The organism is Vreelandella nigrificans, from assembly GCF_002374315.1.
Classification (GTDB): Bacteria; Pseudomonadota; Gammaproteobacteria; order Pseudomonadales; family Halomonadaceae; genus Vreelandella; species Vreelandella nigrificans.
In genome coordinates this window covers 1-45,153 of the sequence record NZ_NWUX01000030.1, presented here as the reverse complement: position 1 = coordinate 45,153, position 45,153 = coordinate 1, and the positions used below count along the sequence as shown (strand labels likewise).

The following is a 45,153-nucleotide window of genomic DNA, read 5'->3' as shown; positions in this document are numbered from 1 at the left end:
TGGAGCGGGAAAGGAGATTCGAACTCCCGACCCTCGCCTTGGCAAGGCGATGCTCTACCACTGAGCTATTCCCGCAACTCCGATTACCTGACGACCTCTTACGCTTCTGATCTTACGCTAAAGAGTAAGTGGCGTCCCATAGGGGGTTCGAACCCCTGTTCCCGCCGTGAAAGGGCGGTGTCCTAGACCACTAGACGAATGGGACGTTTCATTGCCTCGTCGAGGTGGCGCGTATATTACTCAGCCCTTCACAAACTGTCAAGCAGTCTGAAATCAAAACGGTTTTACTTGGAGTGAGCGACGTCACTGGGATGATCAACGCCAGTACAGCCAGCGTGTAATCGTTACACTGGCGATTTCTTCACCTTTCGCACATGCTAAACCTGAGCATGCTATCTGCTGTCACTTAGGTAAGTGATACTCTAGCCTGCTTAACGGTAACCAGCGGGAGAGGAGACCCCCATGGCGAAAATAGACAAGTCCCCCGACGAGTGGCGCAAGCAGCTCACCCCAGAGCAATACCGGGTAGCCCGAGAAAAAGGTACCGAGCGGCCGTTCAGCGGCGACTATCAGGTTAACGGTGCTCAAGGTATCTACCACTGCGTGTGCTGCCATGCACCGCTGTTTGAGAACGAGCACAAGTTTGACGCGGGTTGCGGTTGGCCAAGCTTTGATCGCCCGCTAGGTATCCGCTGCATAGAGGAACACCGCGATACCTCCAATGGCATGATTCGTACTGAGGTAGTGTGCTCTCATTGTGATGCCCATCTTGGTCACGTATTCCCCGATGGGCCACCAGAAACTACTGGCTTACGTTACTGCATTAACTCTGTTTCGTTAGAGTTTCACCCCGACGAATAGCAAAAACCTTGATCTATCCCAGCAAGGCGGGTGCCATCTGCTAGAATGGCAGCCCGCTTTTTTATGCTTGTATTCTTTGTGCTGGTACTCTTTTTGTGCTCGTACTCTTTGTGATTGTAGGAGAAACCCATGCTCGGCTGGTTCCCCGGACATATGAACAAGGCCCGCCGCCAGATCAAGGACGCGCTGCCCGAAATTGATGTTGTGATCGAAGTGCTTGATGCGCGTCTGCCCTACTCCAGCGCCAATCCAATGCTGGCCGAGCTAACCCGCCACAAGCCAGTATTGAAGATTCTTTCCAGAGCCGACCTAGCCGACCCCGAGCGCACTGCCGAGTGGGTGGCCTTTTTCGACGCTCAGGATGACACCCGTGCACTTGCGATTACTACTACGAATACTCGTGAGCTCAAGAAAATCCCTAAGCTCTGCCATGAGCTAGCGGGCGCGGTGCGCGCTGACCGAGACGTGCGCGTTATGGTAATGGGCATTCCCAACGTGGGAAAATCGACGCTGATCAACGGCCTTGCTGGCCGCAAAATCGCCAAAACCGGCAATGAACCAGCAGTAACTAAGCGCCAGCAAAAAGTACGTATAGATGGCCGCGTGGCTCTGATCGACACTCCTGGGGTACTGTGGCCAAAAATTGAAGACCAAGCCAGTGCCTACCGCTTAGCTGCTAGCGGGGCAATTCGCGATACCGCGATTGAATATACGGATGTGGCCATTGTCACCAGTGCAGAGCTTGCCAAACGCTACCCAGAGGCGTTGAGCACGCGCTACAAGCTAAAATCGCTGCCCACCTACGAGGCTCCAGTAGCGTACGAAGTCGATGCCGATGGCCCTAAAAAGCCAGATTTCCTGGCAATTGCTGGCTTTGACGGTCACGCCATTTTAAAAGAAATTGCAGGAAAGCGCGGTGGCCTGCGACCTGGAGGTGAGGTAGACCTGCATCGCGGTGCAGAAGTGCTGCTACATGAACTGCGGGATGGCAAGCTCGGCAGGGTCACCTTAGAAACACCGCCAGATATTCCACCACCTCCGGCACAAAACGACGAAGACAGCCCGGTACAAAACGACGCATAATGAGCTAATAATCAGCTACTTCTAACGGCCACTGGATACTTTTGGATAACGCACCTCATGGACACCACTCAGCCTACAGAACCACAACCACTTAAAAAATCAAACAAACTGCATAATGTTTGCTACGACATTCGTGGCCCAGTGCTCGACCACGCCAAGCGCCTGGAAGATGAGGGGCAACGGATTTTAAAGCTTAATATCGGCAACCCTGCCCCATTTGGCTTCGAAGCTCCGGAAGAGATTCTGCAGGACGTAATGCGTAACCTGCCCACCGCCCAGGGTTACTGCGACTCCAAAGGCCTCTATTCCGCGCGTAAGGCAATTATGCAGGAGTGCCAACGTAAGCAGATACCCAACGTCGGTATAGAAGATATTTATATCGGTAACGGTGTCTCCGAACTGATTGTGATGGCCATGCAGGCACTGCTCAACGATGGCGACGAGGTGCTAATCCCTGCTCCAGACTATCCACTATGGACAGCAGCAGCACACTTATCCGGCGGGCATGGTGTCCATTACCGGTGCGATGAGCAAGCTGACTGGGCACCGGATATAGCAGACATCCGCGCCAAAGTGACCAGCCGCACCCGGGCAATTGTGATTATTAATCCCAACAACCCCACTGGTGCAGTTTATCCACCAGCAGTTGTGCGTGAAGTGCTGGATATCGCTCAAGAGCACAACCTGGTGGTGTTCTCCGATGAGATCTACGACAAGATTCTCTACGACGGCGTAGAACACACCGCTACAGGCGCCCTCGCCGATGACGACCAGTTGGTAATCACCATGAATGGCCTGTCGAAAAGCTATCGTTGCGCTGGATTCCGCTCAGGCTGGATGACAATCTCTGGAACGCTTGCCAAGCAGCGTGCTCAGGACTTTATCCAAGGGCTAACCATGTTAGCTTCCATGCGCCTGTGCGCTAACGTGCCTGCCCAGCACGCCATTCAGACAGCGCTTGGCGGCTACCAGTCGATCAATGATTTAATACTCCCAGGCGGCCGCCTGCTGGCCCAGCGGGATATTACCATCGAGAAGTTAAATGCTATTCCTGGGGTCTCCTGCGTGACACCCAAAGGGGCGCTCTACGCCTTCCCCCGCTTAGACCCGAAAGTTTTCAATATTAAAGATGACCAACAGTTAGTCCTGGATCTACTGCTCCAGGAAAAGATCTTGCTGGTGCAAGGTACCGCCTTCAACTGGCCTGAGCCTGATCATGTGCGCATTGTTACGCTCCCATGGGCCGACCAGCTTGGCGACGCTCTGGACCGGTTTGCCAATTTCCTGTCCCATTACCGTCAATAAAATCGGGGGCTTGAAACTGTCATTAACTGCACGTATCTAAGCCATCATTCCACTGACGCTTTTATGACTCTTGAGGGAGAACCCAAACGATGATGCGCATTTTGCTTTTTCTGGCAACCAACTTAGCGGTAGTGCTGGTAGCCAGCTTTACGCTGCGGCTTTTTGGCGTAGAAGGCTACTTACGCAGTCAGGGCATTAACTTTACTGGCCTGCTGCTGTTCTGTTTTATCGTGGGTATGGCTGGCTCAATCATTTCGCTATTCATGTCTAAGTGGCTCGCCAAGCGCTCGACAGGCACAGTAATTATCGAAACGCCATCTAACGCCACTGAACAGTGGCTAGTAGACACCGTTGCCGAGCTTTCCCGGGAAGCGGGTATTAAAACCCCAGAAGTAGGTATTTTCCCCGCCCAACAGTCCAACGCTTTTGCCACTGGCTGGAATAAAAATGAGTCGTTGGTCGCCGTTTCAGCAGGCCTGCTGAACCGTATGCGGCCTGAAGAAGTACGCGCAGTATTGGCCCATGAAATTGGCCACGTTGCCAACGGTGATATGGTGACCCTGGCGCTGATTCAAGGGGTGGTAAATACCTTTGTGATGTTCTTCGCCCGTGCAGTTGCCCACTTGATCGACTCCTTCTTAAAAAGCCGCAGCGGCGGTGAAGGGGGCCTTGGCTTTATGGGCTACTTTGCTGTCGTCATGGTAGCGGAAATTGTCTTTGGCATTGTTGCCTCGGCGATTGTTGCCTGGTTCTCACGCTTCCGGGAGTACCGTGCCGACGAAGCGGGTGCACGATTAGCGGGTACTGGCGCCATGGTCAATGCACTTGCTCGTCTGAAAGCAGAAACTGAAATGCCTGACCAAATGCCAGATACCATGCGAGCGATGGCGATTACGAAAGGCCAAACCCGTTCACTGGTTGAGAAGATGTTCGCCAGCCACCCACCGCTTGATGACCGTATTCGTGCGCTGAAAGAAGCTGCCTACCGTCAGTAAGCGCTTATAATTTAGCTTTAAACATACAAGGCCCGCACACGCGGGCCTTGTAGCCTAACACCTACCTGTGGTGTCTAACACCTAGCATCGCTCCTTGCATTTAAGGCGTTCCTAACATTTAAATATTCCTTACACAGGGATTTCGTTAGCCACACTGAGTCTGGAAGCCAGCTGCGCTTAGCGGCTCCTGCAAAGATATAGCATCACCCTTTAAAACTATCTTCAGAGTGTTGAACTCACGGCGCAACGGATAGTGGGCACGACAGTAATCAAACCCTCTCTTGATCCCCTGCTGGAATACTTGGCGCTGCAAGGCATCGTGGTCGCGGCGCACGTCGTAAACGGCACGCACACAAAGGCGTAGCGCATCTTCCACTGGCAGCATATGCTGCAACGTTAACATCGCCAATGCTGGCGGAGGGCAAAGCTCATTAAAGGTAGTTTGGCTTGGCTGCCCCTCCAACTCGGCCAGAGCCTGTTGAATCATCCAACTACCACGCAACTTTCCGTCCAGGCTGTGCCCGGCAATATGCGGTGTGGCAAGCGCCACTAAATCTCGCAGCCCGGCATCTATCCCTGGCTCCTCTTCCCACACATCCAAAATAGCAGTGATATCGCCCTTACCCGCTAAGCGGCTGCGCAGCGCCAGACCATCAACACAGTCGCCACGCCCAGCATTAAGCAGCACCGTGCCAGGGGCAAGCTCATTAATACGTTGGGCATTAAGTAGCTGATAGGTAGCGTGAGGGCCGTCACTCACAAGCGGAGTATGCAGACAAAGTACGTCACACCTGTCGATCAGTTCATCCAGTGATACGAAGCCCTGCTGCCCTTCTACTCTAAGACTCTCCTGCCCAGTACCACCCTGCCCAGAACCACCCTGTCCAGCACTACCCTGCCCAACACCATCCTGTTCGACATGTTCTTTTTCTGCGCGCGGCGGATCGCACAGCAGCGTTTCCACCCCCAGCGCTTGCAAGCGCTGCTGCAAGCGGCTGCCAACATTACCAACACCTACGACCCCCACCTTGCGCTCAAGAAGCGGCCAACCTTCACGTTCACTAACGGTGAGTAGGCTGCTAAGCACATAGTCAACCACCGCCTCAGCATTACAGCCAGGGGCGCTGGCAAAGTGAATGCCTCGCTCGGTTAATAGCTCACGATCAATATGGTCAGTGCCAATCGTACAAGTGCCCACAAAGCGCACCGCGCTTTGTGCCAACAGTGCTCGATTAACCTGGGTGATAGAGCGCACAATCAGGGCATCGGCTTCAACCACATCGCAGGCGCTAATTTCTCGCCCTGGCACGCGGATAAGCGTTCCAAAGGCACCAAAACAGGCATCGGCAGCAGGGATATTAGTGTCAATTACAAGTTTCATAGGCGTTTTGGTATCCGGGCTTTACAATACGCCCGCAACGGCTTGATGGGCAGGCGTGTTTGAAGGGCATTTAAGGAGAGTGTTGTGATCGTACGCTGGGAAACCGACCATGACTATGTGTTGGTACATATTCACCAGGATATGTTTGGCGACTGGATTTTTAGCCGCGCCTGGGGACAAATCGGCACCCAGTTTGGCGGGCTAAAGCACCAATTGGCAGATACCCTTGAGCAGGCGCAGATGTGGCTAGAAGATGAGGCTACCATCCAAACATCGCGGGGCTTCCGCAAGGTATTAGAGGCAGCCGACCATACGCCTGAAGGACAAGAGGCAATGCGCCAGCTGTCGCTGCTTGACGCACTTTAGCCTCTCTATCCTTTGACCTTAGCCTCTCTACCGCTTGATTGGGTATAGGGCTAACTAAAAAATCAACCCAAAAAACGCCGCCCGTTACGCTGATGTGCGCCTACCGGCGGTGCTTTTTCAGGCGGTGAGGTAATCGCTTTAAGTGCTGCTTCATCCAACCAGCCACGCTCTTGCAGCCAATCACTTAGCCGTTCCAAATCAAACCCTCGATCTAGCTCGACGCCTGCGTTATCCACCAAGACCGGTATACGCACCCCATAACGCTCCACAAGCGCAGCATCGTCACTGATTTCGATGCGCTGCAGCGCTACCTCTTGGTTCGCTAGTGTTGTCACTAGCGCTTCTAGCTGGGCACATAGATGACAGCCCAGAGTGGTGTAAATCGATAGTTGGATCATCACCCTCGCTCTTATACTGACAACGGTTTGTGGCGTAACAAAAAGACATGGTGCAGATTGGTGCGCCGCTGGAAATCAGGATCAAAGGTACGCGAGGTAATATCCTCCACCGCGTAGCGCTCACTAAGTGCCTCATCCAGCTTGAAACGCCGCTGATTGTTCGAGAACACCAGCGTTCCACCTGGAGCAAGGCGCGCCATGGCAAGCTCTACTAGCCGCGGGTGGTCACGTTGTACGTCTAGAGTATCGCGCATTTTTTTGGAGTTCGAAAATGTCGGCGGATCCATGAAGATCAAGTCGAACTCAGCGTTAGCGGTTTCCAACCAACGAAAGCAGTCATCACGCACCACTCGATGTAACCGTGGATCCAGTTTATTCAGCGCAAAATTATCTCGTGCCCACTCCAGGTAGGTATTCGACATATCAACACTGACACTGTCACTTGCACCACCCAGCGCAGCTTGCACGGTTGCGGTGGCAGTGTAGCAAAACAGGTTCAAAAAGCGCTTGCCGCTGGCCATCTCACTCAGCATACGGCGCACAGGACGGTGATCCAAAAACAAGCCGGTGTCGAGGTAATCACGTAAGTTCACCCAAAGGCGCGCGCTACCTTCGCACACTTCAAATCGTTCACCGCTGGCATCACGTTTTTGGTATTGGGCGCTACCGGCTTGCCGCTCGCGACGTTTGATATAGACCTTGCTGGCATCAACGCCCAGCGCATCAGGGAGCACTTCCAGCGCATCGAATAGCCGCTTTTGTGCCTGGGCAGGGTTAATTGAGCTAGGCGCCGCGTACTCTTGCACATGCACTCGATCGCCGTAACGGTCTACCGCCAAGGCATATTCCGGCATATCAGCATCATAAATACGATAGCAGCTCTCACCACTCTGTTTGAGCCACTTTTTCAAACGCTTCTGGTTTTTCACCAATCGGTTGGCAAACATCTGCGCATTTTCTGACACGGCAGGTTTTTCATTAACAGCGCCCTGCTGAGCAGCATCGCCGTTTTGTTGCACCAACTCAGAGGAGGCATCGATCCCAGCTTGACGGCTGCCAATCTCCATGAGCAGCAGCTTGGCATCCAAAGCGCCATTTTTCAGAGCGTACTGTTTATGAGCACGCAGCCCCAGGCGATGGCCTAAATCAGGGTTGCCGGTAAACAGTGCCAACGTCCAACCAGGAAACAGCGCTTTGGCCTTTTCACCCAGCTGGGCGTATAGGCGAACCAGCTCTGGCAATTCACCTAAACGCTCGCCATAAGGTGGGTTAGTGATTAACAGCCCCTGCTCGGCAGTCAGCGTCTCTGGCCTCGTTAGTTGAGCAAGGCTTTGGCCATGTAGGGTAATTAGCGCAGGAATGCCTGCACGCATGGCGTTCGCTTTCGCGGCAGATAGTGCCGCAGGACTTTGATCAAAGCCCACTAGCGCTGTCTTACAGCGTTTACGGCCTATCGAGGCTCGCGCCTCTGCTTCACGCTTAAGCTCCAGCCATAGTGAGTCGTCGTGACCTGCCCAGCCATGAAAGCCAAACCGCTCACGATTGAGGTTAGGCGCTTGGTCAGCGGCCATCAACGCTGCTTCGATCAACAACGTCCCAGCACCACACAAGGGGTCTAGCAACGGCTCACCAGCTTTTGCCCGTTCAGGCCAGCCTGCGCGTACCAATAATGCAGCAGCTAAGTTCTCTTTTAATGGCGCATGACCAACATCACGGCGATAGCCACGGCGATGCAAACTTTCACCGGAAAGATCAATACCCAGTGTTAGGTTAGATCGGTGCAGATGGGCATAAATGCGCAGATTAGGCGTTTTAATGTCGATATTAGGTCGCTCCTGCCCCGCCAACTGGAGTGAGTCGACAATACCGTCTTTTACCGTTTGAGCACCAAAACGAGTATGGCGAATATGGTCACTACGACCATGGAAGTCCACCGCTAACGTTTTGCCTGGAGCAAGCTGCTGGGTCCAGGGTAACCGAGCAACCACTTCGCGTACTTGCTCGGCAGTATCAATCATGGCTTCCCGCGTCAGCAGTAAAATTACCCGATTCGCCAGCCGAGACCAAAGGCACACCCGATAGGCAGTTTCTTGGTTGGCTGAAAAATAAACGCCTGCCACGGTGGTTTTACCCGGTGCGGCGCCCAGGGCCAATAGTTCATCCGCCAACAGGCCTTCTATGCCTTTAGGGCACGTTGCCAGGAGGTTAAGGGGGGCAGTTTGAGTCGTTTCAGTCATGGTGTTCAGCGCGCGCAAAGGCGCGTTATTCCTGTATATGGCAAATGTGTTTACGTCTTATTACAAATTGATGTTCGACAAGTGACCCCATAATGGTCTAACAATAAGAGTGTAGCTACTGAAAAAAACGCATGCGTTAACCGTCATGGTCACTATTGGGTTTACTCACTCTCAATGTGCCCCCTTTTGTAGACCTATGACTGGTTGAGAACGTCGCTTTGCCCGTTCAGCACGTGAGTGCTAGGCATTAGTGCTTGTGCGACGACTCGCTCTTGAAGTCAGCTCTCGAAATAGTTGTCGGTGCACTGTCAGATGAAAGATCAAAACGAATCGGTAAGTTATCAAAACTAAGTTATCGAAACGTTGCACCCAATGCTATTTCTCATCAAAGGCTTTCATGAAAAGAGGTTAGCCAATGAAACGACAAAAACGTGATCGCTTCCAGCGGGCTTATGTTCACGGATATAAAGCAGGTGTCACGGGTCGCTCTCGTGACGATTGTCCCAGCCAAGATGTAAATTTACGCGAATACTGGATGAGTGGTTGGCGTGAAGGGCGCGGTGATCAATGGGATGGTATGACTGGCGTCTCCGGCATCCACAAAAACCCCATGGTTATGACCTAATTAATTTTCACCTTTCACTAGTTAAGTTAAGTATACGGAGCCCGCTTACAAGCGGGCTTTTTAGTGCTTAACATTAACGATGCTTAATATTAATAGTGATTAATATTAAAACGGCACTCTAGGTCTTACCTACTGCACATACCCACGCACTTGCCACCTGCCTTTCTGTTTATCGCGCTCTTTTAAGCGCCTCTGCACACTCTCTAACGAGCCCAGGCCCCTGATAAATCAGACCTGAATAGAGTTGAACCAGATCGGCACCTGCGGCAATTTTAGCACTTGCCGCATCGCCACTATCGATCCCCCCTACCCCAATAATCGGCAGCGTAGGTAGCTGGGCGCGCAGCAAACGAATAACCGTGTTAGACGCTTCGAATACCGGCTTTCCAGAAAGCCCTCCCGCTTCTTCTGCCTGAGGATCACCGCTTACCGCTTCCCGAGAAACCGTGGTATTTGTGGCAATCACACCATCCAAAGCGTTACCGGCAATACTTCCCGCTACTAACGCAACCTCTTCTTCACTCATATCAGGGGCGATTTTTACCAGCAGAGGTACTTTACGGCCTGTCTCAGCGTCCAGCTCATGACTACGGGCACGTATAGGCCCTAGTAACGCATCCAACTGTTCGCCAAATTGTAGCGTACGTAGCCCAGGCGTATTGGGTGATGAAATATTTACCGCGATATAATCCGCCACGCCGTGGACTGCCTCTAAACAGAGCAGGTAGTCATCGAGGGCATGCTCCACAGAGGTAGCTAGGTTTTTACCGATATTGATACCGACAATCCCGCCATAGTGGCGCTGCTTTACCTGCTGAACTAAATGCTCTACCCCTTTGTTATTAAAACCAAAACGATTGATGATCGCATCGTGGCCCGTCAACCGGAATAGACGTGGCTTAGGGTTGCCTGGCTGTGCTTTGGGAGTCACAGTACCCACTTCCACAAACCCAAAGCCCAACGCGCCTAGCGCATCCAAATGGTCAGCGTTTTTATCTAACCCAGCAGCTAGGCCTACTCGATTATTAAAACGTAGCCCCATAAGTTCAATAGGATCGCTTACCGGCTCACCATATACGCGCTTAATACCTCCAACCCGGTGCAGGGCCTCCAGCCCACGCAGCGCCATACCATGAGACGTTTCAGGGTCTAAACGAAACAGCAACGAGCGGGCGAGGTTATACATCAGAGGAACTCTCCTGGACAGATTAGCGTAGGCGTAAAGCGAGGCGCGGGCAGTATAGCGCACATGAGCCAGGGTCGCAGGCAAGGCGATAACAAAAACGCGCCCTGGTCTGGGCCAGGGCGCGATGTGTACGTTAAGCAGTAGAGAAGTGTGTATTATGCTTCGCTATCGCTTTCCGCAAGGTCGACCAATTCACGTACGGCAACGGCAAACAGCGCAAACCCGCCTTCGCTACCACCACGTACTTCATCAATCAGGCGGCACCACCGACGATGCAGCTCAGCGTGCTGTTCAAGCCACTGGGCAACACGCTCCTGGGTATCGCGGCTTCCGGCCTCAAGCTTCAATACGCTGGTGGTGAGCGCCAACTGCTGGCGGTCAATATCGTCACGGAAGGTTTCCCGCGCCTGGGCTTGCCAAGCATCCCGTACCTCTAGGTGGGTAACCTGCTGAATCATCCAAGGAAGCTCAAGGCGGCTGCCAATTTCATAGAACACTTCGGCCACCCGCTGGGGCTTCTCATTGGTGATGCGCGCCGCCTGAATAATGCCCAGTCCGGCATAGAGGCTAGGCGCTGCCGCCACTGTTGAGGCCAACGCCTCCGGCACACCTGCTTCCTGTAGCTCGTCACAGCGCTTGTGCCACGCGGCCTGCTCTTCCCCACTTAGAAGCTCGCCAATCCCCTCTTGCAGCTGGGCTAAGCGCGGACGGAAGTACTCTATCGCATCTTGAGTAGAAAGCCCCAAGTGCATGCGCAGGAACCAGCGCGTAGCGCGACGGATCATACGCATCAGGTCAAGCATCATGGAGTACTGCACACGGCTCGGCACTTGGTTGTCGAGGGCTTCGATCTGCGCCCAAAGAGCAGGCAGATTAAATGCGTCTCGGGCAACGATGTAAGCACGGGCAATATCAGCACGGCCTGCACCGGTGGAGTCCATCAGGCGGCGGACAAATACAATCCCCATATGATCGACAAGATCATTAGCTACCTGAGTCGCCACAATCTCACGCTTCAGGCGATGCTCGTACATCTCATCTTTATAACGCTCGCTCAGTACTGCCGGGAATAGCCGCTCCAGATGGCGATGGATATAGAGATCATCGGGCACATCAGAGTTGATCAAATCACCTTTCAACGTACTCTTAGCATAAGAGATCAACACCGAAAGCTCAGGCAGGCGCATCCCCTGACCACTGCTGGCTCGCTCTTTGAGCACATCGTCAGCGGGCAAAAACTCAAGCTCGCGATCGATTTGTCCAGCAGACTCAAGCTCGCTAATAAAGCGGCGGTAAGGCCCCATCCCATGGTGGGAAAGAATCTCTGACAGATCCAGCGCTTGGGTTTGGCGATAGTTATCCAGAATAACCAGGTCAGCAACCTCTTCTGTCATTTCCGCCAGCAGCTGGTTACGTTGCTTGTCAGTCATATCGCCACGCTTAACCACTTCATCGATCAATATCTTGATATTGACCTCATGGTCGGAGCAATTAACCCCACCAGCGTTATCAATAAAGTCGGTGTAAACTCGCACTCCATTGGCTGCTGCTTCCATTCGGCCACGTTGGGTCAAGCCCAGGTTGCCACCTTCGCCCACTACGCGACAGTTTAGCTCTGCACCATTAATACGCAGTGCATCATTGGCTTTGTCGCCCACATCAGCGTCGGTTTCTTCAGAACTTTTCACATAGGTGCCGATGCCACCGTTCCAAATAAGATCAACCTTCGCCTTTAGCATGGCGCGAATGAGGTCATTGGGCGACAGGCGCGTTTCCTCAATACCAAATGCTTGCTGCATTTCAGGCGTAATAACGATGGATTTAGCGCTACGACTAAAGACACCACCACCTTTGGAAATCAGTTCAGCGCTATAATCTTCCCAGCTTGAACGGGGCAAATTGAACAGCCGTTTACGTTCCGCAAAAGCCGCATCAGCATCGGGGTTTGGGTCGATAAAAATATGCAGGTGGTTAAACGCTCCCACCAGCTGGATTTTATCTGACAGCAGCATGCCGTTGCCGAAAACATCCCCAGCCATATCGCCAATGCCCACTACTGTAAACAGGTCTTGCTGGGTGTTTATATCTAGATTTTTGAAGTGGCGCTTAACCGATTCCCATGCACCACGAGCGGTGATCGCCATCTTTTTATGGTCGTAACCATTGGCGCCGCCAGAAGCAAAGGCATCACCCAGCCAGTGGCCATACTCTACGGATATTTCGTTAGCGATATCCGAGAAGGTAGCCGTCCCTTTATCAGCAGCGACAACCAAATAGGTATCGTCTTCATCGTGACGCACCACGTTTTGTGGCGGCACTACCTCGCCACCTACTAAATTGTCGGTCACATCCAGCAGAGCACGAATAAAGATCTGATAGCAGGCAATACCTTCTTTCTGCTGAGTTTCACGGTCAGCGTTTTCTGGCATGCGCTTGCATACAAAGCCACCTTTCGCGCCGACGGGTACGATTACCGCGTTTTTCACCTGCTGGGCTTTCACCAGACCGAGCACTTCGGTACGGAAGTCTTCCAAACGGTCAGACCAGCGCAAACCACCCCGCGCTACTTTGCCACCGCGCAGGTGAACACCTTCAACCCGCGGCGAGCACACAAAAATCTCAAACGCTGGACGCGGCTTGGGCATCCCCGTAACTTTTGAAGGCTCCAGCTTGTAGGCAATGTAGTCCTTGAAGCCACCGCCATCAGTTGTCTGATAGTAATTGGTGCGCAGGGTAGCTTGGATCAGCTCCATAAAGCGGCGCAGCAACTGATCATCGTTTAAGCTGGCAACGCCTTCAAGATGCTCGTTTAAGCGAGCTACACAGTCGTCAGTCGTGCTGTGCTGGTACGCTGGGTCAAAGCGCAGTCGGAATAGTTCAACAAGCCCTTGGGTAATAGTCGGGTAATTCACCAAGGTGGCTGCGATATAGTCTTGGGACATGCCAAAGCGGATCTGTTTCAAATAGCGGGCGTAGCCACGCAGCATCGCTACTTCACGCCAGTCCAGCCCAGCCCCAATAATTAACCGATTAAAGGCGTCGTTATCCGCTTCACCTGCCCAAATACGCTTAAACGCTTCGCTGAAGGTATCGCGCATCTCGCTAAGGTTGACACCTTCGCGGCTGTGCTCCAGCTCGAAATCATGAATCCAGTAGCGCTGCTGGGGAGCATTAATATCGTAGGGACGCTCGCCAATCACCCGCAGACCGAGGTTCTCCATCATCGGCAGCACGTCGGAGAGCGGTATCTGTGACTCGCGGTGGAAAAGCTTCAGGTTCATACCACCCGCCTGCTCTTCCAGCGGACGATACAGCGACAGAGAGAGGTCCTCGCCATTGTCCAAGTTCAGCAGGTGCTGAACATCAAACACTGCCGTGCGGGCATTGAAATCTTCACGGTAGCTCGCCGAGAACGCCTCATGGAACTGGTCAATCAGGTGGTTGGCGCGCTCTTCACCAAATCCTTCGACCATCGCCGCCTGCAGATCATCGCGCCAGCTGCGCGCCAAGCGCGCCACTTTGCTTTCCAAGCGTTTAAGATCGTACTGGCTGGGCGTGTCACCGTTAAAGCGCAGAATGAGCTGAATACGCGCTAGCACCGACTCAGATAAGTAGGTGTTAAAGTCACCAAAGTGGGCATCCAGCTCGTCGCACAACATGCCTTGAATACGCTGGCGCAAATCGGTAGAGAATACATCCCTCGGTACAAACACCAAGCAGGAGTAGAACTTACCGCTGACGTCTGCACGGATAAACAGGCGCACCTGACGGCGCTCACGAATATTGAGAATGCCTAACGCAGTACTGGCAAGAGATTCCGTGCTGATCTGGAACAGGTCGTCGCGAGGATATACCTCCAATACTTGGAGCAGCTGCTTGCCGTTATGCCCATGGGGGTTAAACCCGGCAATATCCATCACGGCTTTTAGCTTGCGGCGCAACAGCGGAATATTGCGCGGAGACTCGTTATATACCGTAGAGGTAAACAGACCAAAGAAGCGCCGTTCACCGATTACATTGCCATCATCGTCATAGCGGTCAACCGTGATGTAGTCAGGGTACGTGGGGCGATGCACACGGGAGTGATGAGCGCTCTTGGCGAACGACAATAGCTGGGGGACCAGCACGTAGTCTTCATTCTCATCAATACCCTCTTCGGTGCGAATACGCTCGCGATAGCGCGGCTGGTCAAGGCGGAAAACACCCAGCACGCTGTTTGAGTCGCGCTGCAGCTCATTGCCTTCTAATAAATATTCGTCGTATCCGAGGAACGTAAAGTTATCTTTCAGCAGCCACTCTAAAAAAGCGATGGCTTCTTCGTGATCATCTGGATCAATCTGCGGTGGGCAGTTTTTTTCAAGCTCTTGGATCGCCGCGGTAATTTGCCCACACATCTCGTCAAAATCGCCTACCGCAGTGCGCACATCTCGTAATACGTCGTGTAGCCTACTCTCAATGCGGGACAACGATTCAGGGTCGGTATGGCGGTCCACTTCAATAACTATCAGTGACTCACGTGCTTCAGGCGCGTTTTCATCTTTCGGCGAAGCAAGCGCTTTTAACTGATGCTGGCTATCTCGACCTACCGCAAAGACAGCATTTTGGATAGCATGAACGGTTAGACCCCGGCGGTTAAGCTCGATGCGTACCGAGTCGACCAAAAACGGCATATCTTCATGTAAAACCGCGACAAAGGTGTGCGTGGACTGCCAGCCATGCTCTTCAAAATCCGGATTAAATACTCTTACTTTAGGGCTTTTGGGGTCATGGTTTTGCAGAAACTGCCAAATCGACAGCGTTGCGCCGTAGAGATCATCTAGTCGGCGATCAACCAGATCTTCAATCGGCACAGTGGCATAAAAGTGCCGAGCGAAGGCTTCAACTTCTGCCGCTCGAGCAGGTTCCAGTCGCGCGTCCAGTCGCTCTTGTAGCTGCTTTAAAAGATCCCGCCGACTCTCTTCAATCGCAACGTAATGCATCCATCACCTCGACTACCTGGGGCCACTATTTGGCCAAAAAACGAAGGACAATAGGCCCTTAGGCCACTCTATCCGCTAGCTTACGCTACCTGTGGTTGCCGCCCTAACCATCTGACAGGTTATTCATGGTGTATGCCGCTTATGCATCATAAGCACTATTGACAAATTACCCATTGACAAAACATCTATTGACAAATTGCTTACTGGAAAGTGTCTCGCCGTGTGAGCGACACCCCACATTCACAGTGGCTGGTAAAAGGAAACTGGTCAAAAAGTGCAAACCGCTCGATGCGATGAGTTCGAGTAAGTATGGTTAAGTTCTCGGCAAGTGTTGCCGGGTTGCATGAAATATAGACGATATGGTCATATTCGCTGATGTGTTGGCAGCTCTGCTCATCCAGTCCAGCGCGTGGGGGGTCAACCAAGACGGTGGAAAAATCGTATGCATCCAGCCCCATCTCAGCCACCCGGCGCCCCGCCTTCTCACCCTGCAGTGCCAAAGAAAACTCCTCTGCTGACATTCTTGCCACCTGGGCATTGGTAACGCTATTCGCCTCCAGGTTAACGTTGGCACTCGCCACCGAGGTACGGGAAATTTCGGTAGCCAGCACGCGGCGGAAGTTATCTGCAAGGGCTATGGTAAAATTGCCGTTACCGCAGTAGAGCTCCACCAAGTCTTCGTCTTGGCGTCCGGCAGTGACCTCCCGCGCCCAGCCCAGCATAGTTTGGCATATATGTGCGTTAGGCTGAGTAAAGCTGTTCTCAACCTGCTGGTAGTGTAGCGTACGGCTATCTACCGTTAAGCGCTCCCAGACATGGTCACGGGTAAGCACAATGCGCTGCTTACGTGAGCGGCCGATAATCATAATACCCAGCGCCTTTTCAAGCGCACGAGCTTCTTCTTCCCAGACTTCCCCTAGCGGACGGTGGTAGATCAGCGTAACAAGGGCTTCGCCAGAAAGCGTAGTCAGAAATTCGACCTGGAATAGGCGGCGACGTAGTTCATCACTGGACAGAAACGCATCACGCAGGCGCGGCATCAGCGCATTAATATGCGCACTAGCGACCGGAAACTGGTCAAGGCGCACGACCTTCTTATTTTTGGAATTTTCTGGATCCACTTCGAACATGGCATAGAACAGGTCATCACCTTCATGCCAAATACGAAACTCGCAACGCTGGCGATAGTGGCTTGGTGGCGAAGGATACACTTCAAGCGCAGGCGGCATGAAAGAGGCGAAAGTGCTCTCAACATAGGCACGCTTTTCAGCTAACTGCTCAGCATAGCGTTCTGGATCGACAGTGGGAATCGCCAAGGTGGCTCCTCTTAACATAGGTAGTATCAGTAGTTAGCAACAACAGTTATTAATAATCAGTAACAATAATTAGCAACAGTTGGCATAAATAATTGGGGAGGCTAGTGGCGCGGGCAATTGATCACTGGGCAAGTGTTAAACGCTGCGGAGCTTGGAAGCCATAGCGAGCAAACCCTTCAACCAGTTCATCCGCCGCAGCAGTGGTAAAGCAGCGGCCATCGACTCTGCTGTAGGCAAGTGTTTTCGCTACTTCCCCTACCCGCCGAGCAATGGCATCACCAGAATCCACCCACTTCAGTGGCGATGGAGCGAGCCTCACCAGCAAGTGCTTTAAGAGTGGAAAGTGGGTGCAACCGAGCACCACTGTATCCAGCCCGGGGGTAGACTGAATAGCATGCCACAGAGGCTGCAGTGCTTGGTCGATACGGCTGGTGTTAAGTGGTACACCAGCAAGCCATGCTTCTGCCTCGGTGACCAGTGCATCCGCCGCTACCTTAGTTACCAAGCAGTCACCAGCAAAGCTCTCTATCAACCCTTGGGTATATGGCCGATTGACGGTAGCACTGGTAGCCAGGAGGCCAATGTGACGCGCTTTACTCACCAGTGCTGCCGGTTTAATTGCCGGCACCGTGCCTACCACGGGAACCCTCAAGGTTTCCCGCAGCGCTGCAAGGGCCAGTGTACTGGCGGTATTGCAGGCAACCACCAAAACACTGGCTTGGCATGCCTTAACCGCTGCTTGGCAAACCTCCACGATACGCTTAGCTAAAGCGTTATCATCTCGTCGACCATAGGGCAGCCAAGCATTATCGCAGGCGTAACACATTGCCATCTCAGGATAATGCTGACGCAAAGAGCTGGCGACGGAAAGACCGCCTACACCAGAATCAAAAATCAGTACTGGCCCTGCCATTAAGATTTACCTAACCTTTCATACGCTCTCGCCACGCCAGTACTCTCCAGACCATCAATAAAAAGCGGAGCGCTAGTTTAACACGCCCCGCGTTACTCTGAATGGATACCCTCCCCCTTAAAGAGATGGAACTTCGGCACCGCACAGTTCAGCGTAAAGTTCAGGATAAGCGAGTTGAAGGCGTTCTAGCTCTTTTTCAGCGCCATCAGGCAGTGCGTCACGCAGCTCTTGCATATCTTCCGGACTAAAGTGTTTGTCAATGAGAGGAAAAAGCCCCTCACGCTCATCACGCAGGTAGGCACGGTGTGCTTCAAGATAAGCTTTCAAGTCTTCTGCAAAACGATCCATCGGCAGGATATTATCCATCAGGATCATGTCGATATCATTGGAAAGCCGTAGCAGACGAGGCTTCAGCTCACGATAGTCGGTGGCCATTTTCTCCATCAACGGAAGGTCATCAGGCGCTTGCGCCTGAAGCCGTTCCACACAGATCCGCTCCAAAGGTGTAGCAAAGCCATCCATGTAGGACAAAATGTAATCCACTACTTCACGCATCAGTTGAAAATTGGGACGTTCCCCCAGAACCAACGTTTTCTGCTTAAGCTGCAGCACATGGAGCATACGCGCCATATTGGCATGATCTAGACGCAGTTGGTTTAACATCGTGCCGTCTCCTTTTTGAGTGTCATGCCTATTGCTCCCTATTTTTAGGAAACCTAGGCACACGATCATGAACTCGTTTCCACTACACTTGAGTTGATAATTAACCATGCGCCTCTCACCAATTATTCGCAAGGGGGCACAATTACCAGGACTCATTTTCTTATTTTTTCTTAAAACACCTATTTTTCACTCGCAAGCTGAGGTTTCCTTAACAGGCTTTTCCGATAGACTTTTCATAGGATATGCCAAAGGTAGCCCCACCGTTCACTCTTTACCACAGACACTTGTTAACAGCGTGTTGTTCAACATCTCGATTTACAACGGAAGTTTACATGGATCTTTTTGACCGTCAGGGCCTGCCGCCAGCCGATGATTCGCCGCTCGCTTACCGCATGCGACCGCTTACCCTTAACGACTATGTTGGCCAGCAAGCACTTGTAGGGCCAGATAAACCGCTACGCCGAATGGCAGAGTCTGGTGTAGTGCGCTCGATGATTCTATGGGGACCACCTGGGGTGGGGAAAACGACGCTGGCGGAGCTGCTAGCGCGCGCTTCAAACGCTCACTTAGAGCACTTAAGCGCCGTCATGGCTGGCGTGAAAGAGATTCGTCTGGTGGTTGAACGTGCTCGACAGAGCACCGCCCCTACGCTGCTTTTTTTAGACGAAATTCATCGATTAAATAAGAGTCAGCAGGATGCACTACTGCCTCACGTTGAGTCTGGCTTGCTAACCTTGATTGGAGCAACAACCGAAAACCCCTCTTTTGAGGTTAACTCTGCGTTGCTATCCCGCGCTCGGGTTTACGTACTGAAATCACTTACCCAAGATGAGTTGATAGCCGTTATGCGCCACGCCCTGAGCGATGAGGAGCGAGGGCTAGGTAAGCGCCTTATCGACGTTGAAGAGGGAGTATTAGAGACATTGGCCCATGCCAGCGCAGGCGATGCTCGCAGGGCGTTAGGGCTACTTGAAACCGCCTGTGACTTTACCGAGCAGCGTAATGGCCGAGAGGTGCTAAGCAAGGTGATGCTAGCTGACATAGTAGGCCATCACTCAAGCGCTTTTGATAAGCAGGGAGACGCTTATTACGACCTACTTTCGGCGATTCATAAATCGATCCGCTCATCGCGGCCCGATGCCGCACTGCTGTATATGGCACGCTTTATACAAGGTGGCGGTGACCCGCTGGATATTGTACGTCGCTTAACCGCCATTGCTTCTGAAGATGTAGGTAACGCTGACCCGCGTGCTTTACCCTTAGTAATAGCCGCCTGGGATGCGTACTTACGCTTAGGTGATTACGAAGGGCAGCGAGCAATTGCTCATGCCGCCATTCACTTGGCAGTAGCACCGAAAAGCAACCGTATTGACCGCGCCTGGAAAGCAGCCAAGCAGTTTACCCAGCAGCAGCCCACCCTAGAGGTGCCCAGCTATTTACGCAATGCGCCCACCAAGCTAATGGAACAATTAGGTCATGGGCAGGGCTATCGCTACGCCCACAACGAGCCTGACGGTTACCCTGCGGGCAGTACCCATAATTGCTGGCCAGAGGAGATACCCGTTTCTCGCTTTTATGAACCAAGCTCAATAGGGCAAGAAAAGCGCTTCGGGGAGATTATGGCGTGGCGAGAGCAGCGTGACCAAGAAGCAGATCAGGCGCCCTAAGGCGCCTGAAACGGTCAAGAAAGAGAACTAAAAAAGCAGCAGGTCCTAGAAGCTCCCAGTTCTAGAAACTCTCAGTTCTAGAAGCTCTCAGTTCTAGAAACTCTCAGTCCTAGAAAGTCTCACGGATTACGTCAGTGCCTTGTGGAATGTCAAAGTCAAACAGGCTGCGGTCAATGTTGCCATTGCGGGTAATATTACTAAACGTGATTGCTGTGCGCTGGCCTGTACTATCCATCATCCACAGTTCTGTCAGCGTTTGGCCATTAAATACCATACTCAACTCTTCAAATAGCGTATCTGCCGAGGAGGGTATTAGAGTAAAAATATCGCCACCATCTTCCTGCTCGTAAAATACGTCATAACTGGAGGTCAAATCGGCAGCACTACCTGATAGCAGCAACGCAGGCGTGTGGGAGACACGGTTATCCATCGCTTGAATCGTTACCTGCTCAAGATCAGGGTCGTAAAGGTATACATCGCTACCATCTGACACCACCACTTGAGAATACGGCGCTTCGACTTCCCAACGCAGCATACCAGGACGAGAGAGCCACATTTCACCGTGTGCACTTTGCAGACGCTCTCCGCTACCACCTAATATTTTTTGCTCAAAAGTCGCGTGGTAACTTTCTAGCGGATCAAGCCGCTCGGTTAAACGTTCGGCGGCCTCATTTGCCCATACGTTAGGGGCAGAAAGCGTTAACCCCAGAGCGCTGGCAGCCAGTGCCAATGATGAAGTGCGTCGTGTGTGAGTATGGCGCATTAATGTACTCCCTAGGCAATTGTTGCCGAAAAGCGGTCGTGCTTAAGCCTGTTGCTTGGGCATACGGCATTAAGACGTTCCATGTGTACCCTAAGACGCGAAACGCGCCGCAGGGTTTCAGCTGCGGCGCGACTTTCACGTTTATTGCATGATTTACAAGGCGGCTAGTGCCGCCTTAGTGGCCAACAGGTGGCGGCGCTAGTACTTCGCGGGCGCCATTGCTACCCATTGAGGATACAACCCCCGCGCCTTCCATCGCTTCTACTAACCGAGCTGCCCGGTTATAGCCGATTTTGAAGCGACGCTGCACCGCCGAGATCGATGCTCTACGTGTTTCAGTAACGAACTGCACAGCCTCATCGTAGAGCGCATCCTGCTCAGCATCATCACCATCCACACCCTCGGCTTCCAAGCCAGTTAAGGCATCCGCAGTCACTCCGCCGGAAAGGATCTCCTCGATATACTCTGGTGAGCCGCGGCGCTTCCAATCGTCTACCACCCGGTGAACCTCATCATCATCGACGAAGGCACCGTGAATACGGTTGGGCGGGCCAGAGCCAGCAGGTAGGTAAAGCATATCACCATGACCCAACAAGCTTTCCGCACCGCCCTGGTCCAGGATGGTCCGCGAATCAATGCGTGACGACACTTGAAATGCCATTCGAGAAGGAATGTTGGCCTTGATGAGACCTGTTACCACATCAACAGAGGGGCGCTGGGTAGCTAGAATCAAATGAATACCCGCTGCACGAGCCTTTTGTGCCAACCGCGCGATAAGCTCCTCCACTTTTTTGCCAACGATCATAAACATATCGGCAAATTCGTCGATTACCACTACGATGTAAGGCAGCTTTTCCAGCACAGGATGCGGCTGATGCACTTCCCATGGCTGGGGCTCCCAAAGTGGATCTGCAACCTGGGCACCAGCGCGTTCGGCTTCATCCAAACGGCCATTGAAACCAGCAATATTGCGCACCCCCATGGCTGCCATCAATTTATAGCGGCGCTCCATTTCAGCGACACACCAGCGCAAGCTGTTAGCGGCCTCCTTCATGTCGGTCACCACAGGCGCCAGCAAATGAGGAATGCCATCATATACTGACAGTTCCAACATTTTCGGGTCGACCATGATCAATTTCAGCTCGCTGGGCTTGGCTTTCAGCAGCATCGAAATCAACATGGCGTTTACACCCACTGACTTACCTGACCCGGTTGTACCTGCCACCAGGAGGTGGGGCATTTTGCCGAGATTGGCCACCACTGGCCCACCGCCAATATCTTGGCCTAGCGCCATGGTTAGCGGCGAGGTTTCTTGCTGGTAACGGTCAGAATCGATGACCTCGCGTAAACGAATCATGGCCCGATTGGGATTCGGTATTTCAATCCCCACCGTTGGACGACCGGGAATAACCTCCACTACACGAACACTTTTCACCATCAGCGAACGCGCCAAATCTTTAGCAAGATTGCTGATTTTAGAAACCTTAACGCCAGCAGCAGGCTTGATTTCAAAACGGGTGATAACCGGGCCAGGCCAAGTATCAACAACTTCCGCTTTAACACCATATTCACGTAGCCGCACTTCAAGTAGCTCAGCCATATCGGCTAACTGCTCATCGGTATAGTTCGGCTGGTGCGGCTCTGCAGGGGTTAATAATTGCAGGCTTGGCACATCGCCCTCAGGCTCATCCATGGTTTCAAAGGCAGGCCGCTGACTCTGCAAATGCTCCACTGTCCAAAGCGTAGGACCGTTATCAGACTCCTCTTCGACGGGCTCGGTAGAAAACACCGGCTCGTGACGTACTGATGCTGGGGTAGCCGTCGGGACGGCAGGTATAGAGCTTGAGACCGAACTTGAGACCGAGCGGGGGGAATGGCTAATAGGAGAGTGAGCCATGTCAGCATCATCTTCGTCATCTTCCCATACCGGCTCTGGAACTATCTCTGGCACCCGAGCGCGGGGCGGCTCAGAGGTCACAGGAGCAGCATCACTTTTGCGTGCTACCTCAGTGTCATCCTCTTGACCAGCAAAAAACTGCTTCGTCACAGCCTCCGCCCCTTCCTCCCCGCGAGTGGCACGCAGAGAAAGTGCAGATGCCGGCTCAGAAGGTGAAACGTCGGCAGCTTTTGGCTGCTCATATTGGCGAGAGAATGGTTCGTTGTGCACCTCATCAGCGGGCTCAACTGGCTGAGAGATAGCACTTTCATTATGCTTAGGCTCCTCCACCTTAGGCTCGGCCGCTAATTCTTGAGCAGCCAGTGGCTCTGGAGGGGCCTGCTCCAGTTCGTCTTCTTTAGGCTTTATTGAAAACGCGTCTTCACGGGGTGCTATGGGTGTTGCTTTCACCTCCTCTACGTTTGCGCTAGCAGATATTGCACTCGATGGCACCCTTGGCTCAGGCGCACTATTAGTCTCTGTGCTGAGTGCACCGCTACCGGTCTGCTGCGCCGATGATGCTGTATGGGGTATTTCTGTTGTGCTCCGTGCATTAAAGGCAGAAGCAGCAGCGGTCTCCCAAGGGATCGACGTATCCGTAATGTCTGAAGCATCTTCATCAGCGCCACTCAGCGGCGCGGAAAAGCTAGGCTCCCGGCGTTCACGACGGTGTTCGCGCGTACGCTCAGTGTCATTACCTGCTGCTTTTCTGGGGGGGGGGGTGGGAGCTTCATCAGCACCTTGACTAACCTCCTCACCCACATCTTTATCTACGTCTTCACCAGTACTCTTACCAATATTCTTACCAACATTGTCACCAACAACAGCGCTCTCAACACTTCTCTCACCATCTCTTTTGGCACTTATTACTGGCGCGCCTTCATCGCGCTCTTGCGCAAACAACTTAGGTTCCACTGCCCGCGATTTTGGCGCTTCAACATCAACTGCACTTAACTTTCCTGTTGAAAACCCTGCTGCTTTAGGCTCTGACACTTTAGGCTCTGCGGCTTGAGATTCAGCGCGCGATCTCTCTTTGACCTTTTGGGAGGCCGCTTTAGCGGCAGCACGAACAGCAGCACGCTCGGCACGCTTCGCCCGCCCTTTAGCACGGCGGGCACTAAACCAGCCACCTAACTTACATAACCGGCGCCCTGCCTCATCGGCCACCTGCAGCCACGACATACCGCTAAAGAGCGGAAAGCCAATTAAAATAAGTGCCGCAGCGATGAGCCCCACCCCGCCACTGCTCACCAGTGGTTTTAAGGTTCCAACCAATCCCTCCCCTAAAATACCGCCGGAGGCGTAGGGTAAAATGCTATCAGGGTGATAAAAGTGCAACGCACCAAGCATAGTGGTACCAAACATCAGTAACACTAAGCCTCCGGCATGCACAGCGATTGCAACAGGGTCTAATTCAAAACGCACTTGGCGGGAGCGCATTAGCCACCAGGCAGCATAACCAAACATGCCTGGCCACCACAAAGCACTGGCACCCAATAATGAGTAAAGAACATCAGCGAGCCAGGCACCAACGGGCCCCATCCAGTTGCGCACATCAGTTTCCGGCCCCTGATAAGACCATCCTGGGTCCGCGGGGTGATAACTAAACAGTGCTAATAGCAAGAATACGCACAGTGCAAGCAACACCACAACTACGCCTTCGCGCACCGAGCCCTGTAAACGTAGACCAAACCGGCGGGCTTTATCCTTCGCAGCTTTTACCCTGGCCGAAGAGGCTGATGATGGTTGACGCGAATTACGCTGCGTTCGCTTGTCTACCGCCTTATTTACTTTCAAGCGATTCTCCCTTTACACCTGAGTGGCGTCTTTAATCCACTTGCGAGTTTGCATCATACCGAGCATCCTTCCGCCGTCACAGAGCTTCTTGAAGCGCTTAGTAACAGGAGCAAGCAATGCTACCTTGGCTTTCATCGCCACATCCGCTATTTCCTTCTACCGCGTTGGCACTTGATTCGCCAAACGGTTTACTGGCTGCGGGAGGCGAACTCTCGCCACACTGGTTAGTTGACGCTTACCGTCGGGGTATTTTCCCTTGGTATAGCGACGACGAACCCATTTTATGGTGGAGCCCCACCCCCCGCATGATACTACGGCCAACACAGTTTAAACTGCGCCGCAGCCTTGCTAAACGTCTACGTAATGGTGGCTTCACTGTCACTTTAGATCAACACTTTGAGCAGGTGATTACTGCCTGTGCCGCTCCCCGCCAAGGCGAGCCCGGCACCTGGATCAATGCAGATATGCGAAAAGCGTACCAGCACCTTCACGCACTGGGTATTGCCCACAGCATTGAAGTGCATCATTCAGGCCACCTGGTGGGCGGCCTGTATGGGCTAGCCATGGGGCCAGTATTCTTTGGCGAGTCGATGTTCTCAAATACTCCAGACGCCTCCAAAATAGCGCTTGCTCATTTAGCCCGTGCAATGCAGCTTCATGGTGGCAAGCTGATTGATTGTCAAATGCATACACCACATTTGGCCAGTCTTGGTGCAACAACAGTCGCTCGCGAGACGTTCATCAACTATCTTGAACAGTGGTTACCGGAAAATGTATTTAGCTTAACACCTTCAGTCTATGAAGCACCTATCGTGCCATGCTCGCCGTGGCTGGCAGCGGTTGCTTTGGCTTATCAAGCCTAAATGGCCGAACGCTAGATTAACTAAGGAGGCAGGCCGTGAGCAGTAACGCTCCTCGACGCCCGGTGCGGGATTTGCGCTTCTTCCTGACCGTGCCACATGCGTGTAGTTACCTGCCCGACAGAGAGGCTACCACGCTTTTTTTAGACCCCCAGGAGTCGCCGGTTCCAGGTGTCTATGATTCGTTGTCATTACTGGGGTTTCGGCGTAGCGGACGCCACCTTTATCGCCCTCACTGTGAGGGCTGCAACGCCTGTCAGTCCGTACGCATCCCCATTGATCATTTTACCGCTAACCGCACCCAGCGAAAAACATTGCAACGTAATAGGGATGTTACTACTCGGGTAATTCCTGCACGCTTTTTAACCGATCATTATACGCTCTATGCGAACTACATCCGCTCACGCCATGCCGATGGTGATATGTACCCCCCTAGCCGGGAACAGTACAGAACCTTTCTAACCCTGGATGAGCCATATGCGAAGTTAATGGAGATGTACTTGGGAGAAGAGTTGGTCGCCGTCGCTGCCTTTGACCAGTTGGAGCATGGCCTTTCGGCGATCTACACCTTCTTCGGGGTAAGCGAAGAGCTTGATAAGCGCTCTCTGGGCACCTTCGCTATTCTTAAGCTCATTGAGCTATGTCGCCGACACTCTCTACCACACCTATACCTTGGGTACTGGATTGAGGAGTGTCGAAAAATGCGCTACAAGCGAGCTTTCACACCCATAGAAGTGCTTGATGGGCGACACTGGAGGCCTTTAATTTGCTAATCTCTCCAGCTTTTTTGCCTTGACGGCAGGCTTACGGCACAATATAGCGCTGTTTCTTTGGCGCCTAGGATATAATAACGCCTTGTGAAGCTATTGCTCGACTAACCGCTGTCTTAAATACTACGTTAAATAAGTGAGGATCTGCCTATATGGCACGCGAAGATCATATTGAAATGGAAGGCGTTATTGTTGATACCCTTCCCAACACCATGTTCCGTGTTGAGCTTGAAAACGGCCATGTCGTTACCGCTCATATCTCCGGTAAAATGCGTAAAAACTATATCCGCATTCTAACTGGCGACAAGGTAAAAGTGGAACTGACGCCTTACGATCTCTCTAAAGGCCGTATTGTCTACCGTTCGCGCTAAGCCTTCATGACGCTTGTTGAGCAAGCTACGCTAGCGCATGTACGTCTGCTTTAAATACGGCGCCGCTCCCTGGAAACGACAACGCCCCGTCGATGACAGGGCGCTGTGACTGTGCTGGCTACTAGCTCGAACCACGTGTAATGCTCAAAAGCGATCTTAGCGCCCTTTTCAGGGCGCATCCGCCATTTCTGATTCAGTAGAAAGGTGCAGCTCACCTTCCTCAAGGCTAACGTGCACCATACCACCGTGCTCCGCTAACTCACCAAACAGAATCATCTCAGCCAGCGGCTTCTTGAGTTTCTCTTGGATCAAGCGAGCCATTGGCCGTGCACCCATGTCCGGATCGTAGCCTTTTTCTGCTAACCAGTCTCGTGCAGTGTCGTCCACCTCCAGCTGCACGCGCTTCTCGTCAAGCTGAGCTTGAAGTTCAATCAAGAACTTATCTACCACATTGCGCACCACAGAGGTCTGTAACGCATGGAATTGAATAATCCCATCCAAGCGGTTACGGAACTCTGGCGAGAAGGTGCGACGAATTACTTCCATGGCATCCGTCGAGTGATCTTGGTTCTGGAAACCGATTGAGCGGCGAGATGCCTGCTCTGCACCTGCGTTCGAGGTCATGATCAGAATAACGTGCCTGAAGTCCGCTTCGCGGCCGTTGTTGTCCGTAAGGCGGCCGTGATCCATAACCTGCAGCAAAAGGTTAAAGACTTCTGGGTGCGCTTTCTCGATTTCATCGAGCAGGAGAACACAGTGGGGCTGTTTTGTAACCGCTTCAGTAAGCAATCCACCCTGGTCGTAACCCACATAGCCAGGAGGAGCACCGATCAGGCGCGACACAGTGTGGCGCTCCATGTACTCCGACATATCGAAACGCACCAGCTCAATGCCCATGATATGCGCCAACTGCTTAGCCACTTCGGTTTTACCTACACCAGTTGGGCCTGCAAACAGGAAGCTGCCTACCGGTTTATCTGGCGACTTCAGCCCAGCACGGGAAAGCTTGATAGCTGCCGATAGCGTATCAATTGCTTCATCTTGACCAAACACCAGCATCTTAAGATCACGATCAAGCTTTTCAAGTAACTTACGATCAGAGCTTGAAACGCTCTTCGGCGGAATCCGTGCAATTGAAGCGACGATCGCTTCTACCTGTTCCACATCGATAGTGTTCGTACGCACTTCTGGCGGCAGCATACGCTGGTGAGCGCCAGCTTCATCAATCACGTCAATCGCCTTGTCTGGCAAGTGACGATCGTTGATGTAACGATCTGCCAAGCGTGCGGCACTCTCTAATGCACCATCGGTATACTTAAGCTCGTGGTGCTCTTCAAAACGAGAGCGCAGCCCCTTAAGAATCTTAATGGTGTCATCTACAGAGGGCGCCAACACATCCACTTTCTGGAAGCGACGAGCCAACGCACGATCCTTCTCAAAAATACCGCGGAATTCCTGGAAGGTCGTTGAACCAATACAGCGCAGCTCACCGGAAGAGAGCAAAGGTTTTAGCAGGTTAGATGCATCCATAACACCACCAGACGCCGCTCCGGCACCAATGACAGTATGGATCTCATCGATAAACAGCACCGCGTTAGGCTGCTTGCGCAATTCGCTCAGCAAGCTTTTGAGGCGTTTTTCGAAATCACCGCGGTATTTGGTGCCAGCTAACAGCGCGCCCATGTCCAGCGAATAGACCACGGCATCGGCGATGACCTCAGGCACATCCTCTTCCACAATACGTTTCGCCAATCCTTCAGCGATGGCAGTTTTACCTACCCCTGCCTCGCCCACCAATAGTGGATTGTTCTTACGACGGCGCGCCAGAATCTGCACCACGCGCTCAAGCTCATGGTCACGGCCAATTAATGGGTCAATTTTGCCCTGACGCGCATGCTCATTCAGATTGGTAGCATATCCCGTTAACGGATGCGCAGCCCCTTCGGCACTGCCCTCCTCGGCGTCTTCACTCTCTTGAGCAGCAGGAGAAGGTGACGGGCCATGCCCAGCAACTTTGGAAATACCGTGAGCGATGTAGTTCACCGCATCCACGCGCGCAACGCTTTGTTGCTTCAGGAAGTAAACTGCTTGGCTCTCTTGCTCTGAAAAGATAGCCACTAACACGTTTGCGCCAGTGACTTCGCTCTTACCAGATGACTGCACGTGAAACACTGCACGCTGCAATACACGCTGAAAACCAAGCGTCGGTTGCGTTTCACGATCGCCCTGCCCTTCAGGGATCAACGGCGTGGTCGAGTTAATAAAATCCTGCAGATCGGACCGCAGCTTGTCGAGGTTTGCCCCACACGCCTTCAGCACGTCTACTGCGGAGGCATTGTCCAGCAATGCTAAGAGCAGGTGCTCAACGGTCATGAATTCGTGGCGTTTAGAGCGTGCCACGGTGAAGGCCGTGTTCAGGGTCAGTTCAAGTTCTTTGCTCAGCATGGCAGTCCCCTTTTTGCTACTACCTAGGGCATATAACCACCTAGGGGTTGCATCGGATCAGTCTAATCGACCGGCACTTTCAACATCGGGTACAAATGGCACGGTTGCAAGCCCCATCGCTAACTTTTTTCAACGCTTTCAGTTAGCGGCTTCGATATCACACATTAATGGATGCTCACATTCGCGGGCGTATTCATTCACTTGGTAACTTTTGGTTTCGGCAATATCACGGGTAAAAATGCCGCAGGTCGCTTTACCTTGGGTATGCACCGTGAGCATTACCTGCACCGCTTTCTCACTATCCATACCAAAAAAGTCTTGTAAAACTTCAACAACAAACTCCATAGGAGTGTAGTCGTCATTGTGAAGCACGACTTTATATAACGGCGGTTGGGCCAGCTCTGGCTTTGCTGACTGCACCGCCAAGTCATCATCGTAGCCGGGCATATCAGGACGTGTCACTCCCGCTTGTAGGGTGACCGCCAAACAAGGGCTGTCAGTAATAGGCATAAGCAGCAAGGGTTATCGTCTCTCGGCTGACGGGCAGCGCCTTATCAAGTGTTACGCTAAGTAAGACGCGCATCGACAGCAAGGGTTCATGGAAAAAACAAAATATCACACTAGGCGGGACAAAAAACCCTCGCCCGACTAGCGGACGAGGGGTGATAGCAGCCATAACAGTGATTGCTACGGCTGTGACTAGCCTTTAGCTACCATGGCTAACGCATCGTTCAGTGTTTTACTTGGACGCATTGCTTGGCTGGCCAGCTCACCATTTGGGTGAAAATAGCCTTGGATATCCATGGATTGGCCCTGAACACTATTCAGCTCATCAACGATGGTGGCTTCATTAGCTTTCAGCGTTTCCGCCAGACGTGTAAAGAGCGTTTTCATCTCTTCATCCTGGTCCTGAGCAGCCAGTGCTTCCGCCCAGTACATCGCCAAATAGAAGTGGCTGCCGCGGTTATCAAGCTCGCCCACTTTACGCGATGGCGACTTATTACTGTCGAGGAATTGGCCGTTAGCCTCATCCAGCGCTTTTGCCAGCAGCGTCGCACGCTCGTTACCAAAGGTACTACCCAAGTGCTCCAAAGACGCCGCTAGTGCCAGGAATTCTCCCAGGGAGTCCCAACGCAAGTGGTTCTCTTCCAGGAACTGCTGAACATGCTTAGGCGCAGAGCCACCCGCACCTGTTTCAAACAGACCACCACCGTTCATCAGCGGAACGATAGAGAGCATCTTGGCACTGGTGCCCAGCTCCATAATCGGGAATAGGTCAGTGAGGTAGTCACGCAGTACGTTACCAGTCACAGAGATGGTGTCTTCGCCTTTACGGATGCGCTCAAGGGAGATCTGCATAGCATCCACAGGAGCAAGAATGCGAATATCCAGACCAGCCGTGTCGTGATCCTTCAGGTAGGTTTCTACCTTTTTGATCAGCTGAGCATCGTGGGCGCGGTTAGCATCAAGCCAGAAGATTGCTGGAGCACCACTATCACGAGCACGAGTCACCGCAAGCTTCACCCAATCCTGAATCGGTGCATCTTTTGTTTGGCACATACGCCAAATGTCACCAGCTTCCACAGGGTGGCTAAATAGGGTTTGGCCCGTTTCGTCAGTAACAACGACAGTACCATCTGCCGGAATGTGGAAGGTCTTGTCGTGGGAGCCGTACTCCTCAGCTTTCTGCGCCATAAGGCCAACATTGGGCACACTGCCCATAGTGGTAGGATCGAATGCACCATTTTTCTTGCAATCTTCAATGACTGCTTGATAAATCGTGGCATAGCAGCGGTCAGGAATAACTGCTTTCGTGTCCTGAAGCTCATCGTTAACATTCCACATCTTGCCTGAATCACGAATCATGGCAGGCATGGAGGCGTCGATGATCACGTCGCTAGGCACGTGTAGGTTGGTAATCCCCTTATGAGAATTCACCATCGCCATCGCCGGACGCTCTTTGTAAAGCGCCTCGATGTCGCCTTTGATTGCTGCCTGCTGATCACTAGACAGTTTTTCAATTGCACTGTACAGATCGCCGATACCGCTATTCGGGTTAAAGCCCACCTCTTTTAACGTATCCGCATGCTTTGCAAGTACGTCCTTGTAGAACTCCTCAACCACAATGCCGAACATGATGGGGTCAGATACCTTCATCATGGTGGCTTTCAGGTGCAGCGAAAACAGCACATCACTCTCTTTGGCATCGCTAATCTGGCCATCGATAAAGCTGCGCAGGCGGCGACTGCTCATGCTGGCAGCATCAATGACTTCACCAGCCAGTACGGAAAGACTTGGTTTCAGCACAACGTTAGTGCCATCTTTTTGCTGTAGCTCGATTTTCAGCGTAGTGGCTTTCTCCATGACGGCCGACTGCTCGCTACCGTAGAAATCACCTTCGCTCATGTGAGCAACATGCGACTTGGAGTCAGCGCTCCACTCCCCCATACGGTGAGGGTATTTGCGAGCGTAGTTTTTAACTGACTTGGGCGCACGGCGGTCGGAATTGCCTTCGCGCAATACGGGGTTTACCGCACTGCCCTTAGCTTTGTCATAACGAGCCTTGACCGATGCTTCCTCGTCGTTCTTCGGCTCATCAGGGTAATTGGGCAGTGGGTAACCCTGGCTTTGCAGCTCTTTAATGGTCGCTTTTAGCTGCGGGCCAGAGGCACTAATGTTGGGTAGTTTAATGATGTTGGCTTCTGGCATAGTAGCAAGCTGGCCGAGCTCTGCTAAATCGTCACTGACACGCTGTTCATCGCTGAGCACATCTGGGAACTGCGCTAACACCCTCGCCGCCAAAGAGATATCCCGCGTCTCAACTTCGACACCGGCAGAGTCGGTGAAAGCATCAATGATGGGTAACAAAGAGTATGTCGCGAGCGCAGGCGCCTCGTCGGTGAGCGTATAAATGATCTTCGGCGTTTTGGACATTTTTGCGTTAACCTCTTTTTTTCTGTCGCTGTGATTATAAAAAATCTCAAGCTACGCGGCGCACTCAACGAAAGACCATGCCGCGAAGCAGGCGGAGCATTGTTTGGCTGCCCCGACATCACTCGGTGGTTTACTGCGGTGGTTACGACGACTCCAGCACGTCTCTAAAACGGCTGCGCCGAAGTATACCAGCGCTGCACTTTAACCGCATGAGCGATTGTCGACAAATCAAGAGCACGACCTAATGAGGTATCATGAGTACGCTTTATTTGCTGCATAAACCCTACCGAATGCTCTCCCAGTTTACTGATAACCAGGGCCGAGCCACCTTAGCCGATGTCATTAACGCGCCAGGTGTTTATGCCGCTGGACGCCTAGATTACGACTCAGAGGGCTTGCTGCTACTCAGTGATGACGGAAGCCTTATTCATCGCATTGCGCATCCACGTCACAAGCAGCCTAAGACCTACTGGGTACAGTTAGAGGGGTGCATAAGCAGTGAGGCAATTGACGCGCTAAAAAACGGTATCACTTTAAAAGACGGACCCACCAAACCCGCCAAGGCAAGACGCATGGAGGCGCCAGCCATCGCACCACGCGACCCAGCCATTGACCCTAAACGCCATCCGTCTACTAGCTGGCTAGAGTTGACCATCAGCGAAGGCCGTAATCGTCAGGTACGCCGTATGACCGCCCACGTAGGCTTCCCCACTCTGCGCCTTATCCGCGCGGCCATTGGCCCTTGGCAACTCGGAGACTTAGCACCGGGAGAGTGGCGCAAAGAGACGCTGCACGCCCCGCGCCCAACCAATCTATCCAAACGCGGCAGTTCACCACGCCATAGGCCCATGAAATGAGCCATATTCGCAGCACGGTCGCGTGTGTTATTCAGCAAAATGGGCGCTACTTGATGGTAGAAGAGGATCGCGGAGGCCCTGCAACAGTATTCAATCAACCCGCTGGGCATGTGGAGCCTGGCGAGGGGCCACTGGCAGCGATAATACGCGAAGTAAAAGAAGAAACCGCTTGGCAAGTGACGTTAACAGGCTACTTGGGGCTTTATGTATTTCATACGCCCGAGGGGCTTACCTTCCATAGCCATGGCTTTTTAGCAACGCCTAAGACACAGCTGAACACGTCAATTGATAGCGATATAACGGCTACCCACTGGCTCACACAGCATGAGATAGCATCTCTCGACACCGCCCAACGGCTGCGCAGCCCGCTCGTGCTAAAGCGAATTCACGATGCTCTTAGCGGTCGCTGCTATCCTCTCGAAGTGATTCAGGAGTGAAGCACTCGAAGCGTTAAGCCCCCATCGTGTATAATCGTCGACCACTTGCATATTGCTCTTTTGCACACTACTTCAACTGAGGATGCCAATGACATCCACCCATGGCACATCTACCACCGAAGCTCCCAGCACCGGCAAAGTCATTGTCGGTATGTCAGGTGGCGTCGACTCTTCTGTTTCTGCTCTCCTCCTCCTCCAGCAAGGGTATGAGGTTGAGGGCCTATTCATGAAGAACTGGGACGAAGACGACGGTACTGAGTACTGCACAGCGAAGGAAGACCTCGCTGACGCCGAAGCGGTGTGCGCCAAGCTGGGGATTAAGCTGCATACGGCTAATTTCGCCGCTGAGTACTGGGATAACGTGTTTGAGCACTTTCTAGCCGAGTACAAGGCAGGCCGAACCCCGAACCCAGATATTCTGTGCAATCGCGAGATCAAGTTTAAGGTCTTTCTTGAGTACGCCGAAATGCTAGGCGCGGATAAAATTGCTACCGGGCACTATGTTCGTCAGGGGGTTCGTGAAGGTCGACCACGCCTGCTCAAAGGCTTGGATGGTAATAAAGACCAGAGCTACTTCCTGCATGCGGTGCCCGAAGCTGCTATTGCCCGTACATTGTTTCCTGTGGGCGAGCTGGAAAAACCAGCGGTAAGAGCACTGGCTGAACAGCACGACCTAGTGACAGCCAAGAAGAAAGACTCTACGGGCATTTGCTTTATTGGAGAGCGCCGCTTCCGCGACTTTCTGCAGCAATATCTACCTGCTCAGCCCGGCGTTATTGAAACTCCGGAAGGCGATGTTATTGGTAAACACATGGGGCTGATGTACTACACGCTCGGCCAGCGCCAAGGGTTAGGTATCGGTGGCCTCGCCAACTACTCTGAAGACCCCTGGTACGTGGCTGCCAAAGATTTAGATCGCAATGTACTGATTGCCGTGCAGGGTAAACACCATTCGCTGCTTTACACCGACACATTAGCCACCGAAAAAATGGACTGGGTCGCAGGTGAGCCCCCCGTGCAGCAAGGCCGCTTTACAGCCAAGACTCGCTACCGCCAAAGCGATTGTCCCTGTGAAATGCGCGCCCTGCCTGATGGTAGCGTGGAGGTGGTGTTCGATGACCCACAGTGGGCGGTAACACCGGGTCAATCGCTAGTACTTTATGATGGTGATATTTGTTTAGGCGGCGGCGTAATCCGCGCTGCATGGAAAACCCAGGAGACGGCCGCATGAACACGACGACACCCATCCACCGTGCACCAGACTTTCCAGCAGCACGTCAAGCACTTGCTTTAGCGGGCGTTTTTCAGGCAGCAAGTTTAGTGGATGAGCTGGCACGTACTGGGCAGGTCGATACCCGCGCCTGGGAAACGCTGATTAACGCCACGGTAGACACTAATCCAGAAAGCTTTGAAGCCATTTATGGTGGTCACCCCAATAACTTACGCCGTGGCTTAGATACAATTGAAGCCCTCGTAGGCCGCAAGCAGGCCAATCCTGTCGTGCTACGCTATGGCTTTTCACTGCTGCTGCTGATGAATAAGCTGCGTACTGACCGCAACATGATGGATTCGCTTGGCCAGAAACTCGCCCACGTACAGGGGCAAGCGGAGCACTTTGGCACCACCCATGAAAACGTCATTGCCAGCCTCGGCGAGGCCTACCAAGAAACAATCTCTACCTTTAAAACCCGCATCGTCGTTCAGGGCGATCCTTCATTGCTCCAGACCCGTATGATGCCGGAGCGGGTTCGCGCCTGTTTAATGGCAGGCATTCGCTTTGCACTGCTGTGGCACCAGTTAGGTGGCCGCCGTTGGAAGCTTGTGTTTCAACGTAAAGCCCTGCGCCGCGCCCTTGATAGCCTCGGCTAAACACTTCGTTTTCCCTGACTCTCTGTCCTCTCGACCACTCTCTGACTAACACCTGGAAGCTTTTGCCATGCAACTCTCTGCTTTGACCGCTCTCTCCCCAGTTGACGGCCGCTACGGCGCTAAAGCCGCTGCGTTACGTGAACACTTCAGCGAATTCGGCCTGATCCGTGCTCGCGTGATTGTGGAAGTACGCTGGTTACAGCGTCTTGCTGACCACGGCCAAATTGTCGAAGTACCGCCGCTCTCCGCTGAAGCAACTGCGTTTTTAGAACAGCTGATCCGTGACTTTTCTATAGAAGATGCTGAGCGCATTAAGGAAATCGAGCGCACGACAAACCACGATGTCAAAGCCGTTGAGTACTTCTTGAAAGAGAAAATTGCCGGGCAGGCGGAGCTAAACGCAGTAACCGAATTTATTCACTTTGCCTGCACCAGTGAAGACATCAACAACCTCTCTTACGGCGTCATGCTGGCCGACGGCCTGAAAGCTATGCTGCCGACCCTGCACAACGTAGCCGATGAAATTGCCAAGCTAGCGATTGCCCACGCAGGGCAGCCGATGCTATCGCGCACCCATGGTCAAACTGCTAGCCCCACCACATTGGGCAAAGAGATGGCCAACGTGGCGTACCGCCTTAAGCGCCAACTTAAACAAATTGAGAGCGTTGAGATTCTGGGTAAAATCAACGGTGCCGTGGGTAACTATAATGCGCACTTAACGACCTACCCTGATATCGATTGGGAAGCTAATGCACGCACTTTTGTGGAAGGCCTGGGGTTAAGCTTTAACCCTTATACGACGCAAATCGAACCCCACGACTACATCGCGGAGTTATTTGATGCGATTTGCCGCTTCAATACGATCCTGATCGACTTTGACCGCGATGTGTGGGGCTATATCTCGCTGGGCTACTTCAAGCAGCGCACCGTGGAAGGTGAAATAGGCTCTTCCACTATGCCACATAAGGTCAACCCAATTGACTTTGAAAACTCGGAAGGCAATCTGGGCCTTGCCAACGCCGTGCTTAGCCATTTGGCACAAAAACTACCGATTTCTCGCTGGCAGCGCGACCTTACCGATTCCACCGTACTGCGCAACCTTGGCGTAGGCTTGGCCTATGGCTTGATTGGCTACCATGCCAGCTTAAAAGGCATTAGCAAGCTAGAAGCCAACCCAGAACGGCTGGCAGAAGATTTAAACAATAGCTGGGAAGTGCTTGCCGAGCCTATTCAAACGGTAATGCGCCGCTACGGTATTGAAAAGCCCTACGAAAAGCTTAAAGAGCTAACCCGCGGCAAGCGGATTGACCAAGCTGGGTTTGCCACCTTCATTGATACACTCGAATTACCCGCTACGGTAAAAGAAGAGCTGAAAGCACTCTCGCCAGCTAGCTACATCGGTAATGCAACGGCGCAAGCCGAAGCCATTACTCAGCGGTTGAATTCACTGTAATTGCCTTTTTAATAGCGCCGCGTTCACCTATCTAGGATACCGCCATGAGCCAACCAAATAAGCCATTAACGTTGCTGGGTGATTTAACACCCGAAGAGTTCCTGGCCCACTACTGGCAACAGAAACCGCTACTGATTCGTGGCGCTATCCCCGAGTACATCAGCCCCATCGACCCTGATGAGCTAGCAGGGCTGGCCTGTGAACCCGGCGTTGAAGCCAGACTTGTCGAAGAAAAAGGCGCAGATGGCCCTTGGCAGGTGTCCCATGGGCCCTTTGACGACGCCACCTTTGAGCGGCTTCCTGAAGGCAACTGGAGTCTGCTGGTCCAAGCGGTAGACCATTACGTGCCTTCCATTGCTGCATTAATGGATGAGTTTGATTTTCTGCCTCGCTGGCGCCTTGACGACATCATGATCAGTTACGCGCCGCCTGGCGGCAGTGTCGGCCCGCACATTGATCAGTATGACGTTTTCTTACTCCAGGCTAGCGGTCAGCGCCGTTGGCAGCTAGGCGGCAAGCAGTCCGACGACTCCCCAATCCTTCAAGGAATCGACTTACGCATTCTTGAGACCTTTGAGGTTGAAGCCGACTCAGACTGGACCCTGGCACCCGGCGACATGCTCTATCTTCCTCCGGGCTGGGCACACCATGGTGTCAGCCAAACTGACGACTGTATGACGATATCAGTTGGCTTTCGCGCACCGTCAGCAGATGAGTCTATTACCTCTTATGCTGACTACCTAGGCGAGCAGTTGCCAGCCTCTCAGCGCTACAGCGATGCAGGCATGGCGCCTGCAAGCCAAATGGGTGAACTGGATAACGCCGCTGTAGAGCGGATGCGCCAATTCATCTTGGAAACTCTCGATAAGCCAGAGCAAATGGCTCAATGGTTTGGGCGCGTCATGACTCAGCCCAAATATATCGATCAGGTGGTCCCCCTAGAGCACCCTATGGGCGAGCAGGACCTTGTTGCGCAACTACACGCCGGTGAGCCACTGTTTCAAATGCCGGGTTCTCGCTTTGCATGGCGGAGCGATACCAGCGGTACCACGCTGTTTGTCGATGGCGATGGTCACCACTGTTCGGAGGAGCTGGCTAAGCGCCTCTCCGACACTACCCCCATTCGAGCCGACGTACTGGAGCTTAGCGGTGCAGCAGAGCTCATCACTCAGTTAATCAATACTGGCAGCCTAGGCTTTATGGGCGAAGAGGATGAGGAGTAGTCAACGTGGCTGTGGAAATTCTCAGCGGTGATTGGCACACCTTAGGGGAGGCAGCATCAGCTATTCGCTGCCGCGTATTTATAGAGGAGCAGCACGTTCCCCAAGACGAAGAGTGGGATGGCCAAGACCCAGAGTGCTGGCACTTTCTAGCCACACTCAATGGTCAGCCAGTAGGTACTGCTCGCCTTCTACCCGATGGCCATATTGGGCGCGTTGCGGTGCTCGCTGATGCCCGCGGTTCGGGTATCGGCTATCAACTAATGGAGGCAGCGATCCAGGCCGCCCGTGAAGCTGGCCATGCCAATGCCGAATTGAGTGCACAGCTACATGCACTAGCTTTTTATGAGCGCCTGGGCTTTGTGGCCCACGGCGATGTGTTTATGGATGCAGGCATTCCCCACCGCAACATGCTACTAGCGCTATAAGTGGCGCTTTCTTCCCTGCTTTGTTTACCATTGCGCCACCTCTGAGTGGCGCTTTTTTTACCTGCTTTTTACCTGCTCTGTTTCACCTGCCATGGATAGCACTTTTGTCTATTCATCGGTATGTGACGAAAAACGACTACATAAACGCGGCGTTATGCTAAGGCGCTGTAGTCGGGTTACAACCCCTCCTGCCCCCAAGTGTCAATTGTTGGATCCCTCTTACTAGTTGATAGTTATTGCATTGCAGTACGGCGTGCTCAGCTAGCTTTACCAGCGTTTCTAACGAGTGCGACGTTCCTCTTAGAGACGTTTTTCTTAGAGACGTTTATCTAAGCGACACAGCAACTTAAATAAGTAATTCTGAACCAACTTCGCAAGTGCAGCATAAGCGTTTCCTAATCTCACTTGCGGCATCGCTATCACGACCCAGGAGGTATCAGCTCATGTCAGGACTTCTCGACGATATTAAAGCCATCGCCCAACTACGCGAAGCACAAGGCGGAAAATGGGAAGCGATCAAGCCAGAATACGCCGCTCGTATGCGTGCCCAAAACCGCTTCCATACTGGCTTAGATATTGCCCGCTACACCGCTAAAATTATGCGCGAAGACATGGCGGCCTACGATGCTGATACATCTAAGTACACCCAGTCACTGGGTTGCTGGCACGGTTTTATCGGCCAGCAAAAGCTGATCTCTATTAAAAAGCACTTTGGTACTACCAAGCGTAGCTACCTCTACCTTTCTGGCTGGATGGTCGCTGCTCTGCGCTCTGAGTTCGGCCCACTACCCGATCAATCCATGCATGAAAAAACCTCCGTCGCCAACCTGATCGAGGAGCTTTACACCTTCTTGAAGCAGGCGGACGCATGGGAACTTAACCACCTCTTCCGCGCTCTGGACGATGCCAAAGAAGCCGGTGACAGTGCTAAAGAGCAAGAGCTGATCAGCAAAATCGATAATCACGAAACGCATATCGTGCCGATTATTGCCGATATTGATGCTGGTTTTGGTAACGCCGAAGCAACCTACTTACTGGCCAAGAAGTTTATCCAGGCAGGCGCTTGCTGTATCCAGTTGGAAAACCAAGTATCTGACGAGAAGCAGTGTGGCCACCAGGACGGCAAGGTTACCGTGCCCCATGAAGACTTCTTGGCAAAAATTAACGCCGTGCGTTACGCCTTCTTAGAACTGGGCGTAGAAGATGGTGTGATTGTGGCACGCACTGACTCGCTCGGCGCAGGCCTGACACAGAAAATCGCCGTTACCAATGAGCCAGGAGACCTGGGCGACCAATACAACAGTTTCCTGGATGGTGATGTCATCGAGAATGCTGCCGACATCAACAACGGTGATGTGGTCATCAAACAGAACGGCAAGCTGGTTAAACCGAAGCGCTTGGCATCTGGCCTTTACCAATTCAAACCAGGCACTGGTGAAGACCGCGTTATCCTAGACTGCATCACCAGCCTGCAAAATGGTGCCGACCTGCTGTGGATCGAAACCGAAAAGCCCCACGTTGGCCAAATTGCCAGTATGGTTAACCGTATCCGCGAAGTGTGCCCGGATGCCAAACTGGTTTACAACAACTCACCATCCTTCAACTGGACGCTGAACTTCCGTCAGCAAGTGTTCGATGCTTGGGAGAAAGAAGGCAAAGATGTTTCTGCTTACCAGCGTGATAAATTGATGAGCGTTGAGTACGACAACACGGAACTTGGCCAACTGGCCGATGAGTGGACACGCAACTTCCAACGTGATGGCGCCCGTGAAGCAGGCATCTTCCACCACCTGATTACGCTGCCGACCTACCACACAGCAGCACTTTCTACCGACAACTTAGCCAAGGGCTACTTCGGTGATGAGGGTATGCTGGCCTACGTGAAAGGCGTTCAGCGCGAAGAAATCCGCCAGGGTATTGCGACGGTTAAGCACCAAGACATGGCAGGCTCTAATATTGGTGACGACCATAAAGAGTTCTTCCACGGCGATGCCGCACTAAAAGCTGGTGGTAAAGACAATACGATGAATCAGTTTGGTTAATAAGACTTTGCGTCTAGCTGAGTCACCATGCAGTACATACCAAACCAAGGGGCTTAGGCCTCTTGGTTTTTTTTGAGCTAAACATATTTGCACACTATTTTCCTAATACACTGATAGACTAATAGCTATGCTATTTTTTGGCTGCTTTCTCCTCATTAGTTTTGATCTTTTCAAGCGATAGCTGGTCAAAGCCTTTAACATCGATTATCTTTAGCGAACACTGTTCTATAACTGCTATCGACCTCTTATCCTGTGTGTATGGATGGCAGTTATGTAGCAGTTATATTAATAGACACACCTTGGAGGTTTTAATGAAACGTCTTCTTCTACCTGTTGCCGCTCTGAGCATTCTCACACTGGCAGGCTGTGCCAACACGGCAGGCTACTCTGGTGATGTCTATCGCGGCAGCCAAGCGCAAACGGGGCAAAGCGTCACGTACGGCACTATCGTGGCGGTTCGTCAGGTCCAAATTCAAGCGGAAAGCCGTGCTGGAGGCCTGATAGGCAGTGGTGGTGGTGCGGTTATCGGTGGTCTTCTGGGTAGCCAAGTCGGTGGTGGCTCGGGCCGTCAGCTAGCGACAGTGGCAGGCGCCCTAGGTGGTGCTGTTGCTGGTACGGCAGCTGAAGACGCAGCCAACCGCGTTAACGCACTGGAAATGGAAATTCGCCGCGACGACGGTACTGATATTGTCGTTGTTCAGCGTGCCGACCGCCAGTTCCAGGCAGGCCAGCGGGTTCGCCTCATCGGCAGCGGTGCCAGTGTAAGCGTCGCGCCTTATTAAGCGTCGCGCCTTACTGCTTACCAGCCAAGCCCATAAGCGCTTGGCTTGAAATGAAAAAGCGCCCGTTCAGTTAGGCTGATCGGGCGCTTTTTCACGTATATTTTTTACGTATATCTCGTGCGGTCGTTAATGCGTAACCTTATTGCTCGCCCAGTTCGCCAGCTTCATAACAACAAGACCAATAATTGCCAGCAAGATCACCACTAGCAAAATGTCTACCGGGCGCACCAACGTCGTCGCACCCAAGATGGCCAGTGCGCCAATCCAAAGATAGCGGTTCTCGCCATGGGTTTTTAAAACATCCGGCAGCATTTTATCGAGTCCTTGGCTTACACCGCTTTCCCAACGTTTATTGGCAAAATAGCCAATTAGTACAAAAGCGATAATCCAAAGTAAGAAGACCGTCATAGAAAACTCCACAAAAGGTTGTGTGCAAGAGGGTAAAGTTGTTGGTGTAGGGTATCCCTGCACACTGACTGGCGCAATACCGCCAAAGGCGAGTAGTAGGAAAAACCCTAGCTCCCCCCCTGACAAGCTGGCTCACACGCGTTACCATATTGGGACATGCACTCTCCGATAAGGTTATTCAATGCAAATTGCGCAAAACTCGGTTGTCGCGTTCCACTATACCCTAACCAACGATGCGGGTGAGGTGCTTGACAGTTCCGAAGGTCGCGAGCCGCTAACGTATCTCCATGGCGCTGGCAATATTATCCCAGGCCTGGAAAAAGAGCTCGAAGGCCGTGCTGCTGGCGACAAACTGAACGTTTCCGTCTCTCCTGCTGAAGGCTATGGCGAAGTTCAAGAGCAGCTGATGCAAGAAGTACCCCGCGATGCTTTCCAAGGTGTTGAAAGCATCGAGCCTGGCATGCAGTTCCAAGCGCAGACCCAGGGCGGCCCGCTGATGGTCACCGTCAAGAAAGTTGAAGGCGACACGGTAGTTGTGGATGGCAACCATCCTCTAGCTGGACAGCAGCTCAACTTTGACGTTGAGATTGCTACTGTTCGTGAAGCAAGCCAGGAAGAAGTTGAGCACGGTCATGTGCACGGCGAAGGCGGCGTAGAGCACTAAGATTTTTAAATTTCTTATTTTAAATCTCTTAGTTGTTGAACGTACGCGTAAAAGGGCGGCCATGGGCCGCCCTTTTTGTTGAACACTACTCTTAACGCTACTCTTGTTGAACACCATGTGGCCGCCGCACTACTCCTCAGGGATTAACACTAGCTGGCCATAGCGCACGCTGCGTGATGAAGTTACCTCATCGGCAAACTGTTTTAATGCGTTGCCCTGCCCTTTTAGTAATGCCACTTCCAGACAACTATCGTGATCGATATGCACATGTAAGGTTGAGAGCGTTAAGTCGTGATGATCGTGGTAGTGCCGCGCCAAACGTTTTGACAGCTCCCGAGCGGCATGGTCGTACACATAGATCAGTGCTCCCATGCAGGGGGCCTCCGGTGCTGCCTCTTCTCTCGCCTGCTTTAAGCCACTGCGGGTTAAATCACGAATTGCCTCTGAGCGGTTTTGATAGCCGCGTTCACGCATTAACGCATCGACCTCTGCTAGCAGCTCCTCATCAAGCGTTACCGTTACACGCTGCATTTACGCCCCCTTTGCTGATTAGCTTTTCATGTACTGCCTGCACCGTTAGTATGATGTTATTGAAAAAAGATCATACTAACGACATATAAGGATAAAGCGATGGCCAAACCCTCTCAGCCTATCTTACTGGGTCTTGCACTAAGTTGTTTAGTGGCCTCCAACACCATACAAGCAAAAGAGCAGTTAGTGCTTGCCGTTGGTGGCGAGCCAGAACAGGGGTTCGACCCACTACTAGGCTGGGGCCAGTATGGCAATCCACTATTTCAATCGACGCTACTCTCTCGTAGTAACGACCTCTCCCCCCAGCCCGAGCTGGCTACCAAATGGTCGCTATCTGAGGACCGCCTCACCTGGACACTGACGCTGCGCGACGATGCGCGTTTTGCTGACGGCACGCCGCTAACCGCCGATGACGTAGCTTATACCTTTAACACAGCGGCCCAAGCCGGTGGTCGTGCAGACCTTAGCGCCCTTGAAGAAGCAGCCGCGATTGATGAGCATACCGTCTCGCTACGGCTGCACGCTCCTCGTATTACCTTTATTAATCAATTAGTCACTCTAGGCATTGTGCCTCATGCCGAGCGAGAAAACGGCTATAGCGAAGCTTACGGAAGACACCCCATGGGCTCTGGCCCCTATCAACTGGTAGAGTGGCAGGAGGGGGAGCAGCTAATTGTTGAACGTAACCCTTATTTTTACGGCCCGTCGCCCGCCTTTGAGCGGCTGGTATTTCTATTTACCGGTGAAGACGCCACGTTAAGCGCCGCCCATGCAGGCCAAGTAGATATTGCTTCCGTACCACCAGCACTAGCCGCTAATACTCCAGCGCACATGCAGCGGGTAATCATGGAGAGCGTTGATAACCGGGGCATTCTTTTCCCCATGCAACCTGCCGAGGGCGAGCAAGCTGATTCAGGCGCACCAATTGGAAATGACGTCACCGCAGACATCGCTATCCGCCAGGCGATTAACCTTGCCGTTGACCGCGATACGCTAGCAGAAGTGGCTTTGCATGGCTTTGGCCGCCCGGCCTTTGGCCCGGCTGATGGTCTGCCCTGGAGCGATGAAGGGGAAACAGTAGCAGCCCCCAACCTAGCTCAGGCAGAGGAACTCCTCGACAACGCAGGCTGGGAGTTGCGTAACGATGGCTTACGCTATAAAGATGGCTTGCCCGCGCGCTTTCGTCTCACCTATCCCTCTAGCGATACCACCCGCCAACTGCTCGCAGAGGTAAGTGCCGAGATGGTGCGCCCGCTAGGTATTGAGATGCAACCCACCGGCCGCCATTGGGATGAAATCCAGCGTGAAGCGCTGCATCAAGATGCCATCCTGTTCGGCTTCGGAAGTCATAGCCCCCAAGAGGTTTACTACCTTTTCCACAGCCAGCATGCCGGCAATGGCTTCTATAACAGTGGTTTTTACGCCAACACCAACGTAGACGCCAATCTAGACGCCGCACAGGCAGCAGAGAGTATCGAGCAAGCCAATCAATACTGGCGAGCCGCTCAGTGGGATGGCACCACCGGCTACGGTGTGCGTGGAGATAACAGTTGGGCTTGGCTGGTTAATCTTGAGCACGTCTATTTTGCCAACACCTGCTTAGATGTGGGTGAGTTGGGCGTGGCGCCTCACGGCCACGGCTGGCCAATTACGGCTAATCTGCTTGAGTGGCAATGGACGTGCGACTGATACCGCAGTTTATAGCGATGCCTATAGCCACAAAGCGCCTACTACCTATAGCCAAGCACCTACTACGTCTGATGCTGGTGCTGCTGTGCGTGGCACTCGTATCGTTTGGGCTAATGATGGCTTCGCCGATTGATCCGATTGATGCCTATTTGGGCCCGCAGATGGCCCAAGTAAGCCCGGAGCAACGCGCCCTGATCGCCCAACGCTGGGGCTTTGATGAACCACCTATCGTTCAGTTTGGCCATTGGCTGCGCCAGTTAGTAAGCGGTGATTTAGGCTGGAGCCATGTCTATAACCAGCCAGTTAGCGAGGTGATTGGCCAGCGCTTCCAACGCTCAATTGCACTATTAGGTGGCGCGTGGCTACTGTCAGCGCTGTTAGGATTTGGCCTTGGCGTGGTGGCAGGTGCCAAAGAAGGCTCAGCGTTGGATAAGATTATCAGCACCTATGCCTACATCACGGCCTCCACACCTGCTTTCTGGCTGGCAATACTTGCTGTGCTGATATTTTCAGTCACGCTTGGGTGGACCCCCACCTGCTGCGCTGGCCCTACCGGCACCCTGAGCCAGGAGGTCACATTTACCACTCGCCTGCATCACCTAGTGCTGCCAGTGGCCACGCTGGCCCTCCTGGGTATCGCCAATATCACCCTGCACACCCGCGCACGGATGCTTGAGTTAATGCGTTCTGACGTGGCTACCCACGCCTTTGCACAGGGTGCCAGCCGTATGGACGTAGCGTGGCGCCACGGCCTTCGGCATGCCAGCCTACCTGCAATTACGTTGGCATTTGCCTCGCTGGGCGAACTGTTTGGCGGCTCGATATTAATCGAACAAGTATTTGCCTGAACTGGTCTAATTGGAGCGGACACCCCGGTAAGCCTCATACTGGAGGCATTGGAGGTGTTCATGACCAAGAAAAC

General features: G+C 52.8%; 36 protein-coding genes, 2 tRNA genes and 1 pseudogene. 22 read left to right on the top strand and 17 right to left on the bottom strand.

The features are described from left to right. Positions 1–75: transfer RNA gene (locus CPA45_RS20730), tRNA-Gly, on the bottom strand. 54 nt (positions 76–129) lie between these two features. Further along, positions 130–205: transfer RNA gene (locus tag CPA45_RS20725), tRNA-Glu, on the bottom strand. A gap of 257 nt (positions 206–462) precedes the next feature. On the opposite strand from CPA45_RS20725, the gene msrB reads away from it, so the two are divergent. The 4 genes from msrB to htpX all read left to right on the top strand — a co-directional run bounded on the left by msrB (position 463) and on the right by htpX (position 4,244). Then, positions 463–861, top strand: coding sequence for a peptide-methionine (R)-S-oxide reductase MsrB (gene msrB / locus CPA45_RS20720; RefSeq protein WP_096654900.1), 399 nt, complete (start codon positions 463–465; stop codon positions 859–861). A 129-nt stretch (positions 862–990) separates the two neighbouring features. Further along, the gene (gene ylqF, locus CPA45_RS20715; protein WP_096654898.1) at positions 991–1,944 is read left to right on the top strand and encodes a ribosome biogenesis GTPase YlqF; all 954 of its coding nucleotides are present in this window, start codon (positions 991–993) and stop codon (positions 1,942–1,944) included. A 57-nt stretch (positions 1,945–2,001) separates the two neighbouring features. Then, entirely contained in the window at positions 2,002–3,249 is a 1,248-nt protein-coding gene (locus CPA45_RS20710; RefSeq protein WP_096654896.1) for a pyridoxal phosphate-dependent aminotransferase, read from the top strand. Positions 3,250–3,338: 89 nt separating this feature from the next. After that, positions 3,339–4,244, top strand: coding sequence for a protease HtpX (gene htpX, locus CPA45_RS20705; protein ID WP_078086916.1), 906 nt, complete (start codon positions 3,339–3,341; stop codon positions 4,242–4,244). Between the two features lie 145 nt (positions 4,245–4,389). Here the strand turns inward: htpX and CPA45_RS20700 are convergent, their stop codons facing one another. Beyond that, positions 4,390–5,625: a 4-phosphoerythronate dehydrogenase gene (locus tag CPA45_RS20700; RefSeq protein ID WP_096654894.1), complete on the bottom strand. Its 1,236-nt coding sequence runs from the start codon at positions 5,623–5,625 to the stop codon at positions 4,390–4,392. 84 nt (positions 5,626–5,709) lie between these two features. Here CPA45_RS20700 and CPA45_RS20695 point away from each other — a divergent pair, with 84 nt between their 5' ends. Beyond that, the gene (locus CPA45_RS20695; RefSeq protein ID WP_078086912.1) at positions 5,710–5,991 is read left to right on the top strand and encodes a WGR domain-containing protein; all 282 of its coding nucleotides are present in this window, start codon (positions 5,710–5,712) and stop codon (positions 5,989–5,991) included. A 62-nt stretch (positions 5,992–6,053) separates the two neighbouring features. On the opposite strand, the gene CPA45_RS20690 is transcribed toward CPA45_RS20695, so the two are convergent. Together CPA45_RS20690 and rlmKL are read right to left on the bottom strand one after the other, a co-directional pair. After that, positions 6,054–6,389: a glutaredoxin family protein gene (locus CPA45_RS20690; protein WP_096654892.1), complete on the bottom strand. Its 336-nt coding sequence runs from the start codon at positions 6,387–6,389 to the stop codon at positions 6,054–6,056. A gap of 11 nt (positions 6,390–6,400) precedes the next feature. Further along, complete coding sequence (gene rlmKL, locus CPA45_RS20685; RefSeq protein WP_096654890.1) at positions 6,401–8,626, bottom strand: bifunctional 23S rRNA (guanine(2069)-N(7))-methyltransferase RlmK/23S rRNA (guanine(2445)-N(2))-methyltransferase RlmL; 2,226 nt, start codon at positions 8,624–8,626, stop codon at positions 6,401–6,403. Between the two features lie 415 nt (positions 8,627–9,041). On the opposite strand from rlmKL, the gene rmf reads away from it, so the two are divergent. Then, entirely contained in the window at positions 9,042–9,251 is a 210-nt protein-coding gene (gene rmf, locus CPA45_RS20680; RefSeq protein ID WP_078086909.1) for a ribosome modulation factor, read from the top strand. 169 nt (positions 9,252–9,420) lie between these two features. On the opposite strand, the gene CPA45_RS20675 is transcribed toward rmf, so the two are convergent. From CPA45_RS20675 to CPA45_RS20655, 5 genes are all read right to left on the bottom strand, one after another. Beyond that, a complete protein-coding gene (locus CPA45_RS20675; RefSeq protein WP_096654888.1) occupies positions 9,421–10,437 on the bottom strand; it encodes a quinone-dependent dihydroorotate dehydrogenase in 1,017 nt (338 codons plus the stop codon). A 155-nt stretch (positions 10,438–10,592) separates the two neighbouring features. Beyond that, complete coding sequence (locus CPA45_RS20670) at positions 10,593–15,416, bottom strand: NAD-glutamate dehydrogenase (RefSeq protein ID WP_096654886.1); 4,824 nt, start codon at positions 15,414–15,416, stop codon at positions 10,593–10,595. 200 nt (positions 15,417–15,616) lie between these two features. After that, positions 15,617–16,732, bottom strand: a complete 1,116-nt coding sequence (trmA, locus tag CPA45_RS20665; protein WP_096654884.1) for a tRNA (uridine(54)-C5)-methyltransferase TrmA — start codon at positions 16,730–16,732, stop codon at positions 15,617–15,619. A gap of 121 nt (positions 16,733–16,853) precedes the next feature. Further along, positions 16,854–17,645, bottom strand: a complete 792-nt coding sequence (gene murI, locus CPA45_RS20660) for a glutamate racemase (RefSeq protein WP_096654882.1) — start codon at positions 17,643–17,645, stop codon at positions 16,854–16,856. Positions 17,646–17,762: 117 nt separating this feature from the next. Further along, positions 17,763–18,308 (bottom strand): hemerythrin domain-containing protein, encoded by a 546-nt coding sequence (locus CPA45_RS20655; protein WP_096654880.1) that lies wholly within the window; start codon positions 18,306–18,308, stop codon positions 17,763–17,765. A 332-nt stretch (positions 18,309–18,640) separates the two neighbouring features. On the opposite strand from CPA45_RS20655, the gene CPA45_RS20650 reads away from it, so the two are divergent. After that, complete coding sequence (locus CPA45_RS20650; protein WP_096654878.1) at positions 18,641–19,975, top strand: replication-associated recombination protein A; 1,335 nt, start codon at positions 18,641–18,643, stop codon at positions 19,973–19,975. A 109-nt stretch (positions 19,976–20,084) separates the two neighbouring features. Here CPA45_RS20650 and lolA read toward each other — a convergent pair whose 3' ends face one another. Next, positions 20,085–20,738, bottom strand: coding sequence for an outer membrane lipoprotein periplasmic chaperone LolA (gene lolA, locus CPA45_RS20645; RefSeq protein WP_096654876.1), 654 nt, complete (start codon positions 20,736–20,738; stop codon positions 20,085–20,087). Between the two features lie 175 nt (positions 20,739–20,913). Then, on the bottom strand, positions 20,914–24,471 hold the full coding sequence (locus CPA45_RS20640) for a DNA translocase FtsK (RefSeq protein ID WP_096654874.1): 3,558 nt from the start codon (positions 24,469–24,471) through the stop codon (positions 20,914–20,916). Positions 24,472–24,587: 116 nt separating this feature from the next. On the opposite strand from CPA45_RS20640, the gene aat reads away from it, so the two are divergent. The 3 genes from aat to infA all read left to right on the top strand — a co-directional run bounded on the left by aat (position 24,588) and on the right by infA (position 26,472). Continuing rightward, positions 24,588–25,334, top strand: a complete 747-nt coding sequence (aat, locus tag CPA45_RS20635) for a leucyl/phenylalanyl-tRNA--protein transferase (protein WP_096654872.1) — start codon at positions 24,588–24,590, stop codon at positions 25,332–25,334. Between the two features lie 35 nt (positions 25,335–25,369). Further along, the gene (locus CPA45_RS20630) at positions 25,370–26,104 is read left to right on the top strand and encodes an arginyltransferase (RefSeq protein WP_096654870.1); all 735 of its coding nucleotides are present in this window, start codon (positions 25,370–25,372) and stop codon (positions 26,102–26,104) included. Between the two features lie 149 nt (positions 26,105–26,253). Further along, on the top strand, positions 26,254–26,472 hold the full coding sequence (gene infA / locus CPA45_RS20625) for a translation initiation factor IF-1 (RefSeq protein WP_007111068.1): 219 nt from the start codon (positions 26,254–26,256) through the stop codon (positions 26,470–26,472). Positions 26,473–26,640: 168 nt separating this feature from the next. Here the strand turns inward: infA and clpA are convergent, their stop codons facing one another. The 3 genes from clpA to CPA45_RS20610 all read right to left on the bottom strand — a co-directional run bounded on the left by clpA (position 26,641) and on the right by CPA45_RS20610 (position 31,851). Beyond that, positions 26,641–28,917 carry an ATP-dependent Clp protease ATP-binding subunit ClpA gene (gene clpA, locus CPA45_RS20620; protein WP_096654868.1) on the bottom strand — a complete coding sequence of 759 codons (2,277 nt, stop codon included), beginning with the start codon at positions 28,915–28,917 and terminating at the stop codon, positions 26,641–26,643. Between the two features lie 138 nt (positions 28,918–29,055). Further along, the gene (gene clpS, locus CPA45_RS20615; protein WP_096654866.1) at positions 29,056–29,364 is read right to left on the bottom strand and encodes an ATP-dependent Clp protease adapter ClpS; all 309 of its coding nucleotides are present in this window, start codon (positions 29,362–29,364) and stop codon (positions 29,056–29,058) included. A gap of 252 nt (positions 29,365–29,616) precedes the next feature. Next, on the bottom strand, positions 29,617–31,851 hold the full coding sequence (locus CPA45_RS20610; protein WP_096654864.1) for an NADP-dependent isocitrate dehydrogenase: 2,235 nt from the start codon (positions 31,849–31,851) through the stop codon (positions 29,617–29,619). A 254-nt stretch (positions 31,852–32,105) separates the two neighbouring features. Between CPA45_RS20610 and CPA45_RS20605 the strand changes: the two genes are divergently transcribed. The 9 genes from CPA45_RS20605 (at position 32,106) to CPA45_RS20565 (ending at position 40,939) form a co-directional block, all read left to right on the top strand. After that, the gene (locus tag CPA45_RS20605) at positions 32,106–32,708 is read left to right on the top strand and encodes a pseudouridine synthase (RefSeq protein WP_096654862.1); all 603 of its coding nucleotides are present in this window, start codon (positions 32,106–32,108) and stop codon (positions 32,706–32,708) included. Further along, complete coding sequence (locus CPA45_RS20600; RefSeq protein ID WP_096654860.1) at positions 32,705–33,145, top strand: NUDIX hydrolase; 441 nt, start codon at positions 32,705–32,707, stop codon at positions 33,143–33,145. The genes CPA45_RS20605 and CPA45_RS20600 overlap by 4 nt, the downstream gene beginning before the upstream one ends. 88 nt (positions 33,146–33,233) lie before the next feature. Beyond that, the gene (gene mnmA / locus CPA45_RS20595; RefSeq protein ID WP_096654858.1) at positions 33,234–34,376 is read left to right on the top strand and encodes a tRNA 2-thiouridine(34) synthase MnmA; all 1,143 of its coding nucleotides are present in this window, start codon (positions 33,234–33,236) and stop codon (positions 34,374–34,376) included. Further along, the gene (gene hflD / locus CPA45_RS20590) at positions 34,373–35,014 is read left to right on the top strand and encodes a high frequency lysogenization protein HflD (RefSeq protein WP_078086893.1); all 642 of its coding nucleotides are present in this window, start codon (positions 34,373–34,375) and stop codon (positions 35,012–35,014) included. The genes mnmA and hflD overlap by 4 nt, the downstream gene beginning before the upstream one ends. A gap of 67 nt (positions 35,015–35,081) precedes the next feature. Then, the gene (purB, locus tag CPA45_RS20585) at positions 35,082–36,467 is read left to right on the top strand and encodes an adenylosuccinate lyase (protein WP_096654856.1); all 1,386 of its coding nucleotides are present in this window, start codon (positions 35,082–35,084) and stop codon (positions 36,465–36,467) included. A 44-nt stretch (positions 36,468–36,511) separates the two neighbouring features. Beyond that, complete coding sequence (locus CPA45_RS20580) at positions 36,512–37,690, top strand: cupin domain-containing protein (protein WP_096654854.1); 1,179 nt, start codon at positions 36,512–36,514, stop codon at positions 37,688–37,690. Positions 37,691–37,695: 5 nt separating this feature from the next. Next, positions 37,696–38,115, top strand: a complete 420-nt coding sequence (locus tag CPA45_RS20575; RefSeq protein WP_096654852.1) for a GNAT family N-acetyltransferase — start codon at positions 37,696–37,698, stop codon at positions 38,113–38,115. 443 nt (positions 38,116–38,558) lie between these two features. Further along, positions 38,559–40,157 (top strand): isocitrate lyase, encoded by a 1,599-nt coding sequence (locus CPA45_RS20570; protein WP_078086889.1) that lies wholly within the window; start codon positions 38,559–38,561, stop codon positions 40,155–40,157. A 311-nt stretch (positions 40,158–40,468) separates the two neighbouring features. Next, positions 40,469–40,939, top strand: a complete 471-nt coding sequence (locus CPA45_RS20565; RefSeq protein WP_096654850.1) for an outer membrane lipoprotein — start codon at positions 40,469–40,471, stop codon at positions 40,937–40,939. A gap of 126 nt (positions 40,940–41,065) precedes the next feature. Here CPA45_RS20565 and CPA45_RS20560 read toward each other — a convergent pair whose 3' ends face one another. After that, on the bottom strand, positions 41,066–41,347 hold the full coding sequence (locus tag CPA45_RS20560) for a hypothetical protein (RefSeq protein ID WP_096654848.1): 282 nt from the start codon (positions 41,345–41,347) through the stop codon (positions 41,066–41,068). A 181-nt stretch (positions 41,348–41,528) separates the two neighbouring features. On the opposite strand from CPA45_RS20560, the gene CPA45_RS20555 reads away from it, so the two are divergent. After that, a complete protein-coding gene (locus CPA45_RS20555; protein ID WP_078086886.1) occupies positions 41,529–42,011 on the top strand; it encodes an FKBP-type peptidyl-prolyl cis-trans isomerase in 483 nt (160 codons plus the stop codon). A 129-nt stretch (positions 42,012–42,140) separates the two neighbouring features. Here the strand turns inward: CPA45_RS20555 and nikR are convergent, their stop codons facing one another. Further along, positions 42,141–42,542, bottom strand: coding sequence for a nickel-responsive transcriptional regulator NikR (gene nikR, locus CPA45_RS20550; protein WP_096654846.1), 402 nt, complete (start codon positions 42,540–42,542; stop codon positions 42,141–42,143). A 99-nt stretch (positions 42,543–42,641) separates the two neighbouring features. Here nikR and CPA45_RS20545 point away from each other — a divergent pair, with 99 nt between their 5' ends. Together CPA45_RS20545 and CPA45_RS20540 are read left to right on the top strand one after the other, a co-directional pair. Beyond that, positions 42,642–44,231: an ABC transporter substrate-binding protein gene (locus CPA45_RS20545; protein WP_096654844.1), complete on the top strand. Its 1,590-nt coding sequence runs from the start codon at positions 42,642–42,644 to the stop codon at positions 44,229–44,231. A 17-nt stretch (positions 44,232–44,248) separates the two neighbouring features. Next, a pseudogene (locus CPA45_RS20540) lies at positions 44,249–45,076 on the top strand (ABC transporter permease); the annotation flags it as partial. Positions 45,077–45,153 lie beyond the last annotated feature (77 nt).

What these genes read in the sequence shown, in the direction of transcription:
- msrB (WP_096654900.1), top strand. Translation starts at nt 463, where the DNA reads ATGGCGAAAATAGACAAGTCCCCCGACGAGTGGCGCAAGCAGCTCACC.
- ylqF (WP_096654898.1), top strand. Translation starts at nt 991, where the DNA reads ATGCTCGGCTGGTTCCCCGGACATATGAACAAGGCCCGCCGCCAGATC.
- CPA45_RS20710 (WP_096654896.1), top strand. Translation starts at nt 2,002, where the DNA reads ATGGACACCACTCAGCCTACAGAACCACAACCACTTAAAAAATCAAAC.
- htpX (WP_078086916.1), top strand. Translation starts at nt 3,339, where the DNA reads ATGATGCGCATTTTGCTTTTTCTGGCAACCAACTTAGCGGTAGTGCTG.
- CPA45_RS20700 (WP_096654894.1), bottom strand. Translation starts at nt 5,625, where the DNA reads ATGAAACTTGTAATTGACACTAATATCCCTGCTGCCGATGCCTGTTTT.
- CPA45_RS20690 (WP_096654892.1), bottom strand. Translation starts at nt 6,389, where the DNA reads ATGATCCAACTATCGATTTACACCACTCTGGGCTGTCATCTATGTGCC.
- rlmKL (WP_096654890.1), bottom strand. Translation starts at nt 8,626, where the DNA reads ATGACTGAAACGACTCAAACTGCCCCCCTTAACCTCCTGGCAACGTGC.
- rmf (WP_078086909.1), top strand. Translation starts at nt 9,042, where the DNA reads ATGAAACGACAAAAACGTGATCGCTTCCAGCGGGCTTATGTTCACGGA.
- CPA45_RS20675 (WP_096654888.1), bottom strand. Translation starts at nt 10,437, where the DNA reads ATGTATAACCTCGCCCGCTCGTTGCTGTTTCGTTTAGACCCTGAAACG.
- CPA45_RS20670 (WP_096654886.1), bottom strand. Translation starts at nt 15,416, where the DNA reads ATGCATTACGTTGCGATTGAAGAGAGTCGGCGGGATCTTTTAAAGCAG.
- murI (WP_096654882.1), bottom strand. Translation starts at nt 17,645, where the DNA reads ATGGCAGGGCCAGTACTGATTTTTGATTCTGGTGTAGGCGGTCTTTCC.
- CPA45_RS20655 (WP_096654880.1), bottom strand. Translation starts at nt 18,308, where the DNA reads ATGTTAAACCAACTGCGTCTAGATCATGCCAATATGGCGCGTATGCTC.
- CPA45_RS20650 (WP_096654878.1), top strand. Translation starts at nt 18,641, where the DNA reads ATGGATCTTTTTGACCGTCAGGGCCTGCCGCCAGCCGATGATTCGCCG.
- lolA (WP_096654876.1), bottom strand. Translation starts at nt 20,738, where the DNA reads ATGCGCCATACTCACACACGACGCACTTCATCATTGGCACTGGCTGCC.
- aat (WP_096654872.1), top strand. Translation starts at nt 24,588, where the DNA reads ATGCTACCTTGGCTTTCATCGCCACATCCGCTATTTCCTTCTACCGCG.
- infA (WP_007111068.1), top strand. Translation starts at nt 26,254, where the DNA reads ATGGCACGCGAAGATCATATTGAAATGGAAGGCGTTATTGTTGATACC.
- clpA (WP_096654868.1), bottom strand. Translation starts at nt 28,917, where the DNA reads ATGCTGAGCAAAGAACTTGAACTGACCCTGAACACGGCCTTCACCGTG.
- clpS (WP_096654866.1), bottom strand. Translation starts at nt 29,364, where the DNA reads ATGCCCGGCTACGATGATGACTTGGCGGTGCAGTCAGCAAAGCCAGAG.
- CPA45_RS20610 (WP_096654864.1), bottom strand. Translation starts at nt 31,851, where the DNA reads ATGTCCAAAACGCCGAAGATCATTTATACGCTCACCGACGAGGCGCCT.
- CPA45_RS20605 (WP_096654862.1), top strand. Translation starts at nt 32,106, where the DNA reads ATGAGTACGCTTTATTTGCTGCATAAACCCTACCGAATGCTCTCCCAG.
- CPA45_RS20600 (WP_096654860.1), top strand. Translation starts at nt 32,705, where the DNA reads ATGAGCCATATTCGCAGCACGGTCGCGTGTGTTATTCAGCAAAATGGG.
- mnmA (WP_096654858.1), top strand. Translation starts at nt 33,234, where the DNA reads ATGACATCCACCCATGGCACATCTACCACCGAAGCTCCCAGCACCGGC.
- hflD (WP_078086893.1), top strand. Translation starts at nt 34,373, where the DNA reads ATGAACACGACGACACCCATCCACCGTGCACCAGACTTTCCAGCAGCA.
- purB (WP_096654856.1), top strand. Translation starts at nt 35,082, where the DNA reads ATGCAACTCTCTGCTTTGACCGCTCTCTCCCCAGTTGACGGCCGCTAC.
- CPA45_RS20580 (WP_096654854.1), top strand. Translation starts at nt 36,512, where the DNA reads ATGAGCCAACCAAATAAGCCATTAACGTTGCTGGGTGATTTAACACCC.
- CPA45_RS20570 (WP_078086889.1), top strand. Translation starts at nt 38,559, where the DNA reads ATGTCAGGACTTCTCGACGATATTAAAGCCATCGCCCAACTACGCGAA.
- CPA45_RS20565 (WP_096654850.1), top strand. Translation starts at nt 40,469, where the DNA reads ATGAAACGTCTTCTTCTACCTGTTGCCGCTCTGAGCATTCTCACACTG.
- CPA45_RS20560 (WP_096654848.1), bottom strand. Translation starts at nt 41,347, where the DNA reads ATGACGGTCTTCTTACTTTGGATTATCGCTTTTGTACTAATTGGCTAT.
- CPA45_RS20555 (WP_078086886.1), top strand. Translation starts at nt 41,529, where the DNA reads ATGCAAATTGCGCAAAACTCGGTTGTCGCGTTCCACTATACCCTAACC.
- nikR (WP_096654846.1), bottom strand. Translation starts at nt 42,542, where the DNA reads ATGCAGCGTGTAACGGTAACGCTTGATGAGGAGCTGCTAGCAGAGGTC.
- CPA45_RS20545 (WP_096654844.1), top strand. Translation starts at nt 42,642, where the DNA reads ATGGCCAAACCCTCTCAGCCTATCTTACTGGGTCTTGCACTAAGTTGT.